This window comes from Comamonas humi (genome assembly GCF_054782535.1).
The window spans coordinates 1-55,774 of record NZ_BAAGSH010000003.1 but is presented as its reverse complement, the minus strand read 5'-3'; the positions used below and the strand labels follow the sequence as shown (position 1 = coordinate 55,774).

The 55,774-nt window shown below is 67.6% G+C and carries 52 protein-coding genes (1 of these 52 cut by a window edge); 22 read left to right on the top strand and 30 right to left on the bottom strand.

The window, feature by feature from the left end:
• The 9 genes from ACYVKR_RS02595 to nusG form a co-directional block, all read right to left on the bottom strand.
• Positions 1 to 673, bottom strand: the 5' portion of a protein-coding gene (locus tag ACYVKR_RS02595) for a hypothetical protein (RefSeq protein WP_460479189.1). 668 nt of this gene lie to the left of the window's left edge; only the first 673 of its 1,341 coding nucleotides appear in the window; the start codon lies at positions 671 to 673; its stop codon lies beyond the left edge, outside the window.
• The gene (locus ACYVKR_RS02590; protein ID WP_460479188.1) at positions 674 to 1,840 is read right to left on the bottom strand and encodes a glycosyltransferase family protein; all 1,167 of its coding nucleotides are present in this window, start codon (positions 1,838 to 1,840) and stop codon (positions 674 to 676) included.
• Positions 1,821 to 3,071 carry a lipopolysaccharide biosynthesis protein gene (locus tag ACYVKR_RS02585; protein WP_460479187.1) on the bottom strand — a complete coding sequence of 417 codons (1,251 nt, stop codon included), beginning with the start codon at positions 3,069 to 3,071 and terminating at the stop codon, positions 1,821 to 1,823. Before ACYVKR_RS02585 ends, ACYVKR_RS02590 begins: the two co-directional genes overlap by 20 nt.
• Entirely contained in the window at positions 3,068 to 4,348 is a 1,281-nt protein-coding gene (gene wecC / locus ACYVKR_RS02580; RefSeq protein WP_460479185.1) for a nucleotide sugar dehydrogenase, read from the bottom strand. The genes ACYVKR_RS02585 and wecC overlap by 4 nt, the downstream gene beginning before the upstream one ends.
• A complete protein-coding gene (gene wecB / locus ACYVKR_RS02575; protein ID WP_460479184.1) occupies positions 4,345 to 5,487 on the bottom strand; it encodes a non-hydrolyzing UDP-N-acetylglucosamine 2-epimerase in 1,143 nt (380 codons plus the stop codon). Before wecB ends, wecC begins: the two co-directional genes overlap by 4 nt.
• A 234-nt stretch (positions 5,488 to 5,721) precedes the next feature.
• Complete coding sequence (locus ACYVKR_RS02570; RefSeq protein ID WP_460479183.1) at positions 5,722 to 7,968, bottom strand: polysaccharide biosynthesis tyrosine autokinase; 2,247 nt, start codon at positions 7,966 to 7,968, stop codon at positions 5,722 to 5,724.
• A 54-nt stretch (positions 7,969 to 8,022) separates the two neighbouring features.
• Positions 8,023 to 8,472, bottom strand: coding sequence for a low molecular weight protein-tyrosine-phosphatase (locus ACYVKR_RS02565; RefSeq protein ID WP_460479182.1), 450 nt, complete (start codon positions 8,470 to 8,472; stop codon positions 8,023 to 8,025).
• A complete protein-coding gene (locus ACYVKR_RS02560; protein ID WP_460479180.1) occupies positions 8,469 to 9,695 on the bottom strand; it encodes a polysaccharide biosynthesis/export family protein in 1,227 nt (408 codons plus the stop codon). The genes ACYVKR_RS02565 and ACYVKR_RS02560 overlap by 4 nt, the downstream gene beginning before the upstream one ends.
• Positions 9,696 to 9,931: 236 nt before the next feature.
• On the bottom strand, positions 9,932 to 10,492 hold the full coding sequence (gene nusG / locus ACYVKR_RS02555; protein ID WP_460479179.1) for a transcription termination/antitermination protein NusG: 561 nt from the start codon (positions 10,490 to 10,492) through the stop codon (positions 9,932 to 9,934).
• Positions 10,493 to 10,782: 290 nt separating this feature from the next.
• Here nusG and ACYVKR_RS02550 point away from each other — a divergent pair, with 290 nt between their 5' ends.
• Positions 10,783 to 11,259, top strand: a complete 477-nt coding sequence (locus ACYVKR_RS02550; protein ID WP_460479177.1) for a helix-turn-helix domain-containing protein — start codon at positions 10,783 to 10,785, stop codon at positions 11,257 to 11,259.
• A 332-nt stretch (positions 11,260 to 11,591) separates the two neighbouring features.
• Here ACYVKR_RS02550 and ftrA read toward each other — a convergent pair whose 3' ends face one another.
• Complete coding sequence (ftrA, locus tag ACYVKR_RS02545; protein ID WP_460479176.1) at positions 11,592 to 12,557, bottom strand: transcriptional regulator FtrA; 966 nt, start codon at positions 12,555 to 12,557, stop codon at positions 11,592 to 11,594.
• A 145-nt stretch (positions 12,558 to 12,702) separates the two neighbouring features.
• Here ftrA and ACYVKR_RS02540 point away from each other — a divergent pair, with 145 nt between their 5' ends.
• Complete coding sequence (locus tag ACYVKR_RS02540; RefSeq protein ID WP_460479175.1) at positions 12,703 to 13,050, top strand: DUF3088 domain-containing protein; 348 nt, start codon at positions 12,703 to 12,705, stop codon at positions 13,048 to 13,050.
• 180 nt (positions 13,051 to 13,230) lie between these two features.
• Positions 13,231 to 14,469: an MFS transporter gene (locus ACYVKR_RS02535; protein WP_460479173.1), complete on the top strand. Its 1,239-nt coding sequence runs from the start codon at positions 13,231 to 13,233 to the stop codon at positions 14,467 to 14,469.
• Positions 14,470 to 14,505: 36 nt separating this feature from the next.
• Here ACYVKR_RS02535 and ACYVKR_RS02530 read toward each other — a convergent pair whose 3' ends face one another.
• Positions 14,506 to 14,928 carry an acyl-CoA thioesterase gene (locus tag ACYVKR_RS02530; protein ID WP_460479172.1) on the bottom strand — a complete coding sequence of 141 codons (423 nt, stop codon included), beginning with the start codon at positions 14,926 to 14,928 and terminating at the stop codon, positions 14,506 to 14,508.
• A 224-nt stretch (positions 14,929 to 15,152) separates the two neighbouring features.
• On the opposite strand from ACYVKR_RS02530, the gene adk reads away from it, so the two are divergent.
• A complete protein-coding gene (gene adk / locus ACYVKR_RS02525) occupies positions 15,153 to 15,809 on the top strand; it encodes a nucleoside monophosphate kinase (RefSeq protein WP_460479171.1) in 657 nt (218 codons plus the stop codon).
• Between the two features lie 78 nt (positions 15,810 to 15,887).
• On the opposite strand, the gene ACYVKR_RS02520 is transcribed toward adk, so the two are convergent.
• Positions 15,888 to 16,844 carry an asparaginase gene (locus ACYVKR_RS02520; protein ID WP_460479170.1) on the bottom strand — a complete coding sequence of 319 codons (957 nt, stop codon included), beginning with the start codon at positions 16,842 to 16,844 and terminating at the stop codon, positions 15,888 to 15,890.
• Positions 16,845 to 16,947: 103 nt separating this feature from the next.
• Here ACYVKR_RS02520 and lexA point away from each other — a divergent pair, with 103 nt between their 5' ends.
• Positions 16,948 to 17,652 (top strand): LexA family protein, encoded by a 705-nt coding sequence (gene lexA, locus ACYVKR_RS02515; protein ID WP_460479169.1) that lies wholly within the window; start codon positions 16,948 to 16,950, stop codon positions 17,650 to 17,652.
• A gap of 114 nt (positions 17,653 to 17,766) precedes the next feature.
• Positions 17,767 to 18,312, top strand: coding sequence for a hypothetical protein (locus ACYVKR_RS02510; protein WP_460479168.1), 546 nt, complete (start codon positions 17,767 to 17,769; stop codon positions 18,310 to 18,312).
• 87 nt (positions 18,313 to 18,399) lie between these two features.
• Here ACYVKR_RS02510 and ACYVKR_RS02505 read toward each other — a convergent pair whose 3' ends face one another.
• On the bottom strand, positions 18,400 to 19,194 hold the full coding sequence (locus ACYVKR_RS02505) for a crotonase/enoyl-CoA hydratase family protein (protein ID WP_460479167.1): 795 nt from the start codon (positions 19,192 to 19,194) through the stop codon (positions 18,400 to 18,402).
• Positions 19,195 to 19,436: 242 nt separating this feature from the next.
• On the opposite strand from ACYVKR_RS02505, the gene ACYVKR_RS02500 reads away from it, so the two are divergent.
• The gene (locus tag ACYVKR_RS02500; protein ID WP_460479165.1) at positions 19,437 to 20,219 is read left to right on the top strand and encodes an enoyl-CoA hydratase/isomerase family protein; all 783 of its coding nucleotides are present in this window, start codon (positions 19,437 to 19,439) and stop codon (positions 20,217 to 20,219) included.
• Positions 20,220 to 20,315: 96 nt separating this feature from the next.
• On the opposite strand, the gene tsaD is transcribed toward ACYVKR_RS02500, so the two are convergent.
• Complete coding sequence (gene tsaD / locus ACYVKR_RS02495) at positions 20,316 to 21,368, bottom strand: tRNA (adenosine(37)-N6)-threonylcarbamoyltransferase complex transferase subunit TsaD (protein WP_460479163.1); 1,053 nt, start codon at positions 21,366 to 21,368, stop codon at positions 20,316 to 20,318.
• Between the two features lie 118 nt (positions 21,369 to 21,486).
• On the opposite strand from tsaD, the gene ACYVKR_RS02490 reads away from it, so the two are divergent.
• Positions 21,487 to 23,241: an MFS transporter gene (locus ACYVKR_RS02490; protein ID WP_460479162.1), complete on the top strand. Its 1,755-nt coding sequence runs from the start codon at positions 21,487 to 21,489 to the stop codon at positions 23,239 to 23,241.
• Positions 23,242 to 23,394: 153 nt separating this feature from the next.
• Complete coding sequence (locus ACYVKR_RS02485) at positions 23,395 to 24,363, top strand: SdiA-regulated domain-containing protein (protein ID WP_460479160.1); 969 nt, start codon at positions 23,395 to 23,397, stop codon at positions 24,361 to 24,363.
• An 11-nt stretch (positions 24,364 to 24,374) separates the two neighbouring features.
• Here the strand turns inward: ACYVKR_RS02485 and ACYVKR_RS02480 are convergent, their stop codons facing one another.
• The 3 genes from ACYVKR_RS02480 to ACYVKR_RS02470 form a co-directional block, all read right to left on the bottom strand.
• Positions 24,375 to 25,376, bottom strand: coding sequence for a YcjF family protein (locus ACYVKR_RS02480; RefSeq protein ID WP_460479158.1), 1,002 nt, complete (start codon positions 25,374 to 25,376; stop codon positions 24,375 to 24,377).
• Between the two features lie 216 nt (positions 25,377 to 25,592).
• Positions 25,593 to 26,213, bottom strand: a complete 621-nt coding sequence (locus ACYVKR_RS02475) for a DUF937 domain-containing protein (protein ID WP_460479156.1) — start codon at positions 26,211 to 26,213, stop codon at positions 25,593 to 25,595.
• A gap of 105 nt (positions 26,214 to 26,318) precedes the next feature.
• Positions 26,319 to 27,509: a radical SAM family protein gene (locus ACYVKR_RS02470; protein ID WP_460479154.1), complete on the bottom strand. Its 1,191-nt coding sequence runs from the start codon at positions 27,507 to 27,509 to the stop codon at positions 26,319 to 26,321.
• Between the two features lie 148 nt (positions 27,510 to 27,657).
• Between ACYVKR_RS02470 and rnk the strand changes: the two genes are divergently transcribed.
• Together rnk and ACYVKR_RS02460 are read left to right on the top strand one after the other, a co-directional pair.
• Positions 27,658 to 28,071, top strand: coding sequence for a nucleoside diphosphate kinase regulator (gene rnk / locus ACYVKR_RS02465; protein ID WP_460479153.1), 414 nt, complete (start codon positions 27,658 to 27,660; stop codon positions 28,069 to 28,071).
• Positions 28,072 to 28,136: 65 nt separating this feature from the next.
• On the top strand, positions 28,137 to 28,481 hold the full coding sequence (locus ACYVKR_RS02460) for an alkylphosphonate utilization protein (RefSeq protein WP_460479152.1): 345 nt from the start codon (positions 28,137 to 28,139) through the stop codon (positions 28,479 to 28,481).
• Between the two features lie 21 nt (positions 28,482 to 28,502).
• On the opposite strand, the gene ACYVKR_RS02455 is transcribed toward ACYVKR_RS02460, so the two are convergent.
• The 9 genes from ACYVKR_RS02455 to ACYVKR_RS02415 form a co-directional block, all read right to left on the bottom strand.
• Complete coding sequence (locus tag ACYVKR_RS02455; RefSeq protein WP_460479151.1) at positions 28,503 to 29,660, bottom strand: acyltransferase family protein; 1,158 nt, start codon at positions 29,658 to 29,660, stop codon at positions 28,503 to 28,505.
• A gap of 100 nt (positions 29,661 to 29,760) precedes the next feature.
• Positions 29,761 to 30,321: a DUF1439 domain-containing protein gene (locus tag ACYVKR_RS02450; RefSeq protein WP_460479150.1), complete on the bottom strand. Its 561-nt coding sequence runs from the start codon at positions 30,319 to 30,321 to the stop codon at positions 29,761 to 29,763.
• Positions 30,321 to 31,271, bottom strand: a complete 951-nt coding sequence (locus tag ACYVKR_RS02445; RefSeq protein WP_460479149.1) for an NAD(P)H-dependent flavin oxidoreductase — start codon at positions 31,269 to 31,271, stop codon at positions 30,321 to 30,323. The genes ACYVKR_RS02450 and ACYVKR_RS02445 overlap by 1 nt, the downstream gene beginning before the upstream one ends.
• Positions 31,272 to 31,338: 67 nt before the next feature.
• Positions 31,339 to 33,126 (bottom strand): acyl-CoA dehydrogenase, encoded by a 1,788-nt coding sequence (locus ACYVKR_RS02440; RefSeq protein WP_460479148.1) that lies wholly within the window; start codon positions 33,124 to 33,126, stop codon positions 31,339 to 31,341.
• A gap of 96 nt (positions 33,127 to 33,222) precedes the next feature.
• Positions 33,223 to 34,155 (bottom strand): electron transfer flavoprotein subunit alpha/FixB family protein, encoded by a 933-nt coding sequence (locus ACYVKR_RS02435; RefSeq protein WP_460479147.1) that lies wholly within the window; start codon positions 34,153 to 34,155, stop codon positions 33,223 to 33,225.
• A gap of 34 nt (positions 34,156 to 34,189) precedes the next feature.
• Positions 34,190 to 34,945, bottom strand: coding sequence for an electron transfer flavoprotein subunit beta/FixA family protein (locus tag ACYVKR_RS02430; protein WP_460479145.1), 756 nt, complete (start codon positions 34,943 to 34,945; stop codon positions 34,190 to 34,192).
• Between the two features lie 172 nt (positions 34,946 to 35,117).
• A complete protein-coding gene (locus tag ACYVKR_RS02425; RefSeq protein ID WP_460479144.1) occupies positions 35,118 to 36,380 on the bottom strand; it encodes a mechanosensitive ion channel family protein in 1,263 nt (420 codons plus the stop codon).
• A gap of 127 nt (positions 36,381 to 36,507) precedes the next feature.
• The gene (locus ACYVKR_RS02420; protein WP_460479143.1) at positions 36,508 to 37,287 is read right to left on the bottom strand and encodes a Clp protease/crotonase-like domain-containing protein; all 780 of its coding nucleotides are present in this window, start codon (positions 37,285 to 37,287) and stop codon (positions 36,508 to 36,510) included.
• Between the two features lie 10 nt (positions 37,288 to 37,297).
• Positions 37,298 to 38,203: a histone deacetylase family protein gene (locus ACYVKR_RS02415; protein ID WP_460479142.1), complete on the bottom strand. Its 906-nt coding sequence runs from the start codon at positions 38,201 to 38,203 to the stop codon at positions 37,298 to 37,300.
• Between the two features lie 92 nt (positions 38,204 to 38,295).
• Between ACYVKR_RS02415 and ACYVKR_RS02410 the strand changes: the two genes are divergently transcribed.
• Genes ACYVKR_RS02410 through mltB form a run of 4 tightly spaced genes read left to right on the top strand, consistent with a single transcriptional unit; the run spans position 38,296 to position 43,451 of the window.
• Positions 38,296 to 39,225 carry an AAA family ATPase gene (locus ACYVKR_RS02410; protein WP_460479141.1) on the top strand — a complete coding sequence of 310 codons (930 nt, stop codon included), beginning with the start codon at positions 38,296 to 38,298 and terminating at the stop codon, positions 39,223 to 39,225.
• Between the two features lie 2 nt (positions 39,226 to 39,227).
• A complete protein-coding gene (locus ACYVKR_RS02405; protein WP_460479140.1) occupies positions 39,228 to 40,199 on the top strand; it encodes a DUF58 domain-containing protein in 972 nt (323 codons plus the stop codon).
• 18 nt (positions 40,200 to 40,217) lie between these two features.
• Positions 40,218 to 42,278: a transglutaminase TgpA family protein gene (locus ACYVKR_RS02400; RefSeq protein ID WP_460479138.1), complete on the top strand. Its 2,061-nt coding sequence runs from the start codon at positions 40,218 to 40,220 to the stop codon at positions 42,276 to 42,278.
• Between the two features lie 6 nt (positions 42,279 to 42,284).
• Positions 42,285 to 43,451, top strand: coding sequence for a lytic murein transglycosylase (gene mltB / locus ACYVKR_RS02395; RefSeq protein ID WP_460479137.1), 1,167 nt, complete (start codon positions 42,285 to 42,287; stop codon positions 43,449 to 43,451).
• On the opposite strand, the gene ACYVKR_RS02390 is transcribed toward mltB, so the two are convergent.
• Positions 43,444 to 44,352, bottom strand: coding sequence for a GGDEF domain-containing response regulator (locus ACYVKR_RS02390; protein WP_460479136.1), 909 nt, complete (start codon positions 44,350 to 44,352; stop codon positions 43,444 to 43,446). The genes mltB and ACYVKR_RS02390 overlap by 8 nt on opposite strands.
• Complete coding sequence (locus ACYVKR_RS02385; protein WP_460479135.1) at positions 44,349 to 49,121, bottom strand: PAS domain S-box protein; 4,773 nt, start codon at positions 49,119 to 49,121, stop codon at positions 44,349 to 44,351. Before ACYVKR_RS02385 ends, ACYVKR_RS02390 begins: the two co-directional genes overlap by 4 nt.
• Here ACYVKR_RS02385 and ACYVKR_RS02380 point away from each other — a divergent pair.
• The gene (locus tag ACYVKR_RS02380) at positions 49,116 to 49,274 is read left to right on the top strand and encodes a hypothetical protein (protein WP_460479134.1); all 159 of its coding nucleotides are present in this window, start codon (positions 49,116 to 49,118) and stop codon (positions 49,272 to 49,274) included. The two genes, ACYVKR_RS02385 and ACYVKR_RS02380, sit on opposite strands and share 6 nt — an antisense overlap.
• Before the next feature lie 66 nt (positions 49,275 to 49,340).
• Here ACYVKR_RS02380 and ACYVKR_RS02375 read toward each other — a convergent pair whose 3' ends face one another.
• Positions 49,341 to 49,904 (bottom strand): nucleotidyltransferase family protein, encoded by a 564-nt coding sequence (locus ACYVKR_RS02375; protein ID WP_460479132.1) that lies wholly within the window; start codon positions 49,902 to 49,904, stop codon positions 49,341 to 49,343.
• 158 nt (positions 49,905 to 50,062) lie between these two features.
• Here ACYVKR_RS02375 and ACYVKR_RS02370 point away from each other — a divergent pair, with 158 nt between their 5' ends.
• On the top strand, positions 50,063 to 50,224 hold the full coding sequence (locus ACYVKR_RS02370) for a hypothetical protein (protein ID WP_460479130.1): 162 nt from the start codon (positions 50,063 to 50,065) through the stop codon (positions 50,222 to 50,224).
• 15 nt (positions 50,225 to 50,239) lie between these two features.
• On the opposite strand, the gene ACYVKR_RS02365 is transcribed toward ACYVKR_RS02370, so the two are convergent.
• Positions 50,240 to 51,247: an isopenicillin N synthase family dioxygenase gene (locus ACYVKR_RS02365; protein WP_460479129.1), complete on the bottom strand. Its 1,008-nt coding sequence runs from the start codon at positions 51,245 to 51,247 to the stop codon at positions 50,240 to 50,242.
• Between the two features lie 380 nt (positions 51,248 to 51,627).
• Here ACYVKR_RS02365 and ACYVKR_RS02360 point away from each other — a divergent pair, with 380 nt between their 5' ends.
• The 5 genes from ACYVKR_RS02360 to ACYVKR_RS02340 all read left to right on the top strand — a co-directional run.
• Positions 51,628 to 52,656: an ABC transporter substrate-binding protein gene (locus ACYVKR_RS02360; RefSeq protein ID WP_460479128.1), complete on the top strand. Its 1,029-nt coding sequence runs from the start codon at positions 51,628 to 51,630 to the stop codon at positions 52,654 to 52,656.
• Positions 52,657 to 52,683: 27 nt separating this feature from the next.
• On the top strand, positions 52,684 to 53,709 hold the full coding sequence (locus tag ACYVKR_RS02355) for an ABC transporter substrate-binding protein (RefSeq protein ID WP_460479127.1): 1,026 nt from the start codon (positions 52,684 to 52,686) through the stop codon (positions 53,707 to 53,709).
• 60 nt (positions 53,710 to 53,769) lie between these two features.
• Positions 53,770 to 54,615, top strand: coding sequence for an ABC transporter ATP-binding protein (locus tag ACYVKR_RS02350; RefSeq protein WP_460479126.1), 846 nt, complete (start codon positions 53,770 to 53,772; stop codon positions 54,613 to 54,615).
• 17 nt (positions 54,616 to 54,632) lie between these two features.
• On the top strand, positions 54,633 to 55,400 hold the full coding sequence (locus ACYVKR_RS02345; RefSeq protein WP_460479125.1) for an ABC transporter permease: 768 nt from the start codon (positions 54,633 to 54,635) through the stop codon (positions 55,398 to 55,400).
• A 51-nt stretch (positions 55,401 to 55,451) separates the two neighbouring features.
• The coding region (locus ACYVKR_RS02340; protein WP_460479124.1) for a hypothetical protein at positions 55,452 to 55,774 on the top strand (323 nt) is incomplete at its 3' end.

The following is a 55,774-nucleotide window of genomic DNA, read 5'->3' as shown; positions in this document are numbered from 1 at the left end:
CCGACACGGAAAACACCAGCAGCTGGCACAACAGTCCTAGCCATACGTACGTTCTCTTTCCAAAGCAAAGGCCATAGGCGATCGCCGCAGGAAAAATCACTTTTGCCGCCCAGAAAAGCACGTAGGTCGCCAGCCCCTGCCCTCCCGACTCTCGGAAGTTGGCCCGGATTTCGTAGGTATCCACGAAAATGGAAAAACTCAGCAGCTCATCGATATTGAATTTATAAGACCCGAAAATCACGGCCATGGCGACCAAGCCCAGCAGCATGACCACCACGGAGAACGATTTTCTGGTCAGGAGTCTCATGCTTTTTTCCACATAGACGATTTTGACCTTGCCTGCCAATGCCAGGATGGCGTTGGCCAGGATCACAATTGCCCCGGCCTTGAAAACAATATCAATAGGCACACCCAACTGGGGAACCAGCACCGTCGTTGGCGCAGTCACCATCAAGTAGTAGGTCCAGCACAGAAAATCCGAAGGGTTTTTCAGATTTTCACTGAAATAGAGCGGTAGAAAAACGGCCACCGCCGCAGGCAGGTAGGCCATGAAGCTCGATGCGTCATGGGAGCTGAACCAATAGTCATAATAAACAACCACATAGCCATTGAAAACCAGGCTCAGCAGTGCCATGAAAATGGCGCAGAGCGGCAATATCTTGATGCGATTCATTTATCTGGATGGGGAAACGATGGAGAAGATAATATTTTCGCAAGCATCCCAATTCCTGCCCCAGACTTGCCTCGTTGTATGCCCATTACCATTTTCCGCATGCGCAGCCATCTTTTCTAGCGCGGCGAAAATACCTTGTGCATCCATTCCATCGTCTGCCAGAACCACCCCCTCGGCCTGGTTCTCCAGCTCTTCCGCCATCGTTGGGTTGTTTCCCGCAATGATCCGCGTCCCCATGCCCATGGCGTGGTAGAGGCGGTTGGGTTCGCAGTAGATCTGGTTGGCCGAAGTCTGCTGGTAGCAGATGACGGTGCAGCATGCGCGCCTGAGCAGCCAGCTGATTTCCGGCAGGCTCAGCGAGCCGGCAAAAATGCAGAACTGATCGATGCCGCCGACCTTCGATTCCAGCGCTGCCTTTTGCGCCGCAGTGACATTGCCGGCGTGGATGATCTTCAGTCCCGCTTGCTTGACGGCGGCAAAAATGGACGGGCCGCAGCGGTTCTCGGCCAGGCTGTTCTGCAGAAAGACGAATTTCTCTTTCTCGACCATGCCGGCCAGGGCATCAATGGCTTTCTCGCTCGAAAGATCGCTCACCTTGGGGTAGTTGTTGATGATTTCCGCGCGCCGCGCCCTGGCACCGATTTTTTCTTCCAGATAGTTCCGCCGGCTCTGGTTGGCATGGACCACGATATCGGCGGCCTGATAGGCCTTCACGAAGAGATTGGTCATTGCGCCGCCGCGCAGCACCCAGGTGGGCGGCAGCTCGTGGTGGTCCCACAGCACATCGCCACAGCCGCATTTCTTCAGCCCGATCACCAAGGGAAAGAGAATGGGGTCGGCCACCCAGTGCAGGGTCTTGCCGCTGGTGGCGGCCGACGCGCGACGGGCATACCGCAGGGCAAAGAAGCTGAAGCGCAATGCGGCGGCGGCCCGCAAGGCCAGATGGGCCGGCGCGGACTTCTCCAGCCCCCGGTACTGGATGATCCGGGCACCGGCATATTCGGCGGGCGCCACGTCGTCGCAAAACACCACGGCTTCGACCTCGGCGCCGGTCTTCACCAGCGATTCGATTTCCTTCTTGGCACGGTTGTCGCGCGCGAAGGAAATCGTCTTCAGGTAGAGGACGACCTTCTGGTACCGGGGCTGGCTACTTGTCGGAGAGCGCATGTCTGATCAGAACCATGTGGACGAGATAAAGGGCTGCCGAGCCGAAGGAGTAGACGGCGAGCGTCAGGCGGAATGCCTGCGCCGGCTCCAGCGCCAGCAGCAGCGGGCCCGCGACCGAGCCGAGCACGAGAGCCAACCGGGCGGCATCCCAGGCGAGCTGCCAGCCCGAGCGGGCGAGCACGTTCAGCAACTGCGAGAACGGCGTCGTCGAGACCTGCAAGGCGAGCAGCGGGATGAGCAGCAGCACGATGTCGCTGGCGCCGTCCCAGCCCGGCCCGAACAGCAGGTGCGAGAACCGCTCCATGCCCAGCCACAGCAGGCCGAAGAACAGCAGGCCCAGCGGCAGCAGCAGCAGGAAGACCCGCAGCACCTCGGAGCGCAGCGCGCTCTTGCGGTGCGGCAGGTGCCGGCCGATGTCGCCCAGCAGGGCCACCGAGATGGACTGGGCGATCAGCGTGATCGGTGTGGCGACCATCTTGTGCACCAGGAAATACACGCCGACCTGCTGGGCCGGGTAGCTGGCCGACAGCAGGATCGGGTACAGGTTCAGCGCCGCCGAGTTGAGCAGCAGCGCCGGAAATCCATACTTCACCAGTTCGAGGTGGCCCTTGAACACCTGCACGAAGCCTTGCCAATCGCCTCGCTGGCCGCCCTGGTGCGATCTGCCGCTGCTGCGCCGTATGGCCAGGCTGCCGAGCACGCGGCCGATAAGCTCGCCGACGAACAGGAAGACCGCCTTGCCGAAGAACACGAGCGCCAGCTGCGCCGCAATGGCGGAGCCGCTGCGCAGCAGGCGGGCGGCGGCCATGGCCGAGAACCTGCGCTGCTTCGACAGGAAGATGGCATGCACGTTGAAGCTGGCAAAGCTGGTGGCCGCCAGGCAGATCAGCACCGCCCCCACGGCCACGCCCGGCGCGCCGGCCGGCGGCGGAAAACACAGTTGCACCAGGCACGCCGCCGCCAGCACCAACGGCACCGTGAGCTTGAGCATCTGCGCCAGGGCCGGCAGGATGCGGTTGGCGCATTCCTCTTCGCCGTACCTCGACACCAGCACATCGAGCCGCAGGTAGCAGACCGTAGACAGGATGGACGAGACTGAGAAGTAATAGGCGAAGAGCGAAAAGGCCTCGGGGGCGTACAGGCGCGTCAGCACCGGCACGGCGAGCGCGGTCAGCAGCTGCGCGCCGACCACGCCCCCGGCGACCTTTCCTGCGGCGGCAAAAAGGCTCAAGCGGGCGACCTCGTCCAGATGCCGCGCGTGTCGACAATGCGGCCCGACGGCGGCGGGGCGGCCTTGAACACCCGGTGGTCCACCAGCAGCACATGGATGTCGGCGAGCGCGTAGGCGGTCTCGGCGGAAACCTGCTTCAGCCCCCCGCGCGCCTGCTCGGACAGGGTCTCGACATGGGGCTCGACGGCCAGCGTCTGCCCCGGGTACAGCGCGGCCAGGTGGTGCGCGATCTCCAGCGCCGGGCTCTCGCGCAGGTCGTCGATGTCGGGCTTGAAGGCCAGGCCGTAGCACGCGATCTTGACGTCCCTGGCGGTCATGCCGACCTGGCTGCGCAGGTGCTCCTCCACCGCGAGCTTGACCTTATCGATGACCCAGTGGGGCTTGCCGTCGTTGACGTCGCGGGCGCTGCGGATGAGGCGGGCCTGCTCGGGCGCGGCGCTGACGATGAACCAGGGATCGACCGCGATGCAGTGGCCGCCCACGCCGGGGCCGGGCTGCAGGATGTTGACGCGCGGATGCCGGTTGGCGAGCCGGATCAGCTCCCACACGTCGATGCCGAGCCGGTCGCAGATGACCGACAGCTCGTTGGCGAAGGCGATGTTCACGTCGCGGAAGCTGTTCTCGGTGAGCTTGCACATCTCGGCCGCCCGTGCATGGGTGATGACGCACTCGCCCTGCACAAAGACCTGGTAGAGCGCGGCGGCGGCGGCCGAGCAGCGCGGCGTCATGCCGCCGATCACGCGGTCGTTGTGCACCAGTTCGCGCAGCACCTGGCCGGGCAGCACCCGCTCGGGGCAGTGCGCCACGCGGATGTCGGAGGCCTCGCCGTGCGTCTGCGGAAAGCTCAGGTCAGGCCGCTCCTGCGCCAGCCACGCCGCCATCTGCTCGGTGGCGCCCACCGGCGAGGTGGATTCGAGGATGACCAGGTCGCCCTTCTTCAGCACCGGCGCGATCGAGCGGCTGGCGGACTCGATGTAGCCCATGTCCGGCTCGTGATCGCCCGTGGGGCCGCTCTTGAATGGGGTGGGCACGGCGATCAGGAAGGCATCGGCGGGCTCGGGCGTGGTCGTGGCGCGCAGGTAGCCTTCGGTGACCGCGGCGTGCACGGCCGTGTCGAGCGCGGGCTCCACGATGTGGATCCGGCCCTGGTTGATGGTGTCCACCGCTTGCTGGTTGACGTCGACACCGATGACCTGGATCTGGTGCGATGCAAAGACGGCGGCCGTGGGCAGGCCGATGTAGCCGAGGCCGATGACGGAGATGTTCTTGAATTTCATGCGTTGACGGTGGAAGTGGTCGAAACGGATTGCAGGGCTTCGGCGATGCGCTGGCATGCCAGGCCGTCGCCATAGGGGTTGTGCGCGCGGGCCATGGCGCGGTAGGCGCCGGCGTCGGTCAGCAGCGCGTGGGCCTGGCCCACGATGCGCTCCACGTCGGTGCCCACGAGCCTGACGGTGCCGGCGGCCACGGCCTCAGGGCGCTCGGTGGTGTCGCGCATCACCAGCACCGGCTTGCCCAGCGACGGGGCCTCTTCCTGGATGCCGCCGGAGTCGGTCAGGATCAGGCTGCTGCGGTCCATCAGGTAGACGAAGGGCAGGTAGTCCAGCGGCTCGATGAGGTGGACGTTGCCGATGTGGCCCAGCAGGCGGCGCACCGGCTCCTGCACCTGGGGGTTCAGGTGCACGGGGTAGACCACGTCCACATCGGGGTGCTGGCCGGCGATGCGCGCCAGCGCCTCGCAGATGCGCTCGAAGCCGGCGCCGAAGTTCTCGCGGCGGTGGCCCGTCACCAGCACGATGCGCCGGGCCGGGTCGAGAAAGCCGAAGCGCTCGCCAAAGCCCTGGCGCAGCGGCTCGTCGCCGCGGATGCGATCACGCACCTGCAGCAGCGCATCGATCACCGTGTTGCCAGTGACGTGGATGCTGGCAGGCGCCACGCCTTCGGCCAGCAGGTTGTTGCGCGATGCCTCGGTGGGCGCGAAGTGCCAGCGCGCCAGCGTGCCGGTGAGCTTGCGGTTGGCCTCTTCGGGCCAGGGCGAATACAGGTTGCCGGTACGCAGGCCGGCCTCGACGTGGCCGACCGGAATGCGCTGGTAGAAGGCCGCCAGCGACGCCGCCAGCGTGGTGGAGGTGTCGCCGTGCACCAGCACCGCATCGGGCCGCCACTGCGCCAGGATCCCGCGCATGCCCTGGAGCACGCCGGCGGTGATGTCGGTCAGGTCCTGGCCGGGCTTCATCAGGTCGAGATCGAACTCGGGCTCGATCTCGAACAGGCTGAGCACCTGGTCCAGCATCTGGCGGTGCTGCGCGGTGACGCAGACACGGGCGTCGAAGCCCGGCGCGGCCTGCAGGTGCTTGACCAGCGGCGCCATCTTGATGGCCTCGGGCCGGGTACCGAATACGAGCAGTGTTTTCATCTTGAACCTCGCTAGGTAGGCATCAAAATCCATAGCTGCTGGCGCTCAATGGTCAATCATTTCAGATGAAAATCCATCTGAAACCCTTGAATATCAAGCGCTAAAAGCTATGTTTTTGATATTGACGACAAGGCAGAACCGCAGGTCTGCCCTCGGGGAAAGAGGCGTCAGCGCAGTACCAGCAAGCGCGGGCCGCCTTGGTTGCTTTCGCTCAACGCGCTACGCTCAGGCGCCTCAGTACTGGTACTGGGTGTAGCGGTACTTGTATTTGTAGCCAACGCCATAGCCATAGCGGCGCTTGCTCATGTCGAGGTCGTTGAAGACCACGCCGCGCACCTGCACGCCGGTCTGCAGCAGCCGCTTCGAAGCCTCCAGCAGCTCGCCCAGGCTGGTGACTTCGGCCCGCGCCAGCATGAACACGGCGCCAACCAGCGGCGCCAGGATGCCGGCGTCGGATGCGGCCAGCACCGGCGGCGCGTCGATGATGACGAGGTCGTACTGGCCGGCGGCCTGCTGCAGCAGGGCCTGGGTGGCCGGGGTCATCAGCAGCTCGGCCGGGTTGGGCGGCAGGATGCCGGTGGACAGGAAGTCCACGTTGGGCACCACGCTGCGGCGCACGGCCTTGTCCAGCGGCAGGCTGCCGCTGACCACCTCGCTCAGGCCGCCCTCCCGGCCCTGGCCGAAGTAGTTGTTCAGGTGGCCCTTGCGCAGATCGGCGTCGATCAGCAGCACGCGCTTGTTGGCGGCCCCCACCACCGCGGCAAAGTTGACGCTGGTGAACGATTTGCCGATGCCCGGGGTGGGACCGGTGAAGAGCACCAGGTTGCTGGTGGCATCGAGCATGGCGAACTGCAGCGCCGTACGCAGGCTGCGCAGGCTTTCGACCACCGGGTCGTCGGGAGCCTGCAGCGCCAGGACATGGTTGCCGGGCACCTTGTCCTTGATGGCCTTGGCCTGCCGCACCTGGATTTCGGAGTGCGGCACCGTGGCGAACACGTGCAGGCCGCTGTGCTGCTCGATGTCCGACGGGTCCTTGATGCCGGGGCGCAGGCTGTTGCGCACAAAGGCCAGCGCCAGTGCGGCCAGCAGGCCGAGCACGCCGGCCAGCGCCACCACCAGCGCGCGGCGCGGCTTGACCGGCAGCTCGGGCACGGAGGCTTCGTCCACCACGCGCACATTGCCGACCCGGCCTTCCTTGACCAGACGCAGTTGCTGGAAGCTGTTGAGCAGGCTCGTGTACAGCTCGTTGTTGACCTTGACGTCGCGCGTCAGGCGCAGCAGATCCTGCTCCACCGTGGGGAAGGTCTTGGCGCGGCCATTCAGCTTGGCGAGTTCGCCGTTGATGCTCTTGATCTGCTCGTCGATGGTCTGCATGCTGGGATGGGCGCTGGTGAAGCGGGCTTCCAGTTCCTTGCGCTTTTGCTGTAGCTCGATCAGGCTGGTCTGCAGCTTCACGCCATGCTCCAGCATGACCTTGGCCTCGCCTTCGAGATCGAAGACGTTGTTCTTGCTGCGGAACTGGTTGAACTTCTGCTCGGACGCCTCCAGTTCCTTGCGCAGCTGGGGCAACTGGGTGTCGAGGAAGGCCAGCGATTTTTCTGCTTCTGCCGCCTTGCGCTGGATGTTCTGGCGCACGTACAGCTTGCCGATCTCGTTGAGCGTGCGGGCGATCAGCGCGGGATCGCTGCCTTCAAGCGTGCTGCGGATCATGCCGGACTGCTTGCCCTGCTCGGCGATGCGCATGGCATCCTGCAAGCGCCCAGTGACGTCGAGCCGGGAATAGCGTGTGACGTAGAAGACCGCGCCAGGTTTGCCCTGGGCGCCAGTCACCAGCAACTCGCCCTGCGCATCCTGGTATTTGAAGCGCAGCGGCTCGCCGAAGCGGCCTTCGCCCAGCAGGTCGCCATCGGGCGAAACCAGCTGGTAGCCGGTGTCAGTGAGGACGAGCGTGTTGGCCTTGCCCTCCAGCGCCTTGGGCACGGAGAACTGGGCGACCTGCAGCGCCTCGGTACCGCTGACATAGCCATCCATGCCCAGGAAGCCAGGATTGGACACCCCCGTGGCACGCCGCGACAGCCAGCGCCCCACGAGCGGAATGTACTTGGGCTGGATATCCAGATCGAGCTGCAGGTTGGCGACGGCCTCGCCAACCACCAGGCGAGAACTCAGGATTTCGATCTCGGCAACGGCGGGCGACTTGATGTCGAACATGTTGCTCATGTCGCCCAGCATGTTGTTGACGCCGCCGATCTTGGTGTCCTCGACCTGGATCAGGGTGTCGGCCTGGTAGATCGGCGTGCTGAGCAATGCATAGCCCACGCCAATGGCCAGGGCCAGCGCGGTGATGCCGGCAATGAGCCAGCGGTTGTCGAGCACCACGTCCAGCAGGTCGAGCAGATGGATGGCATCGCCCTCGTCCTGGGGGGGCTGGCTGGGCGGCATCGCCTGCGCGGTGTTGGGATGGGAAGGAGGAAAATTCATACGTTCGATTGCTTCTGATCCGTGTGTGGTTGGACGCTCAGGTCAGCGAAGGGACTAGCCCAGCTGCTGGATGCGGGGCACCCAGTCGGTGACCCCGCGGGCAATGCCGCTGTAGGCGGCCTCGAAGGCCTCGCGGGATTGCCGATAGGGGTCGGCGATATCGAACCCGCCCCACTCGCCCAGGCGGAAGACCTTGCCGCGGGTCCAGGGGTATTGCTGCTCCAGTGCGGATTTCTGGCTCTGCTCCATGACCAGGATCAGCTCGGCCTTCTGGCACATCCAGGCAGCCAGTTGCTGCGCCCGGTGGGCGGCGAGATCCAGTCCATGCTGCGCGGCCACGGCGGCTGACTCGGGATCGGCCGGCTTGCCGACCAGGGCACCCAGGCCGGCGGACCAGATGGTCTTGCCGGGAAACTGCTGGCGCAGCAGCGCTTCGGCGGTAGGACTGCGACAGATATTGCCTATGCAGAGAACCAGGATGTGCTGCATCGCAGACTTGCTCATCGGGTCGCAGCGGCAGAGGCATTGTTGACAGCCAGCGCGCTCGGCAGGATCTGGCTGATGACGCGGTTCCACTGCACCACGGGCACCGGGTCCACATAGACGACATCGCGCGGCTTCAGCGCAAAGCCCTCGGACAAGGCATAGGCCATCGGAGAGCTGGCATCCAGGTGGAAGATCCGGGCCTGCCCATCGGGCACGGCGCGCACCACATAGACCTGCTTCGGATCGCCCGTGGTGGTGCTGATGCCGCCTGCCTCGCCCAGCGCCTCGTTCAGGCTCAGGCGGCCATTGCGCAGCGGCTGGGCCACCGGACGCGTGACCTCGCCCAGGATGTAGACCTTGGATTCCTCCTTGCTGAGCACGCGCACCATGTCCCCCTTGCCCAGCAGGATGTGGGAAGGGTTGATGCCCAACTCCGTCAGTTGCTGCATGTCGATGGCCGTGGTCTTGCCGCCGCGCGAGACGGTCACGCTGGAGCGGTCAGCCAGCGCCGTGAAGCCGCCGGCGCGGTTGATGGCCTCCGGCAGCGTCATCGGAATGTCGTTGATGGCCTGCAAGCCAGGCGTGCGGACTTCGCCATCGACGTAGACCCGGCCGCTGCGGTAGGACTGGATGCGCAGCGTGACCCGCGGCTGCTTGACGTACTTGGCGAGTTGCTGGATCAGCACATCGCGGGCCTCGAACTCGGTGAGCCCACCCAGCTTGACGCCGCCCACATAGGGAAACTGGACATATCCGGCCGAGCTGACGTTGTAGCCGTTGCCCACCGGCGACAGGCTGGAGGCATCCGTGGCCAGCGAGGAGCCGGCAGGCGCCAGCACCAGCTCGGGGTGGTCCCAGACCACGATGTTGAGTACATCCCCGGGGCCGATCCGGTAGGGCTTGGCCTCACCGAACAGGTTGCGCACCTCTTCGCTTACATCGGTGGCCCGGCCCGCCCGCTGCTGGCGGATGAGATCCGGCGTGATGCTGAGCAGCGCGCCCGCAGGCGGAGCATCCTGGGCCACGGGCTCACCCACCGGCGCACCGGAGGTTGCGCCCTCACCCCGCTCACCTTGCGCGGCGTGGGACTCCGGCAGGGGCGCGGCCCCATCGGCGCCCAGGCCTTTGTGCATGGACAGGCCCGGCGCATAGGCGCAGCCCCCCAGGCCGGCCAGGGCCAGCACCAGCGCAGACCAGCGCAAGGACGACGAACAACGTGGAAATTCAAGGTTCTTCTGCATGGAAATCAGGAGATATGGCCATGGCTGCGGCACTGGGCCCCAACCGCGATCGGCGAAAAATGACTGGGCTCGAAGCCTCCCCGCCAACACGAAGAAAAGCTGCAAGCACTCGGGCTGAAAAAACGGGCGCGCAGGCTACCGCAATGTCTGCACCCTTTTGGTGGTGAAACATGGGATGGATCTGCTGGTTGTAGGAACCTGTCCGGTCGCGCCGGCAGGGACTTTTCAAGACGCCGTCAGACCGCCTCCAACCGGTGCGATTCGACGCTGACAAGTTGCGGACGGCCCATGAGTTCCAGCAGCACCGATACACGGCGGCTGGAAGCCGACTGGACCAGGCCTTCCAGGCCCTGGAAGGCGGGATCACTGAACCGCACCCGGTTGCCAGGGCGCAGCACAGCGGGCTCCGCCACATCCATGGCATTGCGATCGGCCTCGAAACGCCGGATGGCGTCCAGGATGTCCGGGCGGATCGTGGCAATCTGGGTGCCGAAGCGGATCACATGCGACATGCCACGCGTGGCGCTCACCGACGCGATGGACTGGCCTGGATGCGAAGGCCGGAAAAACACATACCGGGGGAACATCGGCTCGAAGACCACCTTCGCACTGCCGTCGACCTTTTTCAGGCGCTTGTAGAGCGGAAGGTAAGCCTCGAAGCCCTGTGCTTCGAGGTTGTGAACCGCCACCGCTTCCAGCTTGGGGCGCGCGTACGCCACAAACCAGTCCGCGGCCTCCTCATGGACATGCCCCGAGTCCACGGACTGCGTCCCTGCATGAATCTTGTTGTCGATCACAACCCTCCCCCCTTTTAGCCAATGCCAACCCACTGCCTCTGCAGCCGGCGCAATGCGGCATGCGATAACACATTGAAAACATTGAATAAATATTGATCTCTTTTTATCTTAATCAGAATTTTTGGACGCTGGGGGCGAGAACGCATCAGCATGTATCCTGAGGCTACAGTTCATGTCACGCATCTTTTTTGCATGGGAGAGCGCCATTCCCATGCTTAAATGCGAGTCGTTTATTTCATTTCCACTTCAAAAGATCAATAATCAAACCATTGATCCTGGGGAAGACGTACGTGGCAAGAACGGCAAGAGGTGCGGACCATCTGGAGCGGGCCCGCGAGATACTGGCGCGGGCACAGACTGCGGAGGAATTGCGCCAGGCCCAGGCCGTGGTGCTGCCGCTGGCCCACGGCATGAGCCTGCAGGAAACCGCACAGGCCATCGGCCGTTCGGTGGCATGGACCTCCAGGCTGCGCAACCGCTTCCTGGCCGGGCAGGCTGTCATCGAGGGGCAGCCACCTGCGCGCGGCGGCCGCCGCAACCACCACATGACCGAGGCGCAGGAGCGCCAGGTGCTGGCGCCCTACCTGGCCCGGGCACGCACGGGTGACAAACCGGCCGTCACCGAGATCAAGGCCGATCTGGAAGCCAAGCTGGGGCGGGCCATTGCACTGTCGACGGTGTACAAGCTGCTGCACCGGCATGGCTGGCGGGAAGCAGCCATGAACAACCACATCCCGCCAGCCCAGGAAGCTGTGCAGGATGCATAGAAAACCCATTTGTTATTCAATAATGTTCTAATGAAATAGAAATTTCACAATCCCTGAAACGCACGCAATCCGCACAAAATCTCACGGAAATCACAGATTTCACAGAACCATCGACAACAGTCAATCGACAAAGCGCTGATCGCAAGCATTCCGCCTGTGCCGGGCCCTGGGGGCGGTAGCAGTTGGGGGTGGCATGTCGCATGAACGCCCTCCTGCATGTGGGTGGGCCCGCCGCAGCAAGACCTGGATGGGAACTGCCTGTGCCCTGCCATCGAGCAACGTGCAGAAGCCTCAAACCAGTTAATAAAAGTTACGCCAGCGCGCCATGAGGCCTATGCCCGGAACCGCTTGCGGTAGCTGCCGGGGCTGGTACCGAGCCGGCTGCGGAAGTGGCTGCGCAGCAGGGCGGCATCGCCAAACCCGACCTGCACCGCGATCTCGTCCACGCCGGCGTCCGTCTCTTCGAGCAGGGTTCTGGCGGCGGCCAGCCGCTGCGTCACCAGCCACTCGCCCGGCGGCATGCCCATCGCCTGGACGAAGTGCCGCTGGAAAGTGCGGGCGCTGGTGGCGGTGTGCATCGCCATCCTGGCAATGGGCCAGTCGCCCCGCAGGTCGGCACGCACTGCATCGAGCAGCGGCGCCAGCGAGGCGCTCGGCCGCCGGGAGACGGGTTCTTCGATGTACTGCGCCTGCCCGCCTTCGCGGTGGGGCGGCATGACCAGGCGCCGGGCCACCTGGTTGGCCGCACGCGGGCCCAGGTCGCGGCGGATCAGATGCAGGCACAGGTCGATGCCGGCCGCGCTGCCGGCCGAGGTGAGGATGGAGCCCGCATCTACGTACAGCACATCGGCCTGCACCTGCACCCGCGGATAGCGGGCCGCCAGCGCAGGGGCATGGCGCCAGTGGGTCGTGGCGCGCCTGCCGTCAAGCAGCCCTGCCGCTGCCAGCACGAACGCACCAGTGCAGATGGACAGGATGCGGGCGCCGCCTGCATGGGCCTGCCGCAGGGCCTCGCTCAGCCGCTCGGGGACCGGGGCGTCGATGCCGCGCCATCCGGGAACGATGATGGTGCGTGCCTGCGGCAGCAGCTCCAGGCCTGCGGCTGGCTGGATCTGGATGCCACCCGCCCCCCTCAGCACACCGGGCTCTGCCGCGCAGGCGGCAAAGCGGTACCAGCCCTCGCCCAGTTCGGGGCGCGGCAGGCCGAAGACTTCGACCGCGCAGCCGTACTCGAACAGGCTCAGGCCGTCATACACGATGACGGCCACCAGCCCCGGCTCGATGCGTGCAGATTCCATATTGGCGCGATTATTACGTAAATTGTCATTCGTGCCACTCGCCTGCTGCACCGGCCTTTCCTACGATGGCGAGCACGGTGCAGCCGCTCCAACCAGTTGCATCGCCCCACCCATTGCCCCCTTTCAACTACCTCAAGGCTCACCCATGAAGAAAGACACCCTGTTCATGCTCAAACCCGGATTTTTCAAGGAATCCGAAGGCCCGTTCTATTGCGGCGATTCGGTCGCCGTGGAAGGACTGCTGAGCTTCTTCCCGCAGTTGCGCAACGAGATCGATGTGCACTACATCGAAGCGCCACGCCCCCGCGCGGCCATCGTCGCCCTCATCGGCGAAGACAACCAGTCCGCGCCCGTGCTGGTGCTGGGCGACGACCGGATCGCAGTGGATGCCGGCGTGGAGACCCGTGCGCACCACGGGGTCCGCTTCATCGATGCGCCCGAGCAGATCCGGCGCTACCTGTCCACGCAGTACGGCGTGGCGCGCGCCTCCTGAGCTTGCGCAGCCTCCAGCGGCCACCTGCGGCAAACCCAGGCACCCGGTGGAACCGCCTACCAGCACTGTTCATTCACGGTTGAAAGCCTTTCAAGGCTTGGCTCGTTATCAAAAAGGGACCGGCCATGTACCATGCCGGCCTTTCAAAACCATAGCATCCGAGCAGTGCCTGGCAACCATATGAATAGTTCCTCCCTGAGCACCGGGGAAGCATCCGCACCGGCCAACGCGGCCTTTCCCCTGGGTGGCTTGATCGCGCTGAGCCTGTCCAGCTTCCTCGCCACGGCCAACGAAACCTTTCCTGCCGGCCTGCTGCCGCAGATCGCGGCGGGGTTCGGCATTTCCGAGGCCTGGGCTGGCCAGATGGTCACGCTGTGCGCACTGGGCTCCGGCCTGGCCGCCATACCGCTGACGGCGGCGACCCGCCACAGGGGGCGCCGGCGGATACTGCTGGCGGTGCTGGCCTGCTTTTGCCTCTGCAACCTGGTCACCGCGCTGTCCACCCACTTCCTGCTCAGCCTGGCCGCACGCTTCATGGTGGGACTGGCCACCGGGCTGGCCTGGAGCCTGCTGGCGCCATACGCCCGCAGCCTGGTCGAGCCGCACCAGCAGGGCCGGGCTTTGGCCGTGGCCATGTTCGGCATTCCCTTGACGCTGTGCGTGGGCGTGCCCCTGGCCAGTTGGGCCGGCGGCCTGCTGGGATGGCGCGGGGTTTTCGCCTGCCTCAGCGCTGCGGGCCTGCTGCTGATGCTCTGGGTGGCGTGGCGCCTGCCCGAGCGCGCGGCGCCGGCGGCAGGGCAGCCCGTGGCCTTCCGCCAAGCCCTCACGACGCCGGGCGTGCGCGCCGTCTTGCTCGTGGTGACGGCCTGGATACTGCCGCACTACATCCTCTATACCTACCTGTCGCCGTTTCTGGATTCGGTGGGCATGGGAGCGCAACTCGACCGCGTGCTGCTCGGCTTTGGCATGGCGGCCATGCTGGGCATCTGGGGCGTAGGCATGCTGGTGGACCGCTTCCTGCGGACGCTGGTGCTGCTGGCCCTGGGCGTTTTCTGCGCCGTGGCTCTGGTATTCGGCCTCGGCCACGCCTCCGTACCGATGGTCTATGCAGGCGTGCTGCTGTGGGGTCTGAGCTTCAGCGGAGCCCCCACGCTGCTGCAGACAGCCCTGGCCGACGCCGCCGGCGAGCACGCCGAGGTGGCCCAGTCGATGCTGGTCACGGTGTTCAACCTGGCCTTCGCCGGCAGCGGTGCCCTGGGCGGGCTGCTGCTCGAAACCACCGGGGTGCGCAGCTTTCCCTGGGTGATCGCCGGCCTGCTGGCATGCGCCTGGGCCGTGGCCTGGACGGCCCGCCAGCACGCCTTTCGCCCCGGGCACCGGAGCGCGGCCAGAACGCCGCAGGCGGCTGACCACGGATAGCACGCCGGCGAACCCTCACCGGCTCTCTCCGCCCTGCTACTCCTGCACCAGCGCGCGCAGGCTCTCGGGCAGTTCCACGGCCTTGCGCTGCACGTGGTCGACCCAGACCACGGTCGCGCCGCCCGTGGCATAGACCACGCCGGGCTGGCCTTCGTACTCGATCTCGTACCAGGTCTCGAACGCGGTGCGCGCAGCGTCGCTGACATACATCTTCACGACGAGGCGGGCCGGGTATTCGATCTGGCGCACAAAATTGCAGAACGCATTCACCACCACGGCGCCGCGCCCCTCGCTGTAGGGCGACTGGGGCAGACCGTGCAGCCACTCGACCCGTGCCGTCTCCATGTACCGGAAATACACCGTGTTGTTGACATGGCCCAGCTTGTCCATATCCCCCCAGCGCACGTCCATTGGCGAGTCGTGCACCCATTTTTTCTGTTCCGGCAGCGAAATTCTCATACGTCCTTCCTGATTTTCGACGCAGTCTACCGGCCTTTGGCCGTTCGGCCGCTGCACGCCCTGTCGCCACCGCGCTTTTGCCGGCCGCTCCCCCTGTAAAACCCCCGATTTCAATTAGGTGACATTCATCCACGCCGTGATATGCTCAACTCAGATTCCAACACAGTGACGGGCTTGCAGGCCCGTTTCTGTTGCCACAAAGATATAACCATTCGAGGACGAGTATGAAGTTGATTCTGTTGGGAGCACCTGGTGCCGGCAAAGGCACCCAGGCAGCCTTCATCTGCCAGAAATACGGCATTCCCCAAATCTCCACCGGCGACATGCTGCGCGCCGCCGTCAAGGCCGGCACGCCGCTGGGCCTGCAGGCCAAGGCCGTGATGGATGCGGGCCAGCTCGTGAGCGACGACCTCATCATCAACCTCGTCAAGGAGCGCATCGCCCAGGCCGACTGCGCCAACGGTTTCCTGTTCGACGGCTTTCCCCGCACCATTCCGCAGGCCGATGCCATGAAGGATGCCGGCGTCAAGCTCGACTACGTGCTCGAGATCGACGTGCCCTTCGAAGCCATCATCGAGCGCATGGGCGGCCGCCGCTCGCACCCCGCCTCGGGCCGCACCTACCACGTCAAGTTCAACCCGCCCAAGGTCGAGGGCAAGGACGACCTGACCGGCGAGCCGCTGATCCAGCGCGAGGACGACAAGGAAGATACCGTCAAGAAGCGCCTCGACGTCTACAGCCAGCAGACCCGCCCGCTGGTCGACTACTACAGCGCCTGGGCCCAGCGCGATGCGGCCGGCGCCCCCAAGTACCGCGCCATCAGCGGCATGGGCAGCGTCGAGGACATCACCGGCCGCGCGCTGGCGGCCCTGGAATCCTGATTTTCAGCCAAATCAGCCTCTAGCCCTTACACAGCAAGCGCAAGCCACTATCTTTTCGATAGTGGCTTTTTTCTTTGCCTACAGGCCCAGCAGCCGCAACTGCAGCGACACCCGCGCCTTGACGGCACTGAGCGCGGATGCGGGCGGCGCCTCAGCCGCGGGGCTGGCCTCGAGGATCTGCCCCAGCGCACAGCGCGAGCTGCGCCACACCAGCACGCCCTGGCCGCGCGCCTGCGCGGCGCCGGCCTCCATGGCCTGGTGCAGCGTGCCATTGCCGGTGCAGGCCAGCACCAGGCCCTGCACGCCGGCCTGCAGCAAGGCGGGAATCAGCTCCGCACGGGCGCCCGCGTGGCTGGTAACCACCTCCACCCAGGGCCAGGGCTGGCCGGCCTGCGCCAGCGCCTGCACCGCCTGCTCGCCACAGTAATCCGGCCGGGCATCGGCCGCGGCGGCATACGCCCAGCGCACCCGGCCGTTCTCCACCCAGCCCGCCGGCCCCTGCTCGCCCGAGCCGAAGGCCTGCAGCCGGTGCGGATGGATCTTCTGCACCCAGCGCGCCGCATGCACCTCGCGGTCCGCCACCACCACCACCTCGGGCAGCCCGGCCTCGGCCGTGGCCACCGCCAGCGCATCGCGCAGGTTCTGCGGCCCGTCGGGCATCAAGGCATTGGCCGGCCGCATCGCGCAGGTCAGCACCACCGGCTTGGGCAGGCGGCCCAGGCACTCCTGCAGGAACCACGCGGTCTCCTCGATGGTGTCGGTGCCATGGGTGATGACCACGGCGCGCACCTCGGGGTTCAGCATGGCGCTGTGGCAGGCCTGCAACAGCGCACGCCACACGGCATCGTCCATGTCCTTGCTGTCGATCTGCGCGAGCTGCACGGCCTCCACCGGCACCGCGTCGCTGCCGGGCAGGCCCTGCAGCAGCGCCTGCACCGAGAGCTGGGCCGCCTGGTACTGCCCGGCATTCGCCGCGTCCGGCGCCAGGCCGGCGATGGTGCCGCCGGTGCCAATCAGCACAATTTTTGATGGCATCTCTTGCCTCTCGCAAAAAACTGGTTAAAAATACAGGTACTGGATTAATTCACAGGTACGGGCCATGGCTTCATCGCCTGCCTGTCAATGAACCGGAGATCTTATGCGAGACCATCTCAAACTCACGGCCCGTCAACAGCAAATCCTGGAGCTGGTGCAAGACGCCATTGCCCGCACCGGCGCCCCGCCCACGCGGGCCGAAATCGCCACCGCGCTCGGCTACAAATCCGCCAACGCGGCCGAAGAGCACCTGAAGGCACTGGCCCGCAAGGGTGCCATCGAGCTGGTGAGCGGCACCTCGCGCGGTATCCGCCTCAAGGCCGAGGCGCTGCGCTCCATCCAGGATGCCCAGCAGGCGCGCGGCAGCGTTTCCGCCTCGCTGGCCGACCTGGGCAACGAGGTCGTGCAGCGCCTGGGCGGCCTGCTGCTGCCGCTGGTCGGCCGCGTGTCGGCCGGCTCGCCCATCCTGGCGCAGGAGCATGTGGACCGCACCTACTCCATCGAAGGCGGCCTGTTTGCACAGCAGCCCGACTACCTGCTCAAGGTGCGCGGCATGTCCATGCGCGACGCCGGCATCATGGATGGCGACCTGCTCGCCGTCAAAGCCACGCACGAGGCCCGCAACGGCCAGATCATCGTCGCGCGGCTGGGCGACGACGTTACCGTCAAGCGCCTGCACCGCACCCGCGAGGGCATCGAGCTGCTGGCCGAGAACCCCGACTACCTGCCCATCGTCGTGCATCCCGGCGAGCCCTTCGAGATCGAGGGCATCGCCGTGGGGCTGATCCGCAACACCATGCTGATGTAGCCCCATCCGGCCGCCGCAGGTGGCGGGCGTTGTCGCGGTGCGCAAGCACCGCGCAACCCTGCGGCAGCCCCCTCTTCGCAATCCTGCCTGTGTTGACCACCCAAGGAGATTCACATGCTGATTGCCGACGCATTGCGCGCGCTGGTGCCGCACGCCCGTACTTCCCTCGCCTTCACGGCCTTCACCACGGCCTCGTCCCCAAATGCGGGCCCGCTGCACAGCGCCAACGATGCCGGGCTGGCCTTGCCGGCGGCGCGCGCTGCCAACCCCGCCAGCCCTGAACCAGCCCAGCCCCATGTGGCCTGGCACCGCAGCGCCGTCGTGCACCAGCAAGCCGGCAGCGGCGAGCAGCTCAGCCTGCTGGACGCGCCTGCCGCCACCGGCCAAGCCCGCCCGCTGGAGCTGATCCGCCGCCCGCGCCCCACCAGCCCCCGTTCGCAACGCCAGGCGCGCGGCGCGCGTGTCCAGGCCGCCAGGTCCAACCTGGCCAGCCCGGTGCAGCGGCACAGCGCCGCCGCGGCCAACGATGCGTCGATCAAGATGTTCTGGGGCCCTGCCGGCCAGCGCGCCGGACGCTCCACCGGCTGGGCCATTGCCGGCCGCATGGCCGATGTCTGTGCCGAACTCGAGCGGCTGGAGCGCCTCGAGCATGTGAGCTGACTCATAAAAAAATAGCTGCCAGCGCTTTACAGATAAGCGCTAGCAGCTATTTTCATCAAGAATCTGCCGATGTTGCGGCAGGCCGGTTCAACCGCCGAACTGCGGCGTGCGCTTTTCCAGGAAGGCCGAGACCGCCTCGCGGTGGTCCGCCGTCTGGTGGGCCAGCGACTGGTAGGCGGCCGACAGTTCCAGCAGCGAAGCCAGGCTCATGTGCATGCCTTCGCGGATCAGCTTCTTGGTCATGCGCGTGACCTGCGGCGGGTTCGCGGCGATCTCGTCGGCCAGCTGGTTGGCGGCGGCCAGCAGCTCATCGTGCGGCACCACCTGCGACACCAGGTTCCACTGCAGCGCGGTGGCGGCATCGATCATGCGGCCGGTGAGCGACAGCTCGGCTGCGCGCGACAGGCCGATCACCCGCGGCAGCAGCCAGGCACCGCCGTCGCCAGGGATGATGCCCATCTTCACGAAGCTCTCGGCGAAGCGCGCCTTGTCGGACGCGATGCGCAGATCGCACATGCAGGCCAGATCCAGCCCCGCGCCCACGGCCGGGCCGTTGACGGCGGCGATCACCGGCACCTCCAGGTTGAACAGCGCCAGCGGCAGGCGCTGGATGCCCTGGCGGTAGTCCTCGCGGATGCGCATGCCGTCCACTTCGCCGAAGGACTGCTCCTTCATCTTGCGGATGTCGCCGCCGGCCGAGAACGCCGGGCCCTCGCCGGTCAGGATCACGGCACGCACGCTGCGATCGGCGCTGATCCGGTCGATGGCGGCCACGAACTCGTCCACCGCCGTGTTGCCGGTCAGGGGGTTGCGCTGCTCGGGCTGCGACATGGTCAGCGTCACCACATGGCCGCGCTGCTCGTACTTCAAGAATGCATTCACGATGTGCTCCTTCAGGGTCCTGCTAGGGTGTTTGCGCCGGAGCATACGCGCAAACGCCGCCTTTGCCGCGCTATCAGCTGACACCGATTGCGTATGGGTCCCTCGCCTCTGCGTAAGCTCCCGTTCAGCATTGCCGAAGTCTGACTTGTGGGGGACAGGCCGGCCGCGCGGCTATTCTTAGGATGCAAGTCCCGGCGCACGGGCACCCGGCCACGCGCCCCCTTTTTTCCGGACCGACGACCATGACCTCCCTGACGCTCACCATGCACGGCGCGACCGCGCTGCTGACCCTGAACCGCCCCGAGGCGCGCAATGCGCTCGACCAGTCCATGCGCGAGGAATTCGCGCGCCTGGTGCCGCAGCTGCGCGACGACCGCGCCGTGAAGGCCATCGTGCTGGCCGGCGCCGGCGGCCACTTCTGCGCCGGCGGCGACGTCAAGTCGATGGCGCAGACCGTCTCGGGCAAGCAGGATGTCTTCGACAGCCGCAACCGCATGCTGGCGCTGCACAAGTGGTTCGACGAGCTGCTGGACATGGAAAAGCCCGTGATCAGCGCGGTCGAGGGCAGCGCCTTCGGCGCCGGCCTGTCGCTGGCGCTCAGCGCCGACTTCGTGTTCGCCGCGCCCACGGCCAAGTTCTGCTGCGTGTTCAGCAAGATCGGCTTCATCCCCGACCTCGGCGCCATGTACCTGCTGCCGCGCCTGATCGGCCTGCAGAAGGCCAAGGAGATGGCCTTCACCGCCCGCGTCGTCGATGCGCAGGAAGCGCTGTCGCTGGGCATGGTCTACGAGGTGAGCGAGGGCAATGTGCTGGAGCGCGCCCTCGCCTTTGCCGAGCGCTTCGCCAGCGCGCCGACCGAGGCCATCGGCATGACCAAGGTGGTGATGAACCGCGCCTTCGAGACCGCCCGCGACGCCGTCTACCAGCAGGAGGCCATCGCCCAGACCCTGTGCCGCGAAAGCGAGTTCCACCAGGAGGCGATCAAGCGCTTCATCGCCAAGCAGCCGCCGCTGTTCCAGTGGTAAAAAAGAGAGCTGCTGGCGCTTATCCCATAAGGATTTCAAATACTTTCAGCATTGAAATCATTGTTTGGCAAGCGCCAGAAGCTATTGTTTTTGCAGTCAGACCGCTGCAGCGCTGATCGCGTCCAGCGGCCAGCGTGGCTTCACGTCGAAGGCGTAGGTCTTGTCCGCCTGCTGCTGCCCGGCCTGCAGGCGCATGGCGGCGGCCATGGCGATCATCGCGCCGTTGTCGGTGCACAGATGCAGTTCCGGGTAGTGCACGCGGATGCCGCGCGCCGCGCAGGCGGCATCGAGCTGCTCGCGCAGCAGCCGGTTCGCGCCCACGCCACCGGCCACCACCACGCGGTGCATGCCGGTCTGCGCCAGCGCCGCCAGCGTCTTCTTCACCAGCACCTCGACGATGGCGGCCTGCGTCGATGCCGCCAGGTCGGCCTTGTTCGCTTCGAGCGCATCGCCCAGCTTCTTGGCCTGCGTGAGCACCGCGGTCTTCAGCCCGGCGAACGAGAAGTCCAGATCGCCGCTGTGCAGCAGCGGACGCGGCAGCTTGAAGGCATCGGCCCGCCCGGCTTGCGCCAGCCGCGACAGCTCGGGCCCGCCCGGGTACGGCAGGCCCAGCACCTTGGCGGACTTGTCAAAGGCCTCGCCGGCGGCGTCGTCGATGGTCTCGCCCAAAATCTCGTAGCGGCCCACGCCGTCCACGCGCATCAGCTGCGTATGCCCGCCCGACACCAGCAGCGCGACGAAGGGGAACTCCGGCGGGTCGCTGCTGAGGAAGGGCGACAGCAAATGCCCTTCCAGGTGGTGCACGCCCAGCACCGGCTTGTCCAGCGCCGCGGCCAGCGCGCAGGCCGTGCCCGCACCCACCAGCAGCGCCCCGGCCAGGCCAGGGCCGCGCGTGAAGGCGACCACGTCCACCTCGGCCAGCGTGCGGCCCGAGGATTCCAGCACCTGCCGGGTGAGCGGCAGCACGCGGCGGATGTGGTCGCGGCTGGCCAGCTCGGGCACCACGCCGCCATAGGCGCGGTGCATGTCGATCTGGCTGAACAGCGCATGGCCCAGCAGCTGCGGCACGGCGGTGCCCTGCTCTGCCTGCACCAGGGCCACGCCCGTCTCGTCGCAGGAGGATTCGATTCCCAAAATCAGCAAACTCATGGCCGCCAGTGTAAAAAATATCCAGTACCCGGCACGGCCGGTGCCTGAAATGCCCGAGCGAACGCAAGGCCGGCGCCCCGCGCTGAAACCGGTCTTTTTGCCCGCACAATGGAGGTTCATGGCCGACGATCACACTTCCCCGCCCGCAGCGCCGCCAGCCGGCGATCCAGCGACCGCAGCCAAGCCGGGCGCCCCCGGCCCCGGCATCCTGCTGGAAGACCCTTCGGGCATGGCCGCCGAGGACGTGGCCGCGGCGGCGCAGGCCGCCCGGGATGCGCAGCAGCAGAAAGCCTCCAGCGCCGTCTGGGCGCCGCTGTCCACCCCCACCTTCCGCATGCTGTGGCTGATCTGGATGGCGGCCAATACCTGCATGTGGATGAACGATGTGGCGGCAGCCTGGCTGATGACCTCGCTGACCACCTCGCCCGTGCTGGTGGCGTTGGTGCAGTCCGCGTCCACGCTGCCGGTGTTCCTGCTGGGCCTGCCCAGCGGCGCGCTGGCCGACATCCTGGACCGACGCCGCTACTTCATCGTCACGCAGTTCTGGGTCGCGGCCGTGGCCCTGGTGCTGTGCCTGGCCGTGCTCTCGGGCCGCATGACGGCGCACATCCTGCTGGCGCTCACTTTTGCCAACGGCATCGGCCTGGCCATGCGCTGGCCCGTGTTCTCGGCGCTGATCCCCGAGCTGGTGCCCAAGCACCACCTGCCTTCGGCGATGGCGCTCAACGCCGTGGCCATGAACGCCTCGCGCATCATCGGCCCGCTGGTGGCCGGCGCCATCATCGCCAGCCTGGGCAGCGCCTGGGTGTTCGTGCTCAACGCGGTACTGTCCATTGTTTCGGGCTTCGTGCTGATCCGCTGGAAGCGCAAGCACCACGAGAACCCGCTGGGCCGCGAGCGCCTGCCCTCGGCCATGCGCGTGGGCCTGCAGTTCGTCAAGGAGTCGCCGCGCATGCACGCGGTGCTGGCGCGCACCGTGGTCTACTTCCTGCAATCCACGGCCGTCATGGCCCTGCTGCCGCTGACGGCCCAGCGCCTGCACGGGCCCGCCACCGATGGCGGCGGCGCCAACACCTTCACGCTGCTGCTGGCGTCCATGGGTGCGGGCGCCATCATCGGCGCGCTGTTCCTGCCGCGCCTGCGCGAGGCCTTCTCCAAGGACCGGCTGGTGCTGCTGGGCACGGCCTCGCAGGGCCTGGCCACGCTGATCGTGGCCTTTGCGCCCAATATCTATGTGGCCGTGCCGGCCATGGTGCTCGCCGGCATCGCGCTGATCACCACGGCCAACACGCTGGGCGTCTCGGCCCAGATGGCGCTGCCCAACTGGGTGCGGGCGCGCGGCATGTCCATCTACCAGATGTCCATCATGGGCGGCACGGCGGCGGGCGCGGCGCTGTGGGGCCAGATCGCCAGCCTGCTCAGTGTGCGTGACAGCCTGGCGCTGGCCGCCGCGACCGGCCTGCTGGCAATGCTGCTGGTGCAGCGCTGGATGGTGGACCGCCAGATCGAGGAGGACATGAGCCCGTCCAAGGCCATCAAGCGCCCGGTGGCCGAGATGCCGCCCGAGGCCGGGCGCGTCATCGTGACCATCGAGTACCTGATCGATCCGGCCCGGGCCGAGGAATTCCTGGAGCTGATGCAGGAGAGCCGCCGCAGCCGCATGCGCCAGGGTGCGCTGGCCTGGCATCTGCTGCACAGCATGAGCCACCCCGAGCGCTATCTGGAGCAGATCGTCGACGAGTCCTGGACCGAGCACCTGCGCCGCTTCGACCGCGTGACGGCGGCCGACGTGACGCTGCGCGACCGCAAGCTGGCCTTCCACCAGGGCAAGGAGCCACCCGTGGTGCAGCGCTATTTTGCGCATGCGATCTGAATAGCACGCGGCCGTCTCCTGCCGTTGCGATTCTTACGTTTTGCCGGCCGCAGCGCCAAGCCAGCGCGCTAGACTCGGCAGCCATCCCAACCTTGCAAGCTTGCGCCCGCCGGCACCCCGCCCACAGAGGCGATGGCCTCGAGGCGCGCGTCCTTGCGCCTCAACCCGCGTACCTTGCCTCACTTCACCATGGCGTGGCTGCCCGCCCGGGCCGTACGCCGCCTTCTCCTGGGCCTGGCCGCCTCCCTGCTGGCAACTGCCGCCTATCTGGACTGGCCCCGCATCGCGGCCCATTGGCTCTTTCCCCCTCGCGCAGCAGCGCTGCCGGCAACGCCGCAACTGGATCTGGGCTCCTATGCCGTATCGATCGAGGCACTTCCCATCCCGGGGCTCAGCGCCAATGCGTCCGGCCTGACCTACAGCCAGGAGACGGGCACGCTGTTTGTTGCCATCAACCGCCCGCCGGCATTGGCGGAGCTGTCCGTCGACGGGCGGCTGCTGCGCCACATTCCCTTGCCTGCTGCCGTGGATCCCGAAGGAGTCACCCACGTCGAAGGCGACTTGTTCGCGATCTCGGACGAGTCGGACAATCGCCTGCACTGGGTCAGGATCCGGCCGGGGATGCTGTCAGTGCAAACCGTGGACACCACGCGCCTGGCCCTGGATTTCAGCCACCTGCACAACCTGGGTTTCGAGGGCCTGTCCTGGGACGAATCACGCGCCGAGATGCTGGTGGTCAACGAAAAATGGCCGCGGCGCATACTGGCCGTGGACGGACTCCTGGAGCAAGGCACCGTGCAGGCGTCCGGGGTTCGCGTACGGAACTGGAACGCCTCGGGATGGCTGGGTCCGCTGGGCAGCGATCTGGCCTCGCTGAGCGTGCACTCGCGCACCGGCAACCTGCTGGTCTTGAGCGAAGAGTCCGCGGCGGTATCGGAGTATTCGCGCCAGGGCGCACTGCTCGGGGTGTTGCCGCTCTGGAAAGGAGTTGGCGGGCTCCGACACAAGATACGCCAGCCCGAGGGGATATCGGTCGGGCCCGACGATGCGATCTACCTCATTGCAGAGCCGAACCTGTTCTACCGTTTCACCAAAGCTGGCAGGCCGATGCCGGCAAGCTGATCCGCAGCGCCTCAACCGCCGCGCACCATCTGCAGTATCTTGGCCGTGTTCAGCCCGCGCGCCATCTCCTGCATCTGCGGCAGGTACTGGGCCTGCAGTTGGCGGCCATCGGCCATGACGTGCTGGTAGGCATCGCGCAGCATCTGCGTGCCCAGGGTGCGTCCGCCGGCGTAGTACTGGTTGGCGACGTGGCCCAGCGCGTAGGTGGACGCGAAGCTCATGCCGCTGCTCACGGCCTGGCGGCCCAGCCCGCCGAAGATCCCCTTGCCCGCCTTGCCCAGCAGGCCGCCGAGCAGCTTGCGGCCGGCCTGCTCCAGGTACTGCGAGGTCAGGCCCACGCCCAGCGTGGCCAGCAGGTCCTTGATGTGGCCGCTGTCCAGCTCGTAGCCGTAGCCCTGCCCGATCTGGTAGACCAGCCGCATCTGCAGCGGGATGATGGCCAGCGTGGACAGGTTCTCGGGCAACAGCTCGATGGCGCCATTGAGGATCGAGGCGTTCAGGATCTTGCGGTCCATCTCTGCCGGCGAGAGCGTGCCGGGGCGGCGCTGCGCCGCGGTGCCCGGCAATCCATCGACTGCAGCCGGATGGGGCACAGGCGATCCCGCAGCGGCCACTTCCGGCATCGCTGCGGGTGCCGCCTGCAGCGGTGCCGCCGCCAGCGCATCGGCCTGGGCGGCGAACTCCGCCGGCGCCTGGCCCAGCGCCTCGCGCAGCCGGGCGAGGAAGGCCTGTTCCTGCACGCTGGTCTGGCCATCGGCCTCGCACACGCACAGAGCCATCTCGTAGGCCAGCTGGCGCGACTCGGCGCTGGCCAGCTGGGGCAGCACATCGGCCAGTTGCACGCGGCGCGTCAGCACGTCCTGGTACAGGCCGGGCAGGTTGACCTGCTGGTCCTGCACCAGGCCTTGCGCCACCTGGCGGATCTGCTCGCGTTCGCGGTCGTGCTTGTCGCCGTCCGCATAGGCGGCCAGCAGGCAGACAGTGAGAATGGCGCGGATTTCTTCGGTGGTCATCAGTGTCCTCATCGAGCGGTTTTCACAGGGCGGGCCGGCAATGCGAAGCATTGGCGGCGCTCGCCGTTCAACAGCGCCCTATCCTAGACGCCACCGCCCGGCTCCCCGGCGGCCTGGGGTCTTGCCTTACATGCCGTTGCACCGCGACATGCGCGCATAAAAAAATCCCCCAGGCCCGGCTTCAGGCATGGGGGATGCTTCCAAAGACTGGAGCGGTCAGCGCTTGCCGAGCAGGCTGCCGCCGATCTTGATCAGGTCGGCCAGACCGCCACCGCCGCCCAGCAGCGAGCCGAGGATGTCGCCGACCACGCCGCCCTGCTGCTGCGCATTGGCCTGCTCCTGCCCCAGCGCGCTGCCCAGGTCGGACGAATTCATGCCGCCGGACATGACCCGCTGCGCGAGGAAGGACATCACGATGGGCGCCAGCATCGCCAGCAGCTTGCCGGCGTTGTCGCCCAGCCCGGTGGCCTGGCCCAACTGGCCCGAGGCCTGGTCCTGCTGGCCGCCGAAGATATGGCCCAGGATGCCTGCCGAATCGCCCTGCGCACCCTGCGGTGCCGCCTGGGCCGCGCCGCCGCCCAGCACCGCGCCGAGCAGGCCGCCCAGGTCGAGCCCGCCGCCGCCGGTGTGGTCGCGCTGCAGCGCGCCGAACAGGGCGTCCGCGCCTTGGCTGCTCTGGGTGTTGTTGCCCAGGGCGCCCAGCATCATCGGCAGCGCCGCCGACACGGCGGACTGGGCCTGCGCGGTGTCGGTGCCCAGGCCTTGCGCAATCTGTTGCAGCGGCGCGCCCTGCAGCTGCGACATGAGTTCATCCACGAGCGAGGGATTGGCAGACATGGTGTTTCCTTTCAAATGGTGCCACCGGACATCCGGAGGTATCGGCGCATGGTAGCCCCATTCGGTGAAACCCTTGCACCCTTCAAGGCAAAACTTCGTCAACCCCTAGAACAGCGACTGCTGGCGGGCGTCGGCACGCAGGCCCTGCCGCCAGGCGTCGAAGCCGCTCCAGTCCAGTACCGTGCGCTCGCGGTTCAGGCCCAGGCGCCGGCAGGCTTTCTCGAAGCGCTGGCGCACCAGGTCGGCCCACAGGCCCTGGCCCTTCATGCGGTGGGCAAAGCCGCTGTCATAGCTCTTGCCGCGCAGCCGGTCGGCATCGCTCACGCCGTGCGCGTCGCGCACGCGCTGCATCACGCGCACGGCCCGGTCGGGGTAATGCGCCTGCAGCCATTCCTGGAACAGCGTGTTCAGCTCCCAGGGCAGGCGCAGCATGGTGTAGAACGCGCTGGTGGCGCCGGCGTCGCGCGCGGCCTCCAGCACCTGCTCCATGTCCTCGGTGATGAACGGGATCTGCGGCGCCACGCTGACGCCCACCGGAATGCCGGCCTGCACCAGCGTGCGGATGGTGCGCAGCCGCCGGTGCGGCGCGGCGGCGCGCGGCTCCAGCAGGCGCACCAGGCCCGCATCCAGGCTCGTGATGGTGATATAGACCGCAGCCCGCTTGTGCGCTGCGGCAGCCGCTATCAAATCAATATCACGCTCGACGGCACTGCTCTTGGTGATGAGCGAGAACGGGTGCGACGCCTGGTTCAGCACCTCGATGATGTGCCGCGTGAGCCGCCAGTCGCGCTCGATGGGCTGGTAGCAGTCGGTGGCCGAGCCGATATTGAGCGAGGCCGGCCGGTACGCGGACCTGGCGATCTCGGCCGCCAGCACCTCGGCGATATTGGCCTTGGCCACCAGCCGGGTCTCGAAGTCGAGGCCGGGCGACAGGTTCAGGTAGCTGTGGTACGGCCGTGCATAGCAGTAGATGCAGCCATGCTCGCAGCCGCGGTAGGGGTTGACGGAATGGTCGAAGTAGATGTCGGGTGAGTCGTTCTTCTGCACCGCGCTGCGCACCTGCTCGACGCGCACCTCGGTCGTCCAGGCCGGCTGCCCGGCCCACCAGGCTTCGTCTTCGGCATCGGCCGGCGGTGCTTCGCCGGCCTTCTGGCGGTCCAGCCGCTGCAGCGGCGCCCAGCCGTCGTCCGCCCGCTCGCGCGTATCGCCGGCAAAGCGGTGCTGCGGCCGGCTCACGGCACCCCGGCCCTTGATGGCGGCGGGAGGATCGAAGGGAAGGTCGGATCGCGCAGGCATTCCCCATGATACTGTTTTTATATACAGTATTCAAGCGGTAAAACCAGGCCGGCCGCCACGTGCTGGAGGCCTTATCGCACTGGGGCCGTGCGATATTCGGATGGGGCTAGAGTTGACGACTTTTCGCCTTCAGGAATCGTTCACCGCCATGTCGCCCAAGCCCCACCTCATTCTTTCGTCGCTCGATGTCGATCGCCTGGAGGCTTTGCTCAGCCATCCGTCGACGCAGGCCTTCCCCGGCCGGGCGGCGCTGGAGGCGGAGATCGGGCGCGCCGACATCGTCGAGCCGCAGGACATTCCCGACAACGTGGTGACGATGAATTCGACGGTGAGCTTCGACATCGCCGAGACCGGCAAGGCCTTCCAACTCACCCTGGTCTACCCCAAGGATGTGGACGGCGGCAGCGACAAGGTCTCGGTGCTGGCGCCGGTGGGCAGCGCGCTGCTGGGGCTGTCGGTGGGCGATGAGCTGGCCTGGCCCACCGTGGGCGGGCAGGCGATGACCGTGAAGGTCACCGGCATCAGCTACCAGCCCGAGCGCGCCGGCGACTGGCACCGCTGAGCGCGGGCGCGCATCTGCGCCCGTAGAATGCCCGGCTTTTCCACCCTTTGCCAGAGATCCACGCCATGTCTTCCTCCCTGCCCCCATGCCCGCAGTGCAAGTCCGAATTCGTTTACGCCGATGGGGCGCTGCTGATCTGCCCGGAGTGCGCACACGAATGGTCGGCGGATGCCGCGCCCGAGGTTGAAGAGGCGGCTGCCGTCATCAAGGATGCCGTGGGCAATGTGCTGCAGGACGGCGACACCGTCACGGTCATCAAGGACCTGAAGATCAAGGGTTCGTCGCAAGTGGTGAAGGTCGGCACCAAGGTGCGCGGCATCCGGCTGACCGGCGGCGACCATGACATCGACTGCCGGATCGATGGCATCGGCAGCATGCAGCTCAAGTCCGCCTACGTCAAAAAGGCCTGACCGGCCCGGACCAGCCCTGGCTTACAGGCGGCTGCTCACCAGGCTGACCAGCAGGCCGGTGCTGACGAAGCCCAGGCCCAGGCGCACCAGGTAGCGCCAATTAGGGGCATGGGTCTCCACCACGCGGTACAGCAAGCTGCCCACCGCGAGGGAGGCGGCGAAGGTCGCCAGCATGCCCAGCCAGTTCCAGCCGGGCCCGGCCGGGAACCAGTGCGACATGGCCGCATTGGCCAGCAGGATCACCGAAAAGTGCACCAGGAAGACCGAGTAGGACATCTGTCCCAGCGCCAGCAGCCAGCGCATGGGCGCCCACTGGCGCCACGCCATGTGGCCGGACGCCTGCCCTGCCCCGTCCAGGCTCATGACCCACAGCAGGCCTACGGCCGTGACCAGCGCCACCGCGATGCGCAGGCGGAACTCCAGCGCCAGCGCGCCCAGGCCCAGCGCCAGCAGCAGCGCCGTCCAGGCCCACGGGCGGGCGCTGCGCTGGCCCCAGCAGGCCAGCATGCCCAGGCCGTAGGAGCCCATGAAGTAGAAGAACCACATGTCCCACTCGGCGTGCAGGTTGAAATACACCAGCGACAGCGCCGTGGCCAGGATCACCAGGCACTGCGCCCAGGTCAGGCCTTTCAGGCCCGGGCCGGAGGCCGGCGCCAGCCGCCGCACGGCCGCCAGCAGCAGCACCGTCGCGGCGAACAGCTGGAAGTCGATGGCCACGTACCAGACACCGGCCGACAGCGCATCCTCGTGGGTCACGTCCTGCAGCATCAGCACGTTGGCGATCAACTGGTGCCATGAGGGCTGGCCCGGCACCGAGTCATGGTCGAACCAGGGCCGCACCAGCGCCGCCGCCAGCACGGCCAGCAACAGCGCCACCGAATACGGGGCCATCAGGCGCATGGCGCGCTTGCCTATGCGCTCGAGGCTGCTGCCCTCGCGCGCCAGGCCCTCGGGCATCAGGCTGGACGCGGCGAGGTAGCCGCCCATCACCAGAAACACCTGCACCGCAATGCGGCCGTACTCGGACAGCCAGCCGATCAGCGCTGGCGTCGCCTGGGAGGCGACATCCGACATCGGGCCGTAGAAAGCCAGGTGGTGCCAGACGATGGTCATGCAGGCCAGGCCCTTGAGCGCATCGATCCAGAAACTTCGGGAGGAGAAGGAGACAGAAGCAGTCACTGCGGGGCTTGCACCGGACGGCACGGGGCCTTCCGACAGAGAGGACAATCTATTTGTAACGCGGCTGGCCCTGCCCTGGTTGACAGGAGCGTCCTTGGCGTCATCCCTTGGGGCCCAGCACCACGCGCAGCCCATCCGGCAGCACCTCGAAACGCCGCACGCCGTAGCCCAGGCCGTCGAGCAGCATCTTCTGCGATTCTGGCAGCTGGTAGAGCACCAGGTTGTCGAGCACCTGCTCGGCCAGCCGCGGCGCCTGGGCCTGGAACAGCGCCTGGTACTCGCTGGGCACGCCGTCCAGGTGCAGCTGCTGCACCGTCACCGGGTGCATGCGGATGGAGGCGCCCGCCTCGTCGAAGCGCAGGCCGAAATCCAGCTGCATGCGGCCGGGGTATCGCGTGCCCAGCAGCTTCTCGGTCACCGACAGGTCCACCACCGTCTGCAGCCGGTTGGCCTCGGGCTGCAGTTGCACCTGCGCCCGGTCGAGCTGCAGCACGACCAGGCCCTGCCATGAGCGGGCCAGCGGGAACCGGCTGCTGACGGCCTGCTGCAACTGCTGGCGCGAGATGGAGATGCTGCGTTCCCCCGGGCCGGATGCGGCCTGCGCGGCGCCACACAGGCCGGCCAGCACCAGCAGCACACCCAGGGCTTGGCGACGGAACATCACCCCAGCAGCTGCGCCCGTGCCTGGGCGTATTCCTTCTTCAGGCGGTCGGCGAACTGGGCGGCCGGCAGCACGGCCTTCACCGCGCCGATGCCCTGGCCGCTGCCCCAGATGTCCTTCCAGGCCTTGCGGCCGCTGCCGAAGCTCATCTTGCTCGGGTCGGACTCGGGCAGGTTCTCCGGGTCCATGCCGGCCGCGCGGATCGACGGGACCAGGTAGTTGCCGTGCACGCCGGTGAACAGGTTGCTGTAGATGATGTCGTCGGAGTTGGACGCCACGATCATCTGCTTGTAGGCATCCACGGCGCGCGCCTCCTCGGTGGCGATGAAGGCCGAGCCGATGTAGGCGAAGTCCGCGCCCATGGCCTGCGCGGCCAGCACGGCGCGGCCGTTGGCGATGCTGCCCGACAGCGCCAGCGGGCCGTCGAACCACTCGCGGATCTCCTGCACCAGCGCGAACGGGCTCTTGACGCCCGCATGGCCGCCGGCGCCGGCCGCCACGGCGATCAGGCCGTCGGCGCCCTTCTCGATGGCCTTGCGCGCGAACTTGTTGTTGATGATGTCGTGCAGCACCACGCCGCCCCAGTCGTGCACGGCATGGTTCACGTCCTCGCGCGCGCCCAGCGAGGTGATGATGATCGGCACCTTGTACTTGGCGCAGACCTGCATGTCGTGGTCCAGGCGGTCGTTGCTCTTGTGCACGATCTGGTTGATCGCGAACGGCGCGGCCGGGCGGTCGGGGTGCGCGCGGTTGTGGGCGGCCAGCGTTTCGGTGATCTCGGCGAGCCAGTCGTCCAGCTGTTCGGCGGGACGGGCGTTGAGCGCCGGCATCGAGCCCACCATGCCGGCCTTGCACTGGGCAATCACCAGCTCCGGCGTGCTGACGATGAACATCGGCGAACAGATCACCGGAAAGGGTACGCGCTGCAGTACGGCGGGGAGACGAGACATGGATATCCTTCAAAAATGGCTTTAGCGCTTTACCATCAAGCGCCAACAGCTATTATTTACATAGCAATCAAAAATCCTCGATGGTCAGAGCCATCACCGATGCCCCACCGTGCAGCACCGCATCGCGCAGCGCCTGGGTGCGCACCAGCACATGGTCGCCATAAAAACGAGCGGTGGCGATCTTCGCGCGCCCGAAGGCCTCGTCCTGTCCCGCCTGCAACAGCCCCTGCGCCGCCAGCAGCGCGCGCCCCATCTGCCAACCCGCGACCAGGTTGCCCGCCAGCATCAGGTACGGCACGCTGCCCGCGTAGGCCTGGTTGGGCTCGCCCTTGCCCTGCGCGGCGATGAAGTCCACGACCTCAAGGTAGGCCTGGCGTGCGGCCTGCAGGCGCTTGGCCAGGGCCTGACCGTCGCTGCCGGCAGCGCGCAGCGCGGCCTCGGTCTGCTCGATCTGCGCGGCCACGCCCTTGGCGAGCTGGCCGCCGTCGCGCACGGTCTTGCGGCCCACCAGGTCGTTGGCCTGGATGGCGGTGGTGCCTTCGTAGATGGTGAGGATCTTGGCGTCGCGGTAGTACTGGGCCGCGCCGGTTTCCTCGATGAAGCCCATGCCGCCGTGCACCTGCACGCCCAGGCTGGCCACTTCCTGGCTCATCTCGGTGCTGTAGCCCTTGACCAGCGGCACGAGGAATTCGTAGAAGGCCTGGTTCTGGCTGCGCGTGTCGGCATCGGGGTGGTGGTGGGCCGCGTCGAACGCGGCCGCCGCGGTGATGGCCATGGCGCGGCAGCCTTCGGTGAGCGCGCGCATGGTCATGAGCATGCGGCGCACGTCGGGGTGGTGGATGATGGTGGCGCTGGCCTTGGCGCTGCCGTCCACAGGGCGGCTTTGCACGCGCTCCTTGGCGTAGGCCGCGGCGTGCTGGTAGGCGCGCTCGGCCACGGCGATGCCTTGCACGCCGACGGCGTAGCGGGCGGCGTTCATCATGATGAACATGTACTCGAGGCCGCGGTTCTCCTCGCCGACGAGGTAGCCGACAGCGCCCCCGTGGTCGCCGAACTGCAGCACGGCCGTGGGGCTGGCCTTGATGCCGAGCTTGTGCTCGATACTGACGCAGTGCACGTCGTTGCGCGCGCCCAGCGAGCCGTCGGCGTTGACCAGGAACTTGGGCACGACGAACAGGCTGATGCCCTTGACGCCTTCGGGCGCGCCGGCCACGCGGGCCAGCACCAGGTGGACGATGTTGTCCGCCATGTCGTGCTCGCCGTAGGTGATGAAGATCTTGGTGCCAAAGACCTTGTAGGTGCCGTCGCCCTGGGGCTCTGCCTTGGTGCGCACCAGCGCGAGGTCGGAGCCGGCCTGGGGCTCGGTGAGGTTCATGGTGCCGGTCCACTCGCCGGTGACCAGCTTCTCGAGGTAGGTGGCCTTGAGTGCATCGCTGCCGGCCGTCAGCAGCGCCTCGATGGCGCCGTCGGTCAGCAGCGGGCACAGCGCGAAGCTGAGGTTGGCGCTGTTGAGCATTTCCACGCAGGCCGCGCCGATGGTCTTGGGCAGGCCCTGGCCACCGAAGTCCACCGCGTGCTGCAGGCCCTGCCAGCCGCCTTCGGCGTACTGGCGGTAGGCCTGCTTGAAGCCGGGCGTGGTGGTGACGCTGCCGTCCTTCCACGACGAGGGCTGGGTGTCGCCGGTGACGTTCAGCGGTGCGAGGATGCCTTCGTTGAACTTGGCGCACTCCCCCAGCACGGCCTGCGCGGTATCCAGGCCCGCATCCTCGAAGCCCGGTATCTGCGCCACCTGGTCGATCTGCGCCAGGTGTTCCATCGCAAACAGCATGTCCCGCACGGGGGCCTTGTAGCTCATCGTCTGTCTCCCTAAGTTCAAGCAAGCCGGAATTTCGACAAAAAAAGGGGCATCCAGCGGATGCCCCTTGTCGTGTGATTCGCCTCGCGGCGTATCTTACAGCTTGCCCACCATCTCGGGCACGGCGGCGAACAGGTCCGCCTCCAGCCCATAGTCGGCCACCGAGAAGATCGGTGCCTCGGGGTCCTTGTTGATCGCCACGATCACCTTGGAGTCCTTCATGCCCGCCAGGTGCTGGATGGCGCCCGAGATGCCGCAGGCGATGTACAGCTGCGGCGCCACGATCTTGCCGGTCTGGCCGACCTGCAGGTCGTTCGGCGCGTAGCCCGCGTCCACCGCGGCGCGGCTGGCACCGATGGCGGCGCCCAGCTTGTCGGCCAGCGGGGTGATGACTTCCTTGAACTTCTCTTCGCTGCCCAGCGCGCGGCCGCCCGAGACGATGATCTTGGCGGCCGTCAGTTCGGGACGGTCGTTCTTGACGATCTCGGAGCCCACGAAGCTGCTCTTGCCGGAATCGGCTGCGGCGGCCACGGTTTCAACCGCTGCGCTGCCACCGGTGGCGGCCGCGGCGTCGAAGCCGGTGCCGCGCACGGTGATGACCTTGGTGGCGTCGCCCGATTGCACGGTGGCGATGGCGTTGCCGGCGTAGATGGGGCGCTCGAAGGTGTCGGGGCCGTCGACCTTGGTGATGTCGCTGATCTGGGCGACGTCGAGCTTGGCGGCCACGCGGGGGGCCACGTTCTTGCCGCCGGCGGTGGCGGGGAACAGGATGTGGCTGTAGTTGCCGGCGATGGCCAGAACTTGCGCGGCGACGTTCTCGGCCAGGCCGTTCTTCAGGCTCGCGCCGTCGGCGTGGATGACCTTGGCGACGCCGGCGATCTGGGCGGCGGCGGCAGCGGCGGCGGCGGCGTTCTCGCCGGCGACGAGCACGTGCACGTCACCGCCGCAGGCCTTGGCGGCCGTCACGGTGTTGAGGGTGGCGCTCTTGATGCTGGCGTTGTCGTGATCTGCAATAACGAGTGCGGTCATGGCTGGTGTCCTTTCGATGTTGTTGTGATGAGCCTTAGATGACCTTGGCTTCGTTCTTGAGCTTGTCGATGAGGGTGGCCACGTCGGGCACCTTGACGCCGGCGCCGCGCTTGGGCGGCTCGCTGACCTTCAGGGTCTTGATGCGGGGAGCAACGTCCACGCCCAGGTCTTCGGGCTTGAAGGTGTCGAGCTGCTTCTTCTTGGCCTTCATGATGTTGGGCAGCGTCACGTAGCGCGGCTCGTTCAGGCGCAGGTCGGTGGTGATGACCGCGGGCGTGGCGAGGCTCAGGGTTTCCAGGCCGCCGTCCACTTCGCGGGTCACGTTCACCTTGTCGCCGGCGACTTCGACCTTGGAGGCGAAGGTGGCTTGGGGCAGGTCGGCCAGCGCAGCCAGCATCTGGCCGGTCTGGTTGCAGTCGTCGTCGATGGCCTGCTTGCCCAGGATCACGAGGCCGGGCTGTTCCTTGTCGATCAGGGCCTTGAGCAGCTTGGCCACGGCCAGCGGCTGCAGGTCGAGGTCAGCGGGGGTCTCGACCAGGATGCCGCGGTCGGCGCCGATGGCCATGGCGGTGCGCAGCGTTTCCTGGCACTGGGCCACGCCGCAGGAGACGGCGATCACCTCGGTGACCACGCCTTTTTCCTTCAGGCGCACGGCCTCTTCCACCGCGATTTCGTCGAAGGGGTTCATGCTCATCTTGACGTTGGCGATGTCCACGCCGCTGCCGTCGGACTTCACACGCACCTTGACGTTGTAGTCCACCACCCGCTTCACCGGTACCAATACTTTCATGAAGTGACTCCTAAGCTATTGTCAAAAAACGAAACGATGGCGCCTTCATCCGCCCGTGGGCAGACACGGCAAAACGCCCATGATTTTTATGCTGGCCCGCATCATCGCACAACCGGAAGCAGAGTTCTTTCCAATTTCGTTAACGGCGCGCTCAAAATTCTTGAAACGCTTGTTAGATACTTTTGGACAGTTCCGCCCTCTGAAGATGCACCACCCGCTGCGGAAACGGAATGTCTATACCCTGCTGGCGCAGCCCTTCCAGCACCGCGATGTTGACGGCCGAACGGATGTTCGCCTGGCCGTTGCCCGGGTCGCTGATCGAGAAGTTCAGGCTGAACTCCAGCCCGTCGGGCGCGAAGTTGACCAGGAAGGCCGCCGGCTCGGGCACGCGCAGCACGCGCGGCTGGGCCAGCGCCGCCTCGGTCAGCACGCGCTGCACCGTGGCCACGTCGCTGTCCGCGCCTACGACGATGTTGGTGCTGAGGCCGAACTTGAGGTCGGCGGCCGACAGGTTCTCCACCCGCTGGGTGATCAGCGACTCGTTCGGCACGATGGATTCGCGGCCGTTGCCGGCGCGGATGACGGTGTAGCGCGTGCGGATGTCGGTGATGCGGCCCTCGAAGCCGTCGACCCGCACGTTGTCGCCGATGCGCAGCGCGCGCTCGAGCAGCACCAGGAAGCCGCTGACGTAGTTGGACGCGATCTTCTGCATGCCGAAGCCCAGGCCCACGCCCAGCGCGCCGCCCAGCACCGACAGCGCCGTCAGGTCCATGCCCACGGCCGACAGCGCGAACAGCAGGCCCACCGTGAGCAGCACGATGCGCGTGAGGTTCATCGCCATCTTGCGCATCGACAGGTCGGTGATGGTCTCGTCGATGACCCGCTCCTCGAAGGTGGCGGACAGCCACAGCACGACGATGATCACCAGCCCCACCGCCAGCAGGCCCTCGATCACGCCCAGCAGGCTGACATTGGCCTTGCCGAAGGCGAACTGGATGGCGTTCATCTCGGCCATCACCTCGGGCAGCACGCCCAGGCTGCCCAGCACCGCCACGCCCCAGGCCAGCCACGAGAAGATGCGCTCGACCAGGCGCGCGATGGTGGAGCGCGGGAAGGTCTTGGCCAGCACCCGCGCCACCAGGCGGATGACGGTCAGCGACAGCAGGATCTGCACCGCCAGCCGCAGCACGAACACGCTGGTGTAGTGCTCGGCCACCGTGCGGGCCACGGTGGTGAACAGCAGCGCCAGGATGGGAAACAGCGCCCCCTCCAGCACCGTGCGCCCGAGCCACACGGAGGGCTTGGCGGCATCGTGGCGCGACTGCACGGCCCGCGCCACACCATAGGCCAGCAGCAGGCTGACCAGGAGGATGCCCAGTTCCAGCGCCGTGTTGGTACCGCGAAAATCTTGAATCAGCTTGTCGAAAATATCCATCGGATCGCCCTGTCCCTGTCAGAGCATCCGAGATTACAGCACGCGGGATGCCGGGCCTGAATTACAGGTATTTTTGGCCTCCAGCGCTTATCCATCAAGCGCTAGCAGCTATCTTTTTTACTATTTCTTACGCACCGCGCCAACGGGGCAGGCGTTTCTCGGCGAAGGCCTGGGCGCCCTCCTGCGCGTCGGCATCCATCATGTTCGCGGCCATGCACTGGCCGGCGAGCTGGTAGGCGGCCTCCAGCCCCAGCTCGCGCTGCTGGTAGACCAGGGCCTTGCCCATCTGCACCGCGGCGCGGGGCTTGGCGACGATGGCGGCCACCAGCCGCTCGACCTCGGCGTCGAGCCGGTCGGGCTCGGTCACGCGGTTGACCAGGCCCTGCGCCCGGGCCTCGTGGGCATCGATGAACTCCCCGGTCAGCAGCATCTCCATCGCCGGCTTGAACGGCATGTTTCGCACCAGCGGCACGCTGGGCGTGGCGCAGAACAGGCCGTACTGGATGCCGCTGGTGGCAAAGCTGGCGGCGCTGCTGGCCACGGCCAGGTCGCACTGCGCCACCAGCTGGCAGCCCGCGGCCGTGGCCATGCCGTGCACGCGGGCGATCACCGGCACCGGCAGCTTGCGGATGGACAGCATCACCTTCGTGCAGCGGTCGAACAGCCGGTGGTACCAGGCCTGCTCGGGGTGGGCCGCCATGTCCTTGAGGTTGTGCCCGGCGCAGAAGGCCTTGCCCTCGGCGGCCAGCACCACGGCGCGCACGCCCTCATCGCGCGCCAGCGCATCCAGCGCTGTCTGCAGCGCCTGCAGCATGTCGTCGCCCAGCGCGTTGAAGCGCTGCGGGTCGTTCATCGTCAGCGTGACCACGCCGCGCGCGTCGCGCTGTTCTTGCAGGATGGGGTTCATCGTAGTTTCCTCACAGATCGGCCAGCACCCGGATGTGGGCCTCGACGCTGGCGGCCAACGGCCCCATCACGTAGCCGCCCTCCAGGCACGAGACGATGCGCCCCATGCAGAAGCGCCGCGCCACGTCCTTGATGCGGTGGGTGATCCAGGCGTAGTCGCTCTCGGTCATGCCGAGCTGGCCCATATCGTCGTCGCGGTGCGCGTCGAAGCCGGCGCTGATGAAGATCATCTCGGGGCGGAATTCCTCGAGCCGCGGAATCCAGTGCATCTCGACGATCTCGCGGATCTCCATGCCCTTGGTGTAGGCCGGCACCGGGACGTTCACCATGTTCGCGGCCGGGTGCTGGTCGCCGCTGAACGGGTAGAACGGGTGCTGGAAGATGCTCACCATCAGGATGTGCGGGTCGCCCGCGCAGATGTCCTCGGTGCCGTTGCCGTGGTGCACGTCGAAGTCGACGATGGCCACGCGCTTGAGCTGGTGGCGCATCAGCGCGTATTTGGCCGCCAGCGCCACGTTGTTGAAGAAGCAAAAGCCCATGGCCTGCCTGCGCGTGGCGTGGTGGCCGGGCGGGCGCACGGCGCAGAAGGCGTTCTCCAGCTCGCCGCTCATCACCGCGTCGGTCGCGGCCAGCGCCGCGCCTGAGGCGCGCAGCGCCGCATCCCAGGTGAACTCGTTCATCGAGGTGTCGGTGTCGAGCATCAGCGTCGTGGGGCCGCCCACGGCCTTGTTGTCGGCCGCCAGCTGCGACATGCCGCGCATCGCCGCAATGTGCAGGCGGTCGTGCGCCAGCTCGAGGTCGGACACCGTGGCCTTGGGCGCGTCGCGGCGGTCCAGCGCATCGCCCACGCCGGTCATCAGCAGGCGGTCCTCGATGGCGTCGAGCCGGCCCGGGCATTCGGGGTGGCCGGGCCCCATGTCGTGTTTCCAGCAATCGCGATGGGTGAAATAACCGGTCTTGCTCACCGTCAACTGTCTCCGTGGTTCTATTTGTAGTTTATGGTTACACCATGCAAGCAAGGCAAACCATCAACAAGCTATTGAACCAGCTTAACACGGCCATCGTCGGCAAATCGGCTCAGGTACAGGACTGCGTGACTTGCCTGCTCGCAGGGGGGCATCTGCTGATCGAGGACGTGCCGGGCGTGGGCAAGACCACGCTGTCGTACGCGCTGGCGCGCACCCTGGGCCTGCAGTTCACCCGCGTGCAGTTCACCGCCGACCTGATGCCCAGCGACCTGACCGGCGTGTCCGTCTACGAGCGCGGGCGCGAGGGCTTCGTCTTCCACCCCGGCCCGGTGTTCACCCAGGTGCTGCTGGCCGACGAGATCAACCGCGCCAGCCCCAAGACACAGAGCGCCCTGCTCGAAGCCATGGAGGAGAAGCAGGTGACGGTGGAAGGCGCCACGCGCGCGCTGCCGCAGCCCTTCTTCGTGATCGCCACGCAGAACCCGCTGGACCAGCTCGGCACCCACGCGCTGCCCGAGAGCCAGCTCGACCGCTTCCTGATGCGCATCTCGCTGGGCTATCCGGACGAGGCGGCCGAGTTCCAGCTGCTGTCGGGCCACCACGGCCAGGGCCACCGCGACCTGGTGAACCAGCTGCCGCCCCTGGTCTCGCAGACCGAGCTGCAGCTGTTGCAGCAGGAGGTGCTGGCCGTGCGCGCCAGCGATGCGCTGATCCGCTACGTGCAGGCGCTGATCGCCGCGACGCGCTCGGGCCGCTGGTTCGCGCAGGGGCTGTCGCCGCGCGCGGGCATCGGCCTGGTGCGCGCCGCCAAGGCGCACGCGCTGATCGCCGGGCGCGACTACGTGGCGCCCGACGACGTGCAGGCCATCCTGCCCCAGGTGGTGGCGCACCGCATGGTGCCCGTGGGCCAGGCCGGGCGCGGCGCGCTGGCGCAGGTGCGGGCCATGATGGACAGCGTGCCGCTGCAGTAGGCGTGACAGCCCGATCTGCCCTTCGCTCGCGCTGGCGCGGCTGGTGGCTGGCGCGGCTGCCGCGCAGCGACCAACACCACATCCACCGCGGCAACCTCTACCTGCTGCCCACCGGCGCCGGCTGGATGCTGGCGCTGACTTTGCTGGTGCTGCTGGTGGCCAGCATCAACTTCCAGCTCAACCTGGGCTATTTGCTGACCTTTTTGCTCACCGGCTGCGCGCTGGTGTCCATCGCCGTGGGCTACCGCACACTGCTGGGGCTGGCGCTGAGCACCCAGCCGCCCGCGCCGCAGTTCGCCGGGCAGGCGGTGCAGTTCGCGGTGCAGCTGCTCAATGCCGACGCGCGCAGCCGCCATGCCATCGCCTGCGCCATGCACGGCAGCGCCGAATGGAACCTGGTGGACGTGGCCGCGCAGGACCAGGCCAGCCTGCAGTTGGCCATGCACCCCGAACGGCGCGGCCTGCATCCGCTGCCGGCGATGGTGATCGAGACACGCTTTCCGCTGGGCGTGTTCCGCCTGTGGACGGTGTGGCGCCCGGCCGGCGAGGTGCTGGTCTACCCCGCGCCCGAGGTGCTGCCGCCACCGCTGCCGCAGGGCGAGCCGCATGCCGCCCAGGGCAGCTCGGCCGCACGCCATGCCGTGGCCGGCGACTTCGACGGCGTGCGCGGCTACCGCCGCGGCGACCCGCTGAAGCTCGTGGTCTGGAAGAAGGCCGCCACGGCGCTGGCCAGCGGCTCGGATGCGCTCCTGGTGCGCGACAACCAGCAGAACCTGCAGCAGGAGCTGTGGCTGGACGAGCGCCACTGCGGCCTGGCCGAGCGCGAGGCCCGGCTGTCGCGGCTGGCGGCCTGGGTGCTGCAGGCCGAGGCCAGCGGCTGCCGCTTCGGCCTGCGGCTGGCTTCGCGCACCATGGCGCCCGACCGCGGGCAGGCGCATGTGCAGGACTGCCTGCGCGCGCTGGCTTTGGAATGAAATCAGCCTCCAGCCCTTATGTACCAAGCGCAAATAGCTAGAAATACCATAGCAAACCTGCCGCGCGACGTGCGCGACACGGTGTTTTTGCTCTGCGTGGTGGCCTGGATCATCCTGCCGCAGCTGGGCACGCTGCCCGTGTGGGCCAGCGCGCTGGCGCTGGCCATGCTGCTGTGGCGCGGCGCCATCGCCGTGCGGCGCTGGCCGCTGCCCAGCCGCTGGGTGCTGCTGGCGCTGCTGGCGATGGCCGTGGGCCTCACGGTGGCCACGTTCAAGACCATCGTCGGCCCGGCCGCGGGCGTCACGCTGGTGGTGATGCTGCTGGCGCTCAAGACGCTGGAGCTGCGCAGCCGGCGCGACGCGATGGTGGTCTTCTTCCTGGGCTTCTTCACCATGCTCAGCAACTTCTTCCAGTCGCAGTCGCTGCTGACGGCGCTGGCCATCCTGCTGGGCCTGGTGGGCCTGCTGACCGCGCTGGTCACCGCCCACATGCCGGTGGGCCGGCCCGCGTTCGCGCAGGCCGCGGGCCTGGCGCTGCGCATGATGCTGATCGGCGCGCCGCTCACGGTGGCACTGTTCCTGCTGTTCCCGCGCATGGCGCCGCTGTGGGGCGTGCCCATGAACGACAGCGCGGGCAAGAGCGGCCTGTCGGACGAGATGGAGGTCGGCAGCGTCGCGTCGCTGGCGATGGACGAGGCCATCGCCTTCCGCATCCGCTTCCTCACGCCGGGCAACCAGGCGCCGCCGCTGTCGGCGCTGTACTTCCGCGGCCCGGTGCTGAGCCACTTCGACGGCCGCCGCTGGAGCGGCTCGGCCGGCGTGCGCGCCCACATCCCGCGCCCGGCGGGCGACCTACAGGTGCAGGGCGAGCCCATCGCCTACGACATGACGCTGGAGGCCAGCAAGCGCGGCTGGCTGCTGCCGCTGGACCTGATGACCGAGGCCCCCGCCCTGCCCCGCGGCCGCGGCTATGCGACAGCCGACCTGCAGTGGATCAGTAGCCAGCCGGTCAACGAGGTCACGCGCATCCGCATGCAAAGCCATCTGAACTACCGCTTCGGCATGCAGGCCGGCGCGCAGGAGCTGGCGCGCAACCGCCAGCTGCCGCATTCGTCGAGCCCGCGTACCCGCGCCTGGGTGCAGCAGCTGCAGGCCGAGCTGGCGTCTTCGCCCGACCCCACGCAGGCGCTGGTCGAACGGCTGCTGGCGCAGCTGCGCGGCCAGGGCTACCGCTACACGCTGGAGCCGGGCACCTACGGCGCGCAGGCGGCGGATGAGTTCTGGTTCGACCGCAAGGAGGGCTTCTGCGAGCACATCGCCTCGGCCTTCGTGATCGCGCTGCGCGCGGCGGGCGTGCCGGCGCGCATCGTCACCGGCTACCAGGGCGGCACCATCAATTCGGTGGACGGCTACTGGACGGTGCGCCAGGCCGACGCCCATGCCTGGGCCGAGGTCTGGATGGGACGCGAGCGCGGCTGGCTGCGCGTGGACCCCACCGGCGCCGTGATGCCCGGCCGCGTGGGCACGGGCCAGCGCCTGGCCGCGCCACAGGGCATGTTCGGCAGCGCCATCACCAATCCCGTCGCACTCGGCACCTTCGAGCAGTTGCGCGCGGTGTGGGAGGCCGTCAACAACGGCTGGAACCAGTGGGTGCTGAACTACACCCAGCGCGACCAGATGAACCTGCTGCGCTCCTGGGGCATGGAGACGCCCGACTGGCAGGACCTGGTGCGGCTGCTGGGCGGCCTGTTCGCGGCCGCGGCGCTCGTCACCGGCGGCGTCGTGCTGTGGCGCAAGCGCCATGCCGACCCCTGGCTGGCGCTGCTGCAGCGCGCCCGCGCCGAGCTGGAGCGGCGCGGCATCGAGACACCCGCCAGCGCCACGCCGCGCGCGCTGGCCCGCCAGTTGCGCGAGTTGCAGGGCGACGGGGCACGGCCCTTCGCGGCCTGGCTGCGGGCCATGGAGCGCTGGCGCTACGGCGGCGAGGCGGACGCATCCACCACCACGCTGCGCCAATTGCAAAAACAGTTCAAGACACTCCCCTGGAATACGCTGAAGGGGCAGGCCCGCAAGGTATAAAGCGGTATGCATGCCTTTCTGAAGAAAACTCTCGTTTTTATAGCTGCCAGCGCTTGCTGCACCTGGGCCACAGCCCAAAAAACCTCCAACTCCTACGCCCAGCGCGACGAGGCACAGGCCTTCGTCAACGAGGTCGCCGCGCGCGAGCACATCGACCGCGGCTGGCTGCAGGCCGCCGTCAACCAGACGCAGTTCAACGCCCGCGTGCAGAGCCTGATGACGCCGCGCACCGGCCCGGCCGGCGTGAAGAACTGGCGCGCCTACCGCGGCCGCTTCGTCGAGCCCATCCGCATCCGCGCCGGCCTGCGCTTCTGGCAGGACAACGCCGACACCCTGGCCCGCGCCGAGAAGGAATTCGGCGTGCCGGCGGAGATCATCGCCGGCATCATCGGCGTCGAGACCATCTACGGCCAGCAGATGGGCGGCTTCAGCGTGGCCGATGCACTGGCCACGCTGGCCTTCGACTTCCCATCCAGCCACCCGCGCGCCGCCGAGCGCGCCGCCTACTTCCGCCGCGAGCTGGAGCAGTTCCTCACCAACGCCTACCTCACCCGGGTCGATCCCTTCGCGGCCAAGGGCAGCTACGCCGGCGCCATGGGCATCCCGCAGTTCATGCCGTCAAGCTGGGCCGCCTACGCGGTGGACTACGATGGCGACGGCCGCATCGACCTGTTTGGCAGCCCGGCGGACGCCATCGGCTCGGTGGCCAACTACTTCGTCGGCCACGGCTGGAAGCGCGGCCTGCCCACGCACTACCGCGTGCAGGTGGACAGCAACCCGCAGCAGCTCGCCACGCTGCTGGCGCCCGACATCAAGCCCAGCTTCAGCGCCGCCGAGATGCAGGCCAACGGCGCCCCGGTGCAGGGCGATGGCGCGGCCAATGCCGGGCCGCTGGCGCTGATCGAGCTGAAGAACGGCAGCGATGCCACGAGCTACGTGGCGGGCACGCAGAACTTCTACGTGGTCACGCGCTACAACTGGTCGAGCTTCTATGCCATGTCGGTGATCGAACTGGGCCAGGCCATCCGCCAGGCCCGCAGCAGCGGCACGGTGCCTGCCGCCGAGCCGGAGACGAGCGCCGAGGTCGACCCGAGCAACGCGGTGGCCGCCGGCTATGCGGCCGCCTGGCGCCGCAGCCGGCAGGCGTCGCCGGCGCCCGTTCCGTCTAATTGAGGTCGTGCACGATGGCGCGGTTGCGCCCCGCGTTCTTGGCTTGGTAGAGGATCTCGTCGCAGCGCCTGAGCAGCCATTCGGGCCGCTTGGCGCTGTCGTAGCCCGCCACCACGCCGCCGCAGCTGATGGTCAGCAGCGCGCTGACCTCGGACTGCTCGTGCGGGATGCCCAGCGCCTGCACGGCCTCGCACAGGCGGTCCAGCACCGTCTGCAGCGCGATGCCCGAGGGCAGCATCAGCACGAACTCCTCGCCACCATAGCGCGCGATCATGTCGTAGGGCCGCTGCGCGGCCTTGACCAGGGTCTGCGCCACGCGGCGCAGCACATCGTCGCCCGCGCCGTGGCCGTAGTGGTCGTTGAAGCGCTTGAAGTAATCCACGTCGATCATCGCCAGCCCCAGCGGCATGCCGGTGCGCACCGTGTTGCCGCAGGCCCGCACGAAGGCCTGGTTGAAGGCGCGGCGGTTGCTGATGCCGGTGAGCGCGTCCTGCATGGACAGGCGCTCCAGCTCCTCGCGCTGGCGCGCCAGCTCCAGGTGGTTGCGCACCCGCGCCTTGACCAGCAGCGGGCGCACCGGCTTGGCGATGTAGTCCACCGCGCCCAGCAGCAGGCCGCGCTCCTCGTGCGCCTCCTCGATCTGGCCGGTGACGAAGATCACGCCGATGTTGGCGGTCTTCTCGCTGGACTTGAGGCGGCGCAGCACCTCGTAGCCGTCCATGTCGGGCATGGACGCATCGAGCAGGATCAGGCTGATCTTCTCCTCGGCCACGCGCTGCAGCGCCGAAGCGCCGTCCTTGGCCAGCACCACCCGGCATTCGTCCTTGAGCAGCTCGGCCAGCGCCGTGCGGTTGAGGCGTTCGTCGTCCACGATCAGCACCGTGGGCAGGTTGACCGTGCTCATGGCCGCACCTCCTCCTGCGCCAGCGACCGGCGCAACAGGCCCAGTGCCTCCAGCGCCTGGTCCAGCTCGATGTCCTCGTACAGCACCCGCACCTCTTCCAGCTGGGCAGAGGCGGGGTGGTCGCGCAGCTCGCGGGCCAGGTCGGCGAGCAGCGAGGTCGCGGCGTAGTCGCCCTTCTGCATCAGCGGCTCGGCGCGCTCGATCAGGGCCAGCGCCTTCGAGGTGTCGGCACCGGCCGCCGGCAGGCTGGGCGACGGCGGCAGCTGCTTGGCGGCCGCGCTGGCCTGGCGCTTGAGGCGGTCGCTGATGACCTCGAGCACCGCCATCAGGTCGGCGCGGAAGGTGAAGGCCAGGCGCTCGATCGCGGCGGCATCGCCCCGGGTGGCCTGGCGCTCCAGCGCGTCGGCCGAATGGGTCAGCGCCTTGGCCTGCACATAGCCCGCGGCCCCCTTCACCAGGTGGGCCAGCGCCTCGAGGTTCTTGCCGTCCTGCGCCGCCACTGCGGCATCCAGCCGCTGCGGCACGTCGGAAAAGTCGCGCACGAAGCCCTGCAGCAGGCGCTGCATGCGTTCGCGGTTGCCGCCCATGCGGTGCATGGCGGCATCGAAATCCACCGGCCCCTGCTGGTGCAGCGCGTGGCGGCCGGCGGCGATATCCGCCGGGGCGGCCGCCTCGGGCGCACGCGCCGGCCTGCGGCCGGAAGCGGCGTCGCCCGAGAAGATGTCGATCAGCGTCTGGTACAGCAGGTGCTCCTCGATGGGCTTGGACAGGTGCGAGGTCATGCCGGCGCGGATCGTGGCCTCGCGGTCCTCGGGGCGGGCCTGGGCCGTCAGCGCGATGATGGGCAGGTGCTGCCAGGCGGGGTTGCGGCGGATTTCGCGCGTCGCCGTCACGCCGTCCATCTCGGGCATGTGCATGTCCATCAGCACGGCGTCGTAGTCCTTCATCTCCAGGCAGCGGATGGCCTGCCGCCCGTTGACGGCCGTGTCGACCTTGACGCCCGCCAGCACCAGGAAGTCGGTCGCCACCTCGAGGTTGAGGGCGTTGTCGTCCACCACCAGCACGTGCTTGCCGGCCAGCGCGCGGCGCATCGACGGCGTGAGCACGCTGCGCACCTGGCCCGAGGTCTTGAAGTGCTTGGCCTGCGTGCGCGGGCCGGAGAGCACGTCCTGCACGGTGTCGAACATCACCGATTCGGTCACCGGCTTGACCAAGATGCCCTGCAGCCCGACCGCGGCCACCTGGCTCAGGATTTCCTCGCGGCCGTAGGCCGTGACCATCAGCACGGCCGGCACCCGCTCCTGCCGGACATCCAGGCGGATGCGGCGCGTGGCCTCGATGCCGTCCATCTCGGGCATCTGCCAGTCCATCAGCACCAGGTCGTAGGATTCACCCTGCTGGGCCACGGCCTCGATCTGCGCCAGCGCGTGCGGTCCCGAGTCCACGCAGTCGGCCTGCATGCCGAAGCTGTTGATCATGTCGGAGAGGCTTTCGCGCGAGGTGGCGTTGTCGTCCACCACCAGCACGCGGTAGCCGTGCAGCGACTTGATCTTCAGCGCCATGTCGCTCGACGGCCGGCCGAGCGCCGCGGTGAACGAGAACAGGCTGCCGCGGCCGGGTTCGCTCTCGACCCCGATGCTGCCGCCCATCTTCTCCACCAGCTGCTTGCTGATGGTGAGGCCGAGGCCCGTGCCGCCATAGCGGCGCGAGGTGCCGCCATCCGCCTGGTGGAAGGGCACGAACAAGCGCCCCATCTGCTCCCGGCTCAGCCCGATACCGGTGTCGCGCACGCTGAACTGCACCAGCTGGCCATCGTCCGTGCGCTCCAGCAGGTTGGCGGACACCACCACCTCCCCCGCATCGGTGAACTTGACCGCATTGCCCACCAGGTTGATCAGCACCTGCGACAGGCGCAGCGGATCGCCGCGGAAGGCGCGCGGCACGTCGGGCGCGATCGCGTAGACGACCTCCAGCCCCTTTTCGTCGGCGCGCAGCGAGGTGGCGTTGGAGACGGCCTCGAGCACCTGCTCGAGCTCGAAGTCGGCATTGTCCAGGTCGAAGCCGCCGGCCTCGATCTTCGAGAAATCCAGGATGTCGTTGATGATGGACAGCAGCGCGCGGGTGGAGACGTCGATCTTCTCCAGGTAGTTCTTCTGCCGCGGCGACAGGTCGGTCTGCAGTGCCAGGCGCGTCATGCCCAGCACCGAATTCATCGGCGTACGGATCTCGTGGCTCATGTTGGCCAGGAAGTCGGCCTTGGCCCGCTCGGCCTGCTCGGCGGCCTCCTTGGCCTGGCGCAGCGCCGACTCCACCTCGTGCTGGCGCGTGATGTCGAGGATGATGCCGTCCCAGATCCAGCCGCCCTTGACCCGGCGCGGCGCGGAGCGGATGCGCAGCCAGACCGGCGCGCCGTCCTGCCGGCGCAGCCGGAAGTCGCACTCGAACAGGCTGTGCGTGGCGCTGGCCTGGCGCGACGCGGTGAGGAAGGCTTGCTGGTCGTCCTCGTGCACGGCCTCGAACAGCAGCGCCGGGTTCTCCTGCAGCTGCTGCGCCGAAACGCCGATCAGCGCCTCGATGCCGCCGCTGACATAGTTCAGGTGCAGGTCCTGGCCTTCGACCGGCCCGGCCAGGCCCACCTCGGGGTTGACGTAGCTCAGCTGGTACAGCGCGCCGCTGGGCAGGCGGTCGGCCAGCGAGGCGAGCTGCGCACGGGCCTCCTCGCGCTCGCTCACATCCTGCACGGTGCCGGTCACGCTGACCACGCGGCCGCTGTCGTCGCGGATGCCCTTGCCGCGCACCTCGGCATCGAAGATGCTGCCGTCGCGGCGGTAGACCTCGTAGGCCATCACGAACTCGCTGCCATTCTGGATACAGTCCTGCAGCGCCGCCGTGACCTTGGCATAGCTCTCCTCGGACATGATCGACGGCAGGCTCGCCAGGGACACCTCCTCGTCCGGCGCGAACCCCACCAGGTTGCGCAGCATGTCGGAGATGGCGAACACCTGCCGCTGGATGTCCATGGTCCACGAGCCCATGCGCGCCAGGCGCTCGGCCCGCTGCAGGCTGTCGAAGCTGCTCTGCAGCTGCCGCTCGGCGCGGTGGCTATCCGTCACATCGACCATCACGCAGATCAGCCGGTCCGGCGCCTGGCCCTGCCCGGCCAGGTAGCGCGCCGCCGTGGACACCCAGCGCATCCCGCCGTCCGAACGGATCACGCGCAGCGGCACCCGTTGGGCGCCCGCGCCGGCGCGCACCTCGCGCAAATGGGTGTCCCAGGCCGCCCGGTCCATGGGATGCACATGCTGCTGCACCGTGGCCAGCGTCAGTTGTGGGCCGGCGGGCCCGGCGTCCAGGCCGAAGATCTCCAGCCACTGCGCGTTGCAGACCACGCTGTCGTTGTCCAGGTTGACGTCCAGCACCCCCAGCGCGCCCACGTCGATCGCCAGCGCCATGCGCTCGCGCTGCAGTTGCAGCTCCAGCTCGGCCTGCTTGCGCTCGGTGATGTCGTGCGCCACGCCCATCACCGCATGGATGCGGCCGTGCTCGTCGCGCAGCGGGCTGCGCGTGGTCAGCATGGTGCGCATGCCCCGCGCCGAAAGCACCTTCTCCTCCACCGTCAGGCTGTCCTGCGTCTGCAGCACCTGCTGGGTGCAGTGGACGAAACCGGCGGCCATGTCGTGCTCGAACAAGTCGTAGTCGTTGCGCCCTATCACCTCGGCCGCGCTGCGCCCCAGGAAGCGTTCGCCGGCCTGGTTGAACAGCAGGTAGCGCCCGTCGGGGTCTTTCACGAAGATGATGTCCGCCGCGCTGTTCATCACCCCTTGCAGCGTGGCCGACAGGTCCTGCAGCTCGGCGGTGCGCAGGGCCACGCGCTGTTCGAGGTCGGCATTCAGCTCGCGGATGGCCTGCTCCGCCTGCTCGCGCTCGGTGATGTCGCGCGCCAGCCCCATGAAGAGCTTGCGCCCGCCGATCTCCATGCAGGTGATCACCACCTCGACCGGGAACATGGTGCCGTCCTTGCGGCGGTGCTGGCTCTTCACCATCCTGGAGCTGCCCGGCAAGGCATCGCGGAACAGGCGCTCCCGTTGCTCCGCCGTCACGCCGAAAGCCACATCGGGCACGCTCATGGTCAGCAGTTCGGCGCGCGTGAAGCCCAGGCTGTGGCAGGCGCGCTCGTTCACGTCGATGAAGCGGCCCTGGTCGTCGTGCAGGAAGTAATCGTCGCCCGCGTTCTCCACCAGCAGGTGGAAGCGTTCCTCGCTGGCCTGCAGCCGCTCGCGCGTCACATGGTTCGTGACCAGGTCCGCCCGGTTGCCGTGCAGCAGCACCAGGTGGTCCTCGATGTCGTCGCGGATCTGCACCAGCAGGCGCCGCTCCGCATCGGTGAACGCGCGGGGGGCGTCGTTCACCGCATCCAGCACGCCGAACAGCCCGCCGCTGGGCCAGTGCAGCGGGATGCCGATGTAGCTCTGCACCTCGTAGTCGCGTCCCTGGTGTTGCAGCGTGAAGGCCGCATCGCTCCAGGCCTCCCGGCACACCAGCTTCTGGGCCACCAGCAGATCTTCGGTGAGTGGCGGCGGCCCGGCTGGCGCGGGTCCGCCCTCTGGCCGGTCGGCGGCTGGCCCGGCAGCGGCCATCAGGTGCCAGGTATCCCGCTGCACGCGCAGCACCCGTGCCGCCGACAGGTGCAGCAGGTCGGCATAGTTTCGCAGCAAGCCTTGCCAGCGGTCCAGCAAGCCGGAAGGGATCTCCGGAAAATCTTCATGCATGCATCCAACTCCTGGGAAACCGGCGAAGAAACCGCACACTGGCAAATGCCGTGGACGAATTCCTCACAATTTGTAAATCCAACAGGTGGATTTATAGCCCAAGCAGATGCATATATGCAGGCTATTGATCAATCCATTTGCGAAGAATTTTAAAAAAGTGGGTTTGAGGCGCCGATACCACGACCGCTCCGCCAGCGCGCCCCGGGATTGGTTGCGGCCTCACCGAAACGGGTGCTTGCCGAGCCATTCCTCGGCACGCGCCAGGTCGTCCACGGTATCGATGTCCATCTGGATGCCGGGATCGTCCAGCTCCACATCGGCCACGCCCTGCTGCGCCCGCCAGGCCCGCACGATGGAAGCGGCGCCGGCATCGCCGCCCAGGGCCATCAGCGCATCGCGGCACTCGGCCCGAAAGCCCACCGGGTGGCCCGACCGCCCCTGCCAGCGCGGCACGGCCACCGGGTATGAGGCCAGCGCCCTGGCCACCTGGCGCAGGCTGCCGGGCTGCACCAGCGGCAGGTCGCCGGGCAGCATCAGCCAGCCCGCGGCCTGTGCCGTGGCCCGCACCCCCATGGCGATGGAGTCGCCCATGCCCAGGGTGCCGCCGTCCGGCCGCACCAGGTGGACCGGCAGCCCCGCGGCCCGCACCGTATCGAGCACGCGCTGCAGCACCGGCACGCCACCGAGCAGCGCATCGAGCTTGTGCACGGCGCCGCCTGACGCCCGAAAACGGTCGCCGCGGCCGCCGGCCAGAACGATCACCACGATGGATTCAGAGGGCATGGTCACTCCGCATGGAACGGCGCCAGTGTAGCCGTGGGGAGCGGCCCGCCGGGGGCCTAGCGGGAACTGCTAGCATCGTCGGCATGCGCAGGAAAGCCGCATGCCGGCCCATACATGGGCCAGCCGCCGGCGCTCTGCGGGAAAGGTTCAGGCACCCTTTGAAAAGCAGTCACTACCTGGGAATCGCCGTGCTCACCGAACTGGGGCTGTTCCTGGCCGGCCAGTTCCGGCTGGCCGCCATCCTGTTCGGCCTGTTCACGGCCGTGGCCATCCTGGCCTCCATCCTGACGGGCAAGCAGTCCAACGACGGCACGCGGTAGTCCCCAGCCGCGGCCCTAATACCGGTTCGAAAAATTGGCGCTGATGCGCTGGCGCAGATACTCCGCCCCGGTGATGGGCGGGTACTTGCCGCGCGGGCCGGCGATGACGGCATCCTCGTTGGCCTGGCAGAAGAAGGCCAGGCTGTAGCGCGCGCCCTGGTACTCGTGCGGCAGCGGGTTGCGCACGCGGTGGAAATTGCTGGGCAGCCGGTCGTCGCTCCAGCGCGTGAGCATGTCGCCGATGTTGCAGGTGATCACGCCCTCCACCGGCTCCACGGGCGTCCACTGGCGCGACTCCATCTCCTTGCCCGGCAGCACCTGCAGCCCGCCCTGGCCGGCGCGCTGGAACAGCAGGGTCAGGCAGTCGAAATCGGTGTGCGCGCCGGCGCGCCACAGGCCCAGTTCATCCTTCAGCGCGGGATCGACCGCAAAGTAATGCAGCATGCGCAGCGTGCTCTGGTAGCTGGCGGCCTCGGGGTCGTGCGCGCGGGTGAAGAAGCCGTCGTCGAAGCCCAGCTTGTAGGCAAAGCACGAGAGCACGCGCATGCCCACCTCCCAGCACTGGCGCTCGAAGGCGAGCGTCGCGGCCCGAAAGCCGGGCAGCTCCGCGTCGCTCGGCCACAGGCCGGCCATGCGCGGGCGGGTCACCTGGTAGGACTCCTTCTGGTCCGGCGTCTTCGTGGACGGGCGGATCTGCGCCTTGTGCTCCCAGCCCGCATTGCGCGCCAGCGGCCACTGCGCCTTGACCTCCTCCGGCAACGCGAACAGCTGCTCGGCACGCTCGAAGGCGGCGGCGATGTCGGCCAGCGCGATGCCGTGGCCCGACACCTGGAAGAAACCGATATCGACGGCGGCCTCCCACAGCTCGTCGGCGATCTCGGCCTTGCGCCGCTCGAAGTCGCTGAGGTCGATGGTGCGCACCTCGCGGGCGTGCGTCTCTTCCCCCAGGCCGCCCATGCGGGACTCCTTGTCGAGTTCACCGAGTTCGTAGCGGGCGGGGGATGCGTTGGCAAGCAGAGTCATGGTCAGGTTCCTGGTTGGAGGGTGCAAGAGCAATGACCTGCCACGCCCCGGGGCGTGCTGAACGCTTCTACTCTTGCCCTTGCTGCTAGCAATCCCCGGGCCAGCCTGCCGCCCCAGGCACGCGCCCCGGCCATGCGCTGTTGCAGTGCACCAACCGCCCCGGCATGCCACGCTTTGGCCCAGGCCGGCACCAGCATGGAGCAGGCGCCGCCCCGCACCCCAGGGCCAGCCACCATGCCGGCAAGCAGGCATGCCTATTGCTTACAGCCTGTGTTGAGTAGAAGCGTTCAGCACGTGTCCCGCGCGTCGCCCGGAAATTGCTCATGTCGCACCCGCCTGCCCTGGCGGGGCTGTTGTCCTCCCGACCTGAGACCGCCACCATGCAACGCCGCCATTTCCTCGCCACCCTTCCCGCCCTCGGCGCCTGCGCCGCCGCGCCCGCCGTCCGCGCCCAGGGCAAGGCGCTCACGCCGCTCAAGTTCACGCTCGACTACCGCATCACCTCGCAGACCGCACCCTTCCTGCTGGCGCTGCAAAAGGGCTACTACCGCGACGAGGGGCTGGATGTGTCCATCGACGTCGGCTCCGGCTCGGTGGCCTCCATCACCCGCGTCGCCAGCGGCGCCTACCAGCTGGGGCTGGGCGACATCAGCGCGCTGATCGAGTTCCAGGCCCAGAACCCCGGCGCGGCCAGGGTGCAGGCCGTCTACCAGTACTACAACCGCGCGCCCTTCGTCATCATCGGCCGCAAGGACCGGGGCGTCGGCGCCGACTTCGCCAGCCTGCAGGGCAAGAAGGTGGCCGCCGCCGCGGTCGAGTCCACGCGCCGCGCCTGGCCCATCGTGGCGCGCAGGCAGCACCTGCCGTCCGACCTGTTCACCTGGTCCACCACCGAGTTCTCGGCGCGCGACAACGTGGTGGTGCGCGGCGACGTGGACGCGGCCACCTATTTCCACGACTCGGCCGTATCGCTGTTCGCCCGCATGAAGCCCGAGGAGCTGAGCGTGCTGCGCTATACCGATGCCGGCGTGCAGCTCTACGGCAACGCCATCCTGGCCGCGAGCAGCCTGATCGCCGAGCGCCCCGAGCTGGTCGCCGCCTTCCTGCGCGCCAGCAACCGCGCCCTGGTCGAGACCCTGGCCGACCCGGTGCCCGCGCTGGCCGCCATGCGCCAGCGCGAGCCCATCCTCGACGAGAAGCTGGAGCTGGCGCGCTGGGCCATCACCCGCCAGTACGTGGCCGGCGCCGACACGCGCAGCCACGGCCTGGGCGACATCCAGCCGCAGCTGCTGGCCCAGCAGATCGCCGACGTGGCCCAGGCCTTCGCACTCAAGGCGCAGCCGCCGGCCGACGGCGTCTTCCACCGCGGCCTGCTGCCGCCGCTGGCCACGCGCCTGGCCAAGGCCTGATCTGCACCATCCCTGAAGGAAACCACCATGCACAAGCGATTGTTCCTGCACACCGCGCTGGCCCTGGCCACCGCCGCGAGCGTGGCGCCCGCCCAGGCCGCCACGCCCATCAAGTTCCAGCTCGACTGGCGCTTCGAGGGGCCGGCGGCCTTCTTCCTGCTGCCCGCCGCCAAGGGCTACTTCAAGGACGCGGGGCTCGACGTGGCCATCGACGCCGGCAGCGGCTCGGGCGGCGTGGTGCAGCGCGTGGCCTCGGGCGCCTACGACATGGGCTTTGCCGACCTGGCCGCGCTGATGGAGTTCCAGGCCAACAACCCCGACGTGCCCAACCAGCCCGTGGCCGTGATGATGGTCTACAACAACACGCCGGCCTCGGTGATGGCGCTGAAGAAAAGCGGCATCGCCAAGCCCGCCGACCTGAGCGGCAAGAAGCTCGGTGCGCCGGTGTTCGACGCCGGCCGGCGCGGCTTTGCGCTCTTTGCCAAGGCCAACCAGGTCGGCAGCGTGCAGTGGACGACCATGGACCCGCCGCTGCGCGAGACCATGCTGGTGCGCGGCGACATCGATGCGATCACCGGCTTCACCTTCACCTCGCTGCTGAACCTGGAGGCGCGCGGCGTCAAGGCCGCCGACGTCACCGTGATGCCGTTCGCCGACCACGGCGTCAAGCTCTACGGCAACGCCATCATCGCCAGCCCCAAGCTGATCCAGCAGAACCCGGGCGCCGTCAAGGCCTTCCTGCGGGCTTTCGCCAAGGGCGCCAAGGAAGTCATCGCCAACCCCGGCGCAGCCGTGGCCCATGTGAAGGAGCGCGACGGCATCGTCAACACCCAGCTCGAAACACGCCGCCTGCAACTGGCGATAGACACCGTGGTCAACAGCGCCGACGCGCACGCAGAGGGCTTCGGCCAGGTCTCGCCCACGCGCCTGTCGCTGATGGCCTCGCAGGTGTCGGACGTGTACGCCACCAAGACCCGCATCCGGCCCGAGGCCGTGTGGAACGGCAGCCTGCTGCCCACGGCCGCCGAGCGCAACGTGCTGCCCAGCAAGTGAAATCCTCAATTTTGATAGCTATTGGCGCTTATCCCGCAAGCGCTTGAACCGGTTTTTTCCATGAATCCTGCTGTTTCCGACCCCACCGCTCCCTTCGTCGAGTTCCGCGACGTCTGGCTGGCCTACAACGACGAGCTGCTGCGCGCCAACCACTTTGCCGTGGAGGCCATCGACCTGCAGGTGGCGCGCGGCGAGTTCATCGCCATCGTCGGCCCCTCGGGCTGCGGCAAGTCCACCTTCATGAAGATGACCACGGGGCTGAAGATGCCGTCCATCGGCCGCATCCTCGTGGCCGGCGAGCGCGTGACCGGGCCGCTCAAGATCTCGGGCATGGCCTTCCAGGCGCCGTCGCTGCTGCCCTGGCGCACCACGGTGGACAACGTGCTGCTGCCGCTGGAGATCGTCGAGCCGCACCGCGGCCGGTTCAAGGCCAAACGCAAGGAGTACGAGGCCCGCGCCCGCGCGCTGCTGCAAAAGGTGGGCCTGGCCGGCTACGAGGACAAGTACCCCTGGCAGCTGTCGGGCGGCATGCAGCAGCGCGCCAGCATCTGCCGCGCGCTGATCCACGAGCCGCAGATGCTGCTGCTCGACGAGCCCTTCGGCGCGCTCGACGCCTTCACCCGCGAGGAGCTGTGGTGCATCCTGCGCGACCTGCAGGCCGAGCAGGGCTTCAACGTCATCCTCGTCACGCACGACCTGCGCGAGAGCGTGTTCCTCGCCGACACGGTCTACGTGATGAGCAAGAGCCCGGGCCGCTTCGTGGTGCGCCGCGAGATCGACTTTCCGCGTCCGCGCGATCTGGCGCTGACCTACACGCCCGAGTTCACCGACATCGTGCTCGAGCTGCGCGGCCACATCGGCGCCATGCGCCACGCCCCGGCCAGCGGCGCCGCCATCCACCAATAAGACCGAGGAAGCATTTCATGCAACGCAAGAACGTGGAACGCTGGGCGCCATGGGTGGTACTGCTGGCCGTCATCGTGCTGTGGCAGATCATCTGCTCGGGCCTGGGCGTGTCGGAGTTCATCTTTCCCAGCCCGCTGGCCATTGGCCGGCAGCTCGCGGAGTTCAGCGGCGTGATCGCCGGCCACGCCTGGCGCACCTTCTGGGTGACGATGGCGGGCTTCGGCCTCGCCATCGTGGTGGGCGTGCTGCTGGGCTTTCTGATCGGCTCGTCGCGCCTGGCCTACGCGGCCTTCTACCCGCTGATGACGGCCTTCAACGCGCTGCCCAAGGCGGCCTTCGTGCCCATCCTCGTGGTGTGGTTCGGCATAGGCGCGGGGCCGGCCATCCTCACGGCCTTCCTGATCAGCTTCTTCCCGATCACGGTCAACATCGCCACCGGCCTGGCCACGCTGGAGCCCGAGCTGGAGGACGTGCTGCGCGTGCTCGGCGCCAAGCGCTGGGACGTGCTGGTCAAGGTCGGCCTGCCGCGCTCGCTGCCCTACTTCTACGCCTCGCTCAAGGTGGCGATCACACTGGCCTTCGTGGGCACCACGGTGAGCGAGATGACGGCCGCCAACGAGGGCATTGGCTACCTGCTGGTGTCGGCCGGCTCGTCGATGCAGATGGGGCTGGCCTTCGCGGGCCTGATCGTGGTCGGCGCTATGGCCATGCTGATGTATGAGCTGTTCAGCGCGGTTGAGAAGCACACGACGGGGTGGGCGCGGCGGGGGTCACAGGGGGAGTGAGTTGTGCCCGCGCTGCGGAGCTATCAAAAATCATAGCTGCTGGCGATTTTTATGCTTTGCATCCAATTTGATTTATATCTGAATCCATTGAATGGCAAGCGCTGGCAGCTATATTTTTTATGGGCAGAGGCCGGGATGTCGTCCCGGCAGCCGACCTACTTTCTTTCGCTCCGCCGAAAGAAAGTAGGCAAAGAAAGGGCGGCCCTGCTGTCCGTGACCCCAGCGCCGCAGGCGCTGGGGCAACCTGTGATGCTCGGGCGCGGGGCCTGCTGCGGAACTCGACTCCGCGCCCAAGGGCGCTCCGCTCAAACAACCGCAGCAAGTCAGACCACGAAGCATGCGCGCTCCGACGCGCATGCGGCCCCGCGCCCTGT

Bases quoted from the DNA above. Each gene is read 5' to 3' on its own strand.
- ACYVKR_RS02475 (WP_460479156.1), bottom strand. From the start codon at position 26,213: ATGTCTGCCAATCCCTCGCTCGTGGATGAACTCATGTCGCAGCTGCAG.
- ACYVKR_RS02380 (WP_460479134.1), top strand. From the start codon at position 49,116: ATGCATGCATCCAACTCCTGGGAAACCGGCGAAGAAACCGCACACTGG.
- ACYVKR_RS02530 (WP_460479172.1), bottom strand. From the start codon at position 14,928: ATGAGAATTTCGCTGCCGGAACAGAAAAAATGGGTGCACGACTCGCCA.
- ACYVKR_RS02480 (WP_460479158.1), bottom strand. From the start codon at position 25,376: ATGACCACCGAAGAAATCCGCGCCATTCTCACTGTCTGCCTGCTGGCC.
- ACYVKR_RS02440 (WP_460479148.1), bottom strand. From the start codon at position 33,126: ATGAGCTACAAGGCCCCCGTGCGGGACATGCTGTTTGCGATGGAACAC.
- ACYVKR_RS02365 (WP_460479129.1), bottom strand. From the start codon at position 51,247: ATGACTCTGCTTGCCAACGCATCCCCCGCCCGCTACGAACTCGGTGAA.
- ACYVKR_RS02345 (WP_460479125.1), top strand. From the start codon at position 54,633: ATGCAACGCAAGAACGTGGAACGCTGGGCGCCATGGGTGGTACTGCTG.
- ACYVKR_RS02460 (WP_460479152.1), top strand. From the start codon at position 28,137: ATGTCTTCCTCCCTGCCCCCATGCCCGCAGTGCAAGTCCGAATTCGTT.
- ACYVKR_RS02355 (WP_460479127.1), top strand. From the start codon at position 52,684: ATGCACAAGCGATTGTTCCTGCACACCGCGCTGGCCCTGGCCACCGCC.
- ACYVKR_RS02410 (WP_460479141.1), top strand. From the start codon at position 38,296: ATGCAAGCAAGGCAAACCATCAACAAGCTATTGAACCAGCTTAACACG.
- ACYVKR_RS02520 (WP_460479170.1), bottom strand. From the start codon at position 16,844: ATGCCATCAAAAATTGTGCTGATTGGCACCGGCGGCACCATCGCCGGC.
- ACYVKR_RS02390 (WP_460479136.1), bottom strand. From the start codon at position 44,352: ATGAGCACGGTCAACCTGCCCACGGTGCTGATCGTGGACGACGAACGC.
- ACYVKR_RS02535 (WP_460479173.1), top strand. From the start codon at position 13,231: ATGAATAGTTCCTCCCTGAGCACCGGGGAAGCATCCGCACCGGCCAAC.
- mltB (WP_460479137.1), top strand. From the start codon at position 42,285: ATGCATGCCTTTCTGAAGAAAACTCTCGTTTTTATAGCTGCCAGCGCT.
- ACYVKR_RS02445 (WP_460479149.1), bottom strand. From the start codon at position 31,271: ATGTCTCGTCTCCCCGCCGTACTGCAGCGCGTACCCTTTCCGGTGATC.
- ACYVKR_RS02510 (WP_460479168.1), top strand. From the start codon at position 17,767: ATGCTGATTGCCGACGCATTGCGCGCGCTGGTGCCGCACGCCCGTACT.
- ACYVKR_RS02540 (WP_460479175.1), top strand. From the start codon at position 12,703: ATGAAGAAAGACACCCTGTTCATGCTCAAACCCGGATTTTTCAAGGAA.
- ACYVKR_RS02570 (WP_460479183.1), bottom strand. From the start codon at position 7,968: ATGAATTTTCCTCCTTCCCATCCCAACACCGCGCAGGCGATGCCGCCC.
- ACYVKR_RS02490 (WP_460479162.1), top strand. From the start codon at position 21,487: ATGGCCGACGATCACACTTCCCCGCCCGCAGCGCCGCCAGCCGGCGAT.
- ACYVKR_RS02435 (WP_460479147.1), bottom strand. From the start codon at position 34,155: ATGACCGCACTCGTTATTGCAGATCACGACAACGCCAGCATCAAGAGC.
- lexA (WP_460479169.1), top strand. From the start codon at position 16,948: ATGCGAGACCATCTCAAACTCACGGCCCGTCAACAGCAAATCCTGGAG.
- ACYVKR_RS02425 (WP_460479144.1), bottom strand. From the start codon at position 36,380: ATGGATATTTTCGACAAGCTGATTCAAGATTTTCGCGGTACCAACACG.
- ACYVKR_RS02565 (WP_460479182.1), bottom strand. From the start codon at position 8,472: ATGAGCAAGTCTGCGATGCAGCACATCCTGGTTCTCTGCATAGGCAAT.
- ACYVKR_RS02560 (WP_460479180.1), bottom strand. From the start codon at position 9,695: ATGCAGAAGAACCTTGAATTTCCACGTTGTTCGTCGTCCTTGCGCTGG.
- ACYVKR_RS02350 (WP_460479126.1), top strand. From the start codon at position 53,770: ATGAATCCTGCTGTTTCCGACCCCACCGCTCCCTTCGTCGAGTTCCGC.
- wecB (WP_460479184.1), bottom strand. From the start codon at position 5,487: ATGAAAACACTGCTCGTATTCGGTACCCGGCCCGAGGCCATCAAGATG.
- ACYVKR_RS02590 (WP_460479188.1), bottom strand. From the start codon at position 1,840: ATGCGCTCTCCGACAAGTAGCCAGCCCCGGTACCAGAAGGTCGTCCTC.
- ACYVKR_RS02470 (WP_460479154.1), bottom strand. From the start codon at position 27,509: ATGCCTGCGCGATCCGACCTTCCCTTCGATCCTCCCGCCGCCATCAAG.
- ACYVKR_RS02420 (WP_460479143.1), bottom strand. From the start codon at position 37,287: ATGAACCCCATCCTGCAAGAACAGCGCGACGCGCGCGGCGTGGTCACG.
- adk (WP_460479171.1), top strand. From the start codon at position 15,153: ATGAAGTTGATTCTGTTGGGAGCACCTGGTGCCGGCAAAGGCACCCAG.
- ACYVKR_RS02360 (WP_460479128.1), top strand. From the start codon at position 51,628: ATGCAACGCCGCCATTTCCTCGCCACCCTTCCCGCCCTCGGCGCCTGC.
- ACYVKR_RS02400 (WP_460479138.1), top strand. From the start codon at position 40,218: ATGTACCAAGCGCAAATAGCTAGAAATACCATAGCAAACCTGCCGCGC.
- tsaD (WP_460479163.1), bottom strand. From the start codon at position 21,368: ATGAGTTTGCTGATTTTGGGAATCGAATCCTCCTGCGACGAGACGGGC.
- ACYVKR_RS02500 (WP_460479165.1), top strand. From the start codon at position 19,437: ATGACCTCCCTGACGCTCACCATGCACGGCGCGACCGCGCTGCTGACC.
- ACYVKR_RS02450 (WP_460479150.1), bottom strand. From the start codon at position 30,321: ATGTTCCGTCGCCAAGCCCTGGGTGTGCTGCTGGTGCTGGCCGGCCTG.
- ACYVKR_RS02375 (WP_460479132.1), bottom strand. From the start codon at position 49,904: ATGCCCTCTGAATCCATCGTGGTGATCGTTCTGGCCGGCGGCCGCGGC.
- ACYVKR_RS02385 (WP_460479135.1), bottom strand. From the start codon at position 49,121: ATGCATGAAGATTTTCCGGAGATCCCTTCCGGCTTGCTGGACCGCTGG.
- rnk (WP_460479153.1), top strand. From the start codon at position 27,658: ATGTCGCCCAAGCCCCACCTCATTCTTTCGTCGCTCGATGTCGATCGC.
- ACYVKR_RS02415 (WP_460479142.1), bottom strand. From the start codon at position 38,203: ATGGGGCCCGGCCACCCCGAATGCCCGGGCCGGCTCGACGCCATCGAG.
- wecC (WP_460479185.1), bottom strand. From the start codon at position 4,348: ATGAAATTCAAGAACATCTCCGTCATCGGCCTCGGCTACATCGGCCTG.
- ACYVKR_RS02430 (WP_460479145.1), bottom strand. From the start codon at position 34,945: ATGAAAGTATTGGTACCGGTGAAGCGGGTGGTGGACTACAACGTCAAG.
- ftrA (WP_460479176.1), bottom strand. From the start codon at position 12,557: ATGGAATCTGCACGCATCGAGCCGGGGCTGGTGGCCGTCATCGTGTAT.